The 55201-nt window shown below is 60.9% G+C and carries 56 protein-coding genes, 2 tRNA genes, 1 pseudogene and 1 riboswitch (2 of these 60 cut by a window edge); of the genes and pseudogenes, 28 read left to right on the top strand and 31 right to left on the bottom strand.

Going from position 1 to position 55201, the window contains the following annotated elements; genetic code table 11:
* Nucleotides 1–1497: the 5' portion of a ligase-associated DNA damage response DEXH box helicase gene (locus tag FP026_RS02270; RefSeq protein WP_149633145.1), read on the bottom strand. It extends 1014 nt beyond the left edge of the window; only the first 1497 of its 2511 coding nucleotides appear in the window; the start codon lies at nt 1495–1497; the stop codon falls past the left edge of the window.
* Between the two features lie 406 nt (nt 1498–1903).
* Here FP026_RS02270 and FP026_RS02265 point away from each other — a divergent pair, with 406 nt between their 5' ends.
* Both FP026_RS02265 and FP026_RS02260 read left to right on the top strand, forming a co-directional pair.
* Nucleotides 1904–2407 (top strand): RrF2 family transcriptional regulator, encoded by a 504-nt coding sequence (locus FP026_RS02265; protein WP_149633001.1) that lies wholly within the window; start codon nt 1904–1906, stop codon nt 2405–2407.
* A 28-nt stretch (nt 2408–2435) separates the two neighbouring features.
* Nucleotides 2436–2897, top strand: coding sequence for a carboxymuconolactone decarboxylase family protein (locus FP026_RS02260; RefSeq protein ID WP_149633000.1), 462 nt, complete (start codon nt 2436–2438; stop codon nt 2895–2897).
* A 359-nt stretch (nt 2898–3256) separates the two neighbouring features.
* Here FP026_RS02260 and FP026_RS02255 read toward each other — a convergent pair whose 3' ends face one another.
* A complete protein-coding gene (locus FP026_RS02255) occupies nt 3257–4297 on the bottom strand; it encodes a glutamine synthetase beta-grasp domain-containing protein (RefSeq protein WP_149632999.1) in 1041 nt (346 codons plus the stop codon).
* A gap of 444 nt (nt 4298–4741) precedes the next feature.
* Between FP026_RS02255 and FP026_RS02250 the strand changes: the two genes are divergently transcribed.
* Nucleotides 4742–4933: a DUF2735 domain-containing protein gene (locus tag FP026_RS02250; protein ID WP_149632998.1), complete on the top strand. Its 192-nt coding sequence runs from the start codon at nt 4742–4744 to the stop codon at nt 4931–4933.
* 8 nt (nt 4934–4941) lie between these two features.
* Here FP026_RS02250 and FP026_RS02245 read toward each other — a convergent pair whose 3' ends face one another.
* Nucleotides 4942–5577, bottom strand: a complete 636-nt coding sequence (locus FP026_RS02245; protein WP_149632997.1) for a YitT family protein — start codon at nt 5575–5577, stop codon at nt 4942–4944.
* A gap of 106 nt (nt 5578–5683) precedes the next feature.
* Nucleotides 5684–6628 (bottom strand): methyltransferase domain-containing protein, encoded by a 945-nt coding sequence (locus tag FP026_RS02240; protein ID WP_149632996.1) that lies wholly within the window; start codon nt 6626–6628, stop codon nt 5684–5686.
* Between the two features lie 166 nt (nt 6629–6794).
* Here FP026_RS02240 and FP026_RS02235 point away from each other — a divergent pair, with 166 nt between their 5' ends.
* The 3 genes from FP026_RS02235 to FP026_RS02225 are packed head-to-tail and all read left to right on the top strand — an operon-like array spanning nt 6795 to nt 8932.
* The gene (locus tag FP026_RS02235; protein ID WP_112343759.1) at nt 6795–7061 is read left to right on the top strand and encodes a DUF6460 domain-containing protein; all 267 of its coding nucleotides are present in this window, start codon (nt 6795–6797) and stop codon (nt 7059–7061) included.
* A gap of 1 nt (nt 7062) precedes the next feature.
* The gene (locus FP026_RS02230; RefSeq protein WP_149632995.1) at nt 7063–7566 is read left to right on the top strand and encodes a CAP domain-containing protein; all 504 of its coding nucleotides are present in this window, start codon (nt 7063–7065) and stop codon (nt 7564–7566) included.
* 16 nt (nt 7567–7582) lie between these two features.
* Nucleotides 7583–8932 (top strand): MATE family efflux transporter, encoded by a 1350-nt coding sequence (locus FP026_RS02225; protein WP_149632994.1) that lies wholly within the window; start codon nt 7583–7585, stop codon nt 8930–8932.
* Here the strand turns inward: FP026_RS02225 and FP026_RS02220 are convergent.
* On the bottom strand, nt 8908–9996 hold the full coding sequence (locus FP026_RS02220) for a quinone-dependent dihydroorotate dehydrogenase (protein ID WP_149632993.1): 1089 nt from the start codon (nt 9994–9996) through the stop codon (nt 8908–8910). The two genes, FP026_RS02225 and FP026_RS02220, sit on opposite strands and share 25 nt — an antisense overlap.
* The gene (locus FP026_RS02215; RefSeq protein ID WP_149632992.1) at nt 9993–10349 is read right to left on the bottom strand and encodes a DUF952 domain-containing protein; all 357 of its coding nucleotides are present in this window, start codon (nt 10347–10349) and stop codon (nt 9993–9995) included. The genes FP026_RS02220 and FP026_RS02215 overlap by 4 nt, the downstream gene beginning before the upstream one ends.
* A 105-nt stretch (nt 10350–10454) precedes the next feature.
* Between FP026_RS02215 and FP026_RS02210 the strand changes: the two genes are divergently transcribed.
* From FP026_RS02210 to FP026_RS02195, 4 genes are all read left to right on the top strand, one after another.
* Nucleotides 10455–10883 carry a hypothetical protein gene (locus tag FP026_RS02210; RefSeq protein ID WP_149632991.1) on the top strand — a complete coding sequence of 143 codons (429 nt, stop codon included), beginning with the start codon at nt 10455–10457 and terminating at the stop codon, nt 10881–10883.
* Between the two features lie 140 nt (nt 10884–11023).
* Nucleotides 11024–11689: a LexA family transcriptional regulator gene (locus FP026_RS02205; protein ID WP_149632990.1), complete on the top strand. Its 666-nt coding sequence runs from the start codon at nt 11024–11026 to the stop codon at nt 11687–11689.
* A 15-nt stretch (nt 11690–11704) separates the two neighbouring features.
* Complete coding sequence (locus FP026_RS02200; RefSeq protein ID WP_149632989.1) at nt 11705–12790, top strand: thermonuclease family protein; 1086 nt, start codon at nt 11705–11707, stop codon at nt 12788–12790.
* Nucleotides 12791–12912: 122 nt separating this feature from the next.
* Nucleotides 12913–13326, top strand: a complete 414-nt coding sequence (locus tag FP026_RS02195; RefSeq protein ID WP_112343752.1) for a tellurite resistance TerB family protein — start codon at nt 12913–12915, stop codon at nt 13324–13326.
* A gap of 66 nt (nt 13327–13392) precedes the next feature.
* Here the strand turns inward: FP026_RS02195 and FP026_RS02190 are convergent, their stop codons facing one another.
* From FP026_RS02190 to FP026_RS02180, 3 genes are all read right to left on the bottom strand, one after another.
* Nucleotides 13393–14238, bottom strand: coding sequence for a transporter substrate-binding domain-containing protein (locus FP026_RS02190; protein ID WP_246665213.1), 846 nt, complete (start codon nt 14236–14238; stop codon nt 13393–13395).
* A 146-nt stretch (nt 14239–14384) separates the two neighbouring features.
* The gene (locus FP026_RS02185; protein WP_149632987.1) at nt 14385–14960 is read right to left on the bottom strand and encodes an acyltransferase; all 576 of its coding nucleotides are present in this window, start codon (nt 14958–14960) and stop codon (nt 14385–14387) included.
* Nucleotides 14961–15080: 120 nt separating this feature from the next.
* Nucleotides 15081–16307: an MFS transporter gene (locus FP026_RS02180; RefSeq protein ID WP_149632986.1), complete on the bottom strand. Its 1227-nt coding sequence runs from the start codon at nt 16305–16307 to the stop codon at nt 15081–15083.
* Between the two features lie 101 nt (nt 16308–16408).
* Between FP026_RS02180 and FP026_RS02175 the strand changes: the two genes are divergently transcribed.
* On the top strand, nt 16409–17317 hold the full coding sequence (locus tag FP026_RS02175; RefSeq protein ID WP_149632985.1) for a LysR family transcriptional regulator: 909 nt from the start codon (nt 16409–16411) through the stop codon (nt 17315–17317).
* A gap of 19 nt (nt 17318–17336) precedes the next feature.
* Here the strand turns inward: FP026_RS02175 and FP026_RS02170 are convergent.
* Nucleotides 17337–17410, bottom strand: a tRNA-Gly gene (locus FP026_RS02170).
* A 58-nt stretch (nt 17411–17468) separates the two neighbouring features.
* On the bottom strand, nt 17469–18563 hold the full coding sequence (locus FP026_RS02165) for a 2'-deoxycytidine 5'-triphosphate deaminase (RefSeq protein ID WP_188112473.1): 1095 nt from the start codon (nt 18561–18563) through the stop codon (nt 17469–17471).
* A gap of 72 nt (nt 18564–18635) precedes the next feature.
* Nucleotides 18636–18714: riboswitch (SAM riboswitch) on the top strand.
* Nucleotides 18715–18757: 43 nt separating this feature from the next.
* On the opposite strand from FP026_RS02165, the gene FP026_RS02160 reads away from it, so the two are divergent.
* The gene (locus tag FP026_RS02160) at nt 18758–19945 is read left to right on the top strand and encodes an O-succinylhomoserine sulfhydrylase (protein ID WP_149632983.1); all 1188 of its coding nucleotides are present in this window, start codon (nt 18758–18760) and stop codon (nt 19943–19945) included.
* Nucleotides 19946–20026: 81 nt separating this feature from the next.
* On the opposite strand, the gene FP026_RS02155 is transcribed toward FP026_RS02160, so the two are convergent.
* Nucleotides 20027–20740 carry a DNA helicase gene (locus FP026_RS02155; protein WP_149632982.1) on the bottom strand — a complete coding sequence of 238 codons (714 nt, stop codon included), beginning with the start codon at nt 20738–20740 and terminating at the stop codon, nt 20027–20029.
* 611 nt (nt 20741–21351) lie between these two features.
* Between FP026_RS02155 and apaG the strand changes: the two genes are divergently transcribed.
* On the top strand, nt 21352–21744 hold the full coding sequence (gene apaG, locus FP026_RS02150; RefSeq protein WP_120662911.1) for a Co2+/Mg2+ efflux protein ApaG: 393 nt from the start codon (nt 21352–21354) through the stop codon (nt 21742–21744).
* 54 nt (nt 21745–21798) lie between these two features.
* Here the strand turns inward: apaG and FP026_RS02145 are convergent, their stop codons facing one another.
* The 3 genes from FP026_RS02145 to FP026_RS02135 all read right to left on the bottom strand — a co-directional run bounded on the left by FP026_RS02145 (nt 21799) and on the right by FP026_RS02135 (nt 25123).
* Nucleotides 21799–22788 (bottom strand): Hsp33 family molecular chaperone, encoded by a 990-nt coding sequence (locus tag FP026_RS02145; RefSeq protein WP_149632981.1) that lies wholly within the window; start codon nt 22786–22788, stop codon nt 21799–21801.
* A 48-nt stretch (nt 22789–22836) separates the two neighbouring features.
* Nucleotides 22837–23754 carry an ornithine carbamoyltransferase gene (argF, locus tag FP026_RS02140; RefSeq protein ID WP_149632980.1) on the bottom strand — a complete coding sequence of 306 codons (918 nt, stop codon included), beginning with the start codon at nt 23752–23754 and terminating at the stop codon, nt 22837–22839.
* 169 nt (nt 23755–23923) lie between these two features.
* A complete protein-coding gene (locus tag FP026_RS02135; protein WP_149632979.1) occupies nt 23924–25123 on the bottom strand; it encodes an aspartate aminotransferase family protein in 1200 nt (399 codons plus the stop codon).
* 424 nt (nt 25124–25547) lie between these two features.
* Here FP026_RS02135 and FP026_RS02130 point away from each other — a divergent pair, with 424 nt between their 5' ends.
* Nucleotides 25548–26084 carry a GcrA family cell cycle regulator gene (locus tag FP026_RS02130; RefSeq protein ID WP_149632978.1) on the top strand — a complete coding sequence of 179 codons (537 nt, stop codon included), beginning with the start codon at nt 25548–25550 and terminating at the stop codon, nt 26082–26084.
* Nucleotides 26085–26175: 91 nt separating this feature from the next.
* Here FP026_RS02130 and phoB read toward each other — a convergent pair whose 3' ends face one another.
* From phoB to phoR, 7 genes are all read right to left on the bottom strand, one after another.
* Nucleotides 26176–26859, bottom strand: coding sequence for a phosphate regulon transcriptional regulator PhoB (gene phoB / locus FP026_RS02125; RefSeq protein WP_004128368.1), 684 nt, complete (start codon nt 26857–26859; stop codon nt 26176–26178).
* Nucleotides 26860–26889: 30 nt separating this feature from the next.
* The gene (gene phoU / locus FP026_RS02120; protein ID WP_149632977.1) at nt 26890–27600 is read right to left on the bottom strand and encodes a phosphate signaling complex protein PhoU; all 711 of its coding nucleotides are present in this window, start codon (nt 27598–27600) and stop codon (nt 26890–26892) included.
* A 51-nt stretch (nt 27601–27651) separates the two neighbouring features.
* On the bottom strand, nt 27652–28467 hold the full coding sequence (gene pstB, locus FP026_RS02115) for a phosphate ABC transporter ATP-binding protein PstB (RefSeq protein ID WP_149632976.1): 816 nt from the start codon (nt 28465–28467) through the stop codon (nt 27652–27654).
* A 14-nt stretch (nt 28468–28481) separates the two neighbouring features.
* Complete coding sequence (pstA, locus tag FP026_RS02110) at nt 28482–29816, bottom strand: phosphate ABC transporter permease PstA (RefSeq protein WP_149632975.1); 1335 nt, start codon at nt 29814–29816, stop codon at nt 28482–28484.
* On the bottom strand, nt 29813–31294 hold the full coding sequence (gene pstC / locus FP026_RS02105) for a phosphate ABC transporter permease subunit PstC (protein WP_149632974.1): 1482 nt from the start codon (nt 31292–31294) through the stop codon (nt 29813–29815). The genes pstA and pstC overlap by 4 nt, the downstream gene beginning before the upstream one ends.
* A gap of 63 nt (nt 31295–31357) precedes the next feature.
* Nucleotides 31358–32392 (bottom strand): substrate-binding domain-containing protein, encoded by a 1035-nt coding sequence (locus FP026_RS02100; RefSeq protein WP_149632973.1) that lies wholly within the window; start codon nt 32390–32392, stop codon nt 31358–31360.
* A 184-nt stretch (nt 32393–32576) separates the two neighbouring features.
* A complete protein-coding gene (gene phoR, locus FP026_RS02095) occupies nt 32577–33833 on the bottom strand; it encodes a phosphate regulon sensor histidine kinase PhoR (RefSeq protein WP_149632972.1) in 1257 nt (418 codons plus the stop codon).
* Nucleotides 33834–34078: 245 nt separating this feature from the next.
* Between phoR and ppk2 the strand changes: the two genes are divergently transcribed.
* Nucleotides 34079–34960 (top strand): polyphosphate kinase 2, encoded by an 882-nt coding sequence (gene ppk2 / locus FP026_RS02090; protein WP_149632971.1) that lies wholly within the window; start codon nt 34079–34081, stop codon nt 34958–34960.
* Nucleotides 34961–34984: 24 nt separating this feature from the next.
* Here ppk2 and FP026_RS02085 read toward each other — a convergent pair whose 3' ends face one another.
* Nucleotides 34985–36223 (bottom strand): hypothetical protein, encoded by a 1239-nt coding sequence (locus tag FP026_RS02085; RefSeq protein ID WP_149632970.1) that lies wholly within the window; start codon nt 36221–36223, stop codon nt 34985–34987.
* A 411-nt stretch (nt 36224–36634) separates the two neighbouring features.
* Between FP026_RS02085 and FP026_RS02075 the strand changes: the two genes are divergently transcribed.
* The 5 genes from FP026_RS02075 to FP026_RS02055 all read left to right on the top strand — a co-directional run bounded on the left by FP026_RS02075 (nt 36635) and on the right by FP026_RS02055 (nt 39951).
* Nucleotides 36635–37594: an NAD(P)H-dependent flavin oxidoreductase gene (locus FP026_RS02075; RefSeq protein WP_149632968.1), complete on the top strand. Its 960-nt coding sequence runs from the start codon at nt 36635–36637 to the stop codon at nt 37592–37594.
* 137 nt (nt 37595–37731) lie between these two features.
* Nucleotides 37732–37807: transfer RNA gene (locus FP026_RS02070), tRNA-Thr, on the top strand.
* Nucleotides 37808–37954: 147 nt separating this feature from the next.
* Nucleotides 37955–38437 (top strand): hypothetical protein, encoded by a 483-nt coding sequence (locus tag FP026_RS02065; protein WP_149632967.1) that lies wholly within the window; start codon nt 37955–37957, stop codon nt 38435–38437.
* Between the two features lie 179 nt (nt 38438–38616).
* Complete coding sequence (locus FP026_RS02060) at nt 38617–39495, top strand: glycosyltransferase family 2 protein (RefSeq protein ID WP_149632966.1); 879 nt, start codon at nt 38617–38619, stop codon at nt 39493–39495.
* A gap of 156 nt (nt 39496–39651) precedes the next feature.
* Nucleotides 39652–39951 (top strand): putative quinol monooxygenase, encoded by a 300-nt coding sequence (locus FP026_RS02055; RefSeq protein ID WP_149632965.1) that lies wholly within the window; start codon nt 39652–39654, stop codon nt 39949–39951.
* An 87-nt stretch (nt 39952–40038) separates the two neighbouring features.
* Here FP026_RS02055 and FP026_RS02050 read toward each other — a convergent pair whose 3' ends face one another.
* The 3 genes from FP026_RS02050 to FP026_RS02040 all read right to left on the bottom strand — a co-directional run bounded on the left by FP026_RS02050 (nt 40039) and on the right by FP026_RS02040 (nt 42289).
* On the bottom strand, nt 40039–40425 hold the full coding sequence (locus FP026_RS02050; protein WP_188112472.1) for a hypothetical protein: 387 nt from the start codon (nt 40423–40425) through the stop codon (nt 40039–40041).
* A gap of 310 nt (nt 40426–40735) precedes the next feature.
* A complete protein-coding gene (locus FP026_RS02045) occupies nt 40736–40969 on the bottom strand; it encodes a hypothetical protein (protein WP_149632964.1) in 234 nt (77 codons plus the stop codon).
* A 93-nt stretch (nt 40970–41062) separates the two neighbouring features.
* Nucleotides 41063–42289, bottom strand: a complete 1227-nt coding sequence (locus tag FP026_RS02040; RefSeq protein ID WP_149632963.1) for a LysR family transcriptional regulator — start codon at nt 42287–42289, stop codon at nt 41063–41065.
* Nucleotides 42290–42800: 511 nt separating this feature from the next.
* On the opposite strand from FP026_RS02040, the pseudogene osmF reads away from it, so the two are divergent.
* From osmF to FP026_RS02015, 4 genes and pseudogenes are all read left to right on the top strand, one after another.
* Nucleotides 42801–43646: pseudogene (gene osmF, locus FP026_RS02035) on the top strand (glycine betaine ABC transporter substrate-binding protein OsmF); the annotation flags it as partial.
* Nucleotides 43647–43879: 233 nt separating this feature from the next.
* Nucleotides 43880–45046 (top strand): ABC transporter permease, encoded by a 1167-nt coding sequence (locus tag FP026_RS02025; RefSeq protein WP_149632960.1) that lies wholly within the window; start codon nt 43880–43882, stop codon nt 45044–45046.
* On the top strand, nt 45043–45990 hold the full coding sequence (locus FP026_RS02020; protein WP_149632959.1) for an ABC transporter ATP-binding protein: 948 nt from the start codon (nt 45043–45045) through the stop codon (nt 45988–45990). The genes FP026_RS02025 and FP026_RS02020 overlap by 4 nt, the downstream gene beginning before the upstream one ends.
* On the top strand, nt 45987–46736 hold the full coding sequence (locus tag FP026_RS02015; RefSeq protein WP_149632958.1) for an ABC transporter permease: 750 nt from the start codon (nt 45987–45989) through the stop codon (nt 46734–46736). The genes FP026_RS02020 and FP026_RS02015 overlap by 4 nt, the downstream gene beginning before the upstream one ends.
* A 44-nt stretch (nt 46737–46780) precedes the next feature.
* On the opposite strand, the gene FP026_RS02010 is transcribed toward FP026_RS02015, so the two are convergent.
* Nucleotides 46781–47167, bottom strand: a complete 387-nt coding sequence (locus tag FP026_RS02010) for a YciI family protein (RefSeq protein WP_149632957.1) — start codon at nt 47165–47167, stop codon at nt 46781–46783.
* A gap of 271 nt (nt 47168–47438) precedes the next feature.
* Here FP026_RS02010 and FP026_RS02000 point away from each other — a divergent pair, with 271 nt between their 5' ends.
* The gene (locus FP026_RS02000; protein ID WP_149632955.1) at nt 47439–47834 is read left to right on the top strand and encodes a VOC family protein; all 396 of its coding nucleotides are present in this window, start codon (nt 47439–47441) and stop codon (nt 47832–47834) included.
* A gap of 60 nt (nt 47835–47894) precedes the next feature.
* Here FP026_RS02000 and FP026_RS01995 read toward each other — a convergent pair whose 3' ends face one another.
* Nucleotides 47895–48287: a PRC-barrel domain-containing protein gene (locus FP026_RS01995; RefSeq protein ID WP_112343721.1), complete on the bottom strand. Its 393-nt coding sequence runs from the start codon at nt 48285–48287 to the stop codon at nt 47895–47897.
* Nucleotides 48288–48637: 350 nt separating this feature from the next.
* On the opposite strand from FP026_RS01995, the gene FP026_RS01990 reads away from it, so the two are divergent.
* On the top strand, nt 48638–50335 hold the full coding sequence (locus FP026_RS01990) for a long-chain fatty acid--CoA ligase (protein ID WP_149632954.1): 1698 nt from the start codon (nt 48638–48640) through the stop codon (nt 50333–50335).
* Between the two features lie 174 nt (nt 50336–50509).
* Entirely contained in the window at nt 50510–52135 is a 1626-nt protein-coding gene (gene pgi, locus FP026_RS01985; protein WP_149632953.1) for a glucose-6-phosphate isomerase, read from the top strand.
* Between the two features lie 145 nt (nt 52136–52280).
* Here pgi and FP026_RS01980 read toward each other — a convergent pair whose 3' ends face one another.
* The 3 genes from FP026_RS01980 to FP026_RS01970 form a co-directional block, all read right to left on the bottom strand.
* Nucleotides 52281–53207: a carbohydrate kinase family protein gene (locus FP026_RS01980; protein WP_149632952.1), complete on the bottom strand. Its 927-nt coding sequence runs from the start codon at nt 53205–53207 to the stop codon at nt 52281–52283.
* 71 nt (nt 53208–53278) lie between these two features.
* Nucleotides 53279–53977 carry an orotate phosphoribosyltransferase gene (locus FP026_RS01975; RefSeq protein WP_149632951.1) on the bottom strand — a complete coding sequence of 233 codons (699 nt, stop codon included), beginning with the start codon at nt 53975–53977 and terminating at the stop codon, nt 53279–53281.
* Nucleotides 53978–54101: 124 nt separating this feature from the next.
* Nucleotides 54102–54752, bottom strand: a complete 651-nt coding sequence (locus tag FP026_RS01970; RefSeq protein ID WP_149632950.1) for a TetR/AcrR family transcriptional regulator — start codon at nt 54750–54752, stop codon at nt 54102–54104.
* Nucleotides 54753–54851: 99 nt separating this feature from the next.
* On the opposite strand from FP026_RS01970, the gene FP026_RS01965 reads away from it, so the two are divergent.
* On the top strand, nt 54852–55201 hold the 5' portion of the coding sequence (locus tag FP026_RS01965) for an NmrA family NAD(P)-binding protein (protein WP_149632949.1). Its footprint extends 481 nt past the window's final position; only the first 350 of its 831 coding nucleotides appear in the window; it begins with the start codon at nt 54852–54854; its stop codon lies beyond the right edge, outside the window.

The following is a 55201-nucleotide window of genomic DNA, read 5'->3' as shown; positions in this document are numbered from 1 at the left end:
CAGCATCGCCTCCTCGACGATCGTGCCAAGGTTCAGGCGATATTGCTGCGCGACCTGCGGATTGGAGACTCGCCAGCGCCCATCCGCCGTCTTGCGGATGCGGGCGTAGCGCTCATAGGTCCGGAGCGCATAGCCGCCGGTGGCAACGAAATCGACGATGCGCTCGAAGGTCTCCCAGGAAAGCTCGGCATAGGGAGCCGCACTCTGCACCTCGTCATAAAGCTCGAGCATGTCGAAGGGCTCGGCGCAGGCCATGCCGAGCACATGCTGAGCGAGGACGTCGAGTGCGCCAGCACCGATCGGCGGCGTATCCTGCGCGCCGATATAATTGGCATCGAGCGCTCCCTGGCATTCCATGACCTCGAAACGGTTGGCCGGCACCAGGATCGCTTTCGACGGCTCGTCCATGCGGTGATTGGCGCGGCCGATGCGCTGGGCAAGGCGGCTTGCGCCTTTGGGCGCACCGACATGGATGACGAGATCGACGTCGCCCCAGTCTATGCCAAGATCGAGTGTGGAGGTGGCGACGACAGCGCGCAGCCGGTTTTCCGCCATAGCCGCTTCCACCTTGCGGCGCTGACCGACATCGAGCGAGCCATGATGAAGGGCGATCGGCAGATTGTCGTCATTGGCCGACCACAGCTCCTGGAACAGCATTTCGGCCTGCGAACGCGTGTTGACGAAGAGCAGTGTCGTGCGATGCGCCTTCAGCTCGCGATAGATATCCGGGATCGCATATTTGGCCGAGTGGCCGGACCAGGGGATGCGCTCTTCCGTCGACAGAATCGAGATATCCGGCTTGGCGCCACCCTCAACGATGACGAGGCCGGCATGGCGTTCCTCCCCCGGCTCTTGCGCCACCAGCCATTTCTGCAGGTCCATCGGGTCAGCGACAGTCGCCGAAAGACCGATAGTCTGCACGCGCGGCGCCAGTCTGCGGATGCGGGCAAGGCCGAGCGACAGCATATGGCCGCGCTTGGAGGTGACGAGCGAATGCAGTTCGTCAAAGACGATATATTTCAGGTCCTTGAAGAAGCGCTCGGCCTCACGATTGGCGAGCAACAGCGCCACCTGCTCCGGCGTCGTCAGCAGGATATCGGGCGGATTGAGCTTCTGCCGCTGCCGCTTGCCGCTCGGCGTATCGCCGGTGCGATTTTCGACTGTAACAGGCAGACCCATTTCCGAAACGGGCTTCATCAGGTTGCGCTCGATATCGACCGCCAGCGCCTTCAGCGGCGAGATGTAGAGCGTATGAATGCCGGTGAAGGCCGATCCCGGCGGGATCTTGCCGCGCCGGGTGATATCCGTCAGCGACGGAAGGAAACCGGCGAGCGTCTTGCCTGCGCCGGTCGGCGCAATCAGCAGCGTGCTTTCACCCGCTTCGGCACGAGCAAGCAATTCCAGCTGATGGGCACGCGGCTGCCAGCCCTTTTCCGCAAACCAGCGGGTGAAGGGGGCGGGCAAGGCAAGACGGGTTTCCGGGTCGATCTGGTCCACGGGCTGAATGTAGTTGAAATGTGGAGGATAGGAAGCGGGGGTTTTAAGAAGCATGAGGGCGGACACAGTGTGTTCCTCTGCCAAGGCGGCTGTATGTCCATAGCCTCCACACGCACCGTCATCCTCGGGCTTGACCCGAGGATCCAGGCACAGGCGCTTCCGATTGGTATCGAAGTCATTCAATGGACTGGGATGGATATCTGCCTTTGTCAGCTACAGTCCATAATTACGAGGCTTGGGCGTGGATCCTCGGGTCAAGCCCGAGGATGACGGAACCCACTTGCGGACCGCATTCTTAAGCGAGCACTTCGTGCTCATCCGCCAAACAACAATCCTGTTCGCATTCCGCACTTGACTCCCATCACAATCGTAGATAAAAAATATCCATGATAAGAAAGGCTAAGAAATGAAGCTCGGAGACGGCGTCGAACAATCCATTCACTGCGTTGCCATGCTGGCGGGATTGTCCGATGGCGGTGTGCTTTCGGCGGCTGCGCTTGCGGAATTCCACGGCGTTTCGGTCAGCTACCTCCTGAAGCATCTGCAGGCGCTTTCGGGCGCCGGCATTCTCGACACCGTGCCGGGGCCGAAGGGTGGATACCGGCTGGCGCGCAAGCCGGAGGCCATCAGCCTGCTCGATATCGTGCTGGCGGCGGAAGGCCCGGCGCCGGCCTTCCGCTGTGCCGAAATCCGTCAACGCGGACCAAATCCGCTGCCGGGGCGTTACTTCGCAAAGCCCTGCGGCATCAATGCCGCCATGCTGGCGGCCGAGCGCGCCTATCGGGCCGAATTGGCCAAGATGAGGATCGCCGACGTGCTGGCCGATCTCAAACAGACAGACACAGATGGCGGGATCGCCGCGAGAGGCTGCGCCTTTCTCGAGCTGCATGAACGCAAGACCAAAAACTGAACCTCAATTTAAACCCAAGGAGAAGACCATGCATCCGCGTTTCAACTTCGCCAAAGCCTCCCCCGACTCCTACAAGGCCATCGTCGCGCTGGAAAACTTCGTTCAGAGTAGCGGCCTCGAGCGCCGCTTCATCCATCTGATCAAACTCCGCGCCTCGCAGATCAATGGCTGTGCTTACTGTGTCGACATGCACGTGAAGGAAGCCCGGCATGACGGCCTCAGCGAGCAGTGGATCAACCTGATGTGCGTCTGGTGGGAATCGCCCGTCTATGACGACCGCGAACGCGCCCTGCTCCGCTGGGTCGACTCCGTCACCAAGATCGCCCAGACCGGCATACCGGATGCCGACTTCGAGCCGCTGAAGCAGCATTTCAGCGAGGAGGAGATCGTCAAGATCACGGTGGCGATCGGCACGATCAATATCTGGAACCGCCTTGCCGTCGGCTTCCGCGCGCAGCATCCGGTGGATGCGGCAAGCAAGGCTGTTTGAGCCTACTTTTCTCCAAGCGCGTTATGGCCAGAGCCCTCCCTTGAACGCCGTCATCCTCGGGCTTGACCCGAGGATCCAGGCACAAGGAAGTCGGCTCGGCAGGAATGCTGTTAACGAGTACCGGCGAGCGCGCATCCTTGATGCGATACACACCAAAAACCTTCTCATATGGTCGGTAGCTTGGGCGTGGATCCTCGGATCAAGCCCGAGGATGACGGACCGTGGGGGTTAGCAGCGGGGGCCTAAGAGGGTCTGAGCGACAGCCGCGGCCTGATAAAATTCCAAAACGAAAAACGCGGGGCCGAAGCCCCGCGTCATGCATTGGTTTTCCTATGCTTGGCAAGCCAGGCCGGAAACGATCAGGCCGCAACCGAGCCGAAATCCGCCGTCGGAACTTCCGAGATGGTCTTCAGGACCTGCGAAGCGATCTGGTAGGGGTCGCCTTGCGAGTTCGGGCGACGATCTTCGAGATAGCCCTTGTAATCGTTCTTGATGAAGGAGTGCGGAACACGGATGGAAGCGCCGCGGTCGGCAACGCCATAGCTGAACTTGTTCCACGGAGCCGTTTCATGCTTGCCGGTCAGGCGCATATGGTTGTCCGGGCCGTAGACAGCGATGTGGTCTTCGAGGTTCTTGTCGAACTGAGCCATGAGCGCTTCGAAATAGGCCTTGCCGCCGACTTCGCGCATGAACTTGGTCGAGAAGTTGCAGTGCATGCCCGAGCCGTTCCAGTCGGTATCGCCGAGCGGCTTGCAATGGAACTCGATGTCGATGCCGTACTTTTCGCACAGGCGCAGGAGCAGGTAGCGCGCCATCCAGATCTGGTCGGCGGCCTTCTTGGAGCCCTTGCCGAAAATCTGGAATTCCCACTGACCCTTGGCCACTTCGGCGTTGATGCCTTCGTGGTTGATGCCTGCTTCGAGGCAAAGGTCGAGATGCTCTTCAACGATCTCGCGGGCGACATCGCCGACGTTCTTGTAGCCGACGCCGGTGTAGTACGGACCTTGCGGGGCCGGATAGCCCGCTTCCGGGAAGCCGAGCGGACGGCCGTCCTGATAGAAGAAGTATTCCTGCTCGAAGCCGAACCATGCGTCTTCGTCGTCGAGGATGGTGGCGCGGCTGTTGGACGGATGCGGGGTTACGCCATCCGGCATCATGACTTCGCACATGACGAGCGCGCCGTTGGTACGGGCCGGGTCCGGATAGATGGCGACGGGCTTCAGCACGCAATCGGAGCTGCGGCCTTCGGCCTGCATCGTCGACGAACCGTCGAAGCCCCAAAGCGGAAGCTGCTCGAGCGTCGGAAATGCGTCGAATTCCTTGATCTGCGTTTTACCGCGCAGGTTCGGTACCGGGGTGTACCCGTCGAGCCAAATGTACTCGAGCTTAAATTTCGTCATTACGCACCTCATAACAGTTAATCAGGCGAAGTAGGAAAAACTTGGCCGGCGCGCCCGCCGGAAAATTCCTCACTACGAACGGCTGCTAAGGGAGATGCATTTGCCGTGCCAGATCGCATCGACACCTAGCTGGTCAGGCGGGATTTTTATGATTCGGTCATATTCGGGCAAGATTTCCGGGCGCCAAACATCGGATTCTTTTCAAATCGCCGGCGCGGTTCCAACTGAGCTGACAAGATGTCGCAGGCTCGCTGACCCAAGGAGTGGTTTGGAAAACCGGCAGATTAAAGAAATGGCATCGACCACGCCATCGTTAAATTGCCTACAATTTCATCATTTAGCATTTTTTTTAAGCGGAATGATGATATTCGCCTTCGGCTTTGCTATATATGAGCTGTCTCTTGAAGCGCGCCCGCTTGAACACCAAAAAGGGAGAGACAACGAATGGCAATCGGTACTCGGCACGAAGCCGCAAAGATCTATCAGTTTCCCGTCACGGCCCGCTCCACGGCGGTCAGCCAGCGTCCGAAGGTGAACCTTACCCCGGATATCGGCCCGACCATTGCGACGGCCGCATTCGACAGCTGGTATCACGAAGCCGCGATCATCGAATCCGACGAGACCCGCAAGCAATAAGCATCAGCTTACAGCGCTATGTAGCGATCCGAACGATGATTGATCGCGACGAAGAGGTTGAGCGCGATTGCGCCGATCACCGAGCAGATGACCACAAAGGGCGTAGTCACCGCAAAAGCGACTGCGAGCACGCATAGATCGATTGCAAGCTGCACCAGCCCCGCCCTGATGCCGAAACGTTCCTGCAGATAAATCCCCAGAATACCGACGCCGCCGAGGCTGGCGCGATGGCGATAGAGCGCGAGCAGTCCGAAGCCGAGCAGAATGCCGCCGAGGACCGCCGACCACAGCGCATTGATATGCGCGACATCGAAGAGAAGCGGCTGCAAGTTGGTCAGCAGCGAGGTCAGCGCGATGGCGATGAAGGTCTTGATGGTGAAGGCCGGGCCGAGCTGTTTCAGCGACAGATAGAAGAACGGCAGGTTGACGACGAAGAAGGCCAGGCCGAAATTCACGCCGATCGCGTAATGCAGCAGGAAAGCGATGCCGGCGGTGCTGCCGGTCAGAAGGCCGGCGCTGGAAAGGCAGAACAGCCCGAGCGACGAAATCAGGCTGCCGCAAATGATACCCTGAAGGTCCTCGACCCATGAATGCCGGGTCGCGGATGTATTCCAGACGCCAAAAGCGCTCTTCGCGTTCGCCATGTGCTTTCCCCTGTGTTTCAAGGCTTTTTGCTGAAAACTCAGGCGACAATCAAGCGAAAATACGTAAGTAATGCTGACCTATTTGAAATTCGCAAGATTCGAACAATCAGGCAGATTTGCTGGTAATGAACAGAATGCCATGGACCGGTTTTCCGCCATCCATGCGAATGACGCTGCGGGCCAGATCCCGCACGACGAAGCCGTGATCAGCCAGCATTTCCCTTACATAACCCTCTGAATGGGCGAAGCGCAGGGAATCGCGCAGCACAAAGCCGTGCGGCTGCTGCGCATCCTCGACGGAAAAGGCGAAGATCGCGTCATCGGCCGAAAGCTTGCGCACGATCGTCAGTACGGCTTGCAGATTACCGAGATACATCAGCACGTCGGCGGCGGTGATCAGATCGGCACGGCAGGGCGCCATCCCCGCATCGAACAGGCCCGACAGATCCGGCTCCAGGGATAGATCGGCCTGGCCGAGATGATCGTAGACATGCTTCTCGGCCGCCTTGGCAAGCATGCCCTTCGACAAATCATAGCCCTCAAGCCGGTCGACACGCGTACGGACTTCCGGCCCGAACAGCCCCGTGCCGCAGCCGAGATCGACGGCAAGGCGGAAATGTTTCGGGATATCGGCCGTTTCGGCAATCAGCGCGGCAAGCTTGCCGGGCACGCTATAACCGAGCTTCTCGACGAGCGAGGTTTCGAAACGGTCGGCATAATCGTCGAACAGCCGCTCGACATAAAGGCTCGGCGGCCGGTCGGGCATTTCGGCGCCGCCAAGCGCCGCAAGCTTCAGGCGGGCGCCAAAGACATCACGATCATCAAGAGCCAGCACTTCGTTCAGGGCGACGATCGCACCGGGCAGATCGCAGGCCTTTTCGCGATAGTTCGCAAGCGTGAACCAGCCCGCCGCCCAGCGCGGCGTAAGCTCCAGCGCCTGCTCCATCAGCTCGGCGGCGCTCGCCGGCTCGCCGCTTTCGGCAAGCATCTTCGCATAGTCGGCGCGGCGGTCGGCAATGACATCGCCGGAGGAGAGCTGGCTCGGCAGCATGGGTTTCATCCTGTTTGACGCTCGCCTTTGAACGCGGCCATAAAAAAACTCAAGTCCTATTTCAGGCAGACGCGTGTTTCAGGTGTACGCTGGGCAAAAATGCTTGCGAGTCGCAGATCCCGAGCCTATCTCAACACCGACCGACTGCCATTATGGAGACGTCAGCATGTCCGATCAGGTGAACAGATTTCTTGGCGACTCGCCGGGCCGAACGCTGGTGAAGCTCATCATCGTGTCGCTCGTCGTCGGTTTCGTCATGAAGTTCTTCGGCTGGCGGCCGCTCGATTTCCTCTATGGCGTCCGCCGCTTCCTGCTCGACCTCTGGCACAGCGGTTTCGCAGCGCTTGGCGAGTTCGGCGACTATGTGCTGCTCGGCGCATCCATCGTCATTCCCATCTTCATCATCCTTCGTTTGTTCAATTATCGCCGCTGACATGATCTCCCAGACACCGACCTTAACGCGCCGCGATGCGCTGCGCCTCGCCGCCCTTGCGCTCACCGCATCCGTCGCAAGCTGCGCCACGCCGCCCACCCGCGTTTCCAATATCCCGGCCAGCGACCAGACCGCTTCCGCCCTGCCGCTCGTCAATGCGCTGCGCGCCAAAAACGGCCTGCCGCCGTTGAAGATCGATACCGCCGCCAGTACCGCCGCCGTCTATCAGGCGCGGCGCATGGCGAATGCCGGCAAGATGGAGCACTTGATCGGCATCGGCGACGATTTCGGCAAGCGCGTCAAGGCAAGCGGCGTCAAACTGCCGGCGGCCGAGAACATCGCCGAGGGCCAGCACGACGTGAGCGCCGCGGTGACGGCCTGGATCAATTCGCCGAAGCATTTGCACAACATGCTCGGCAAATATGACGGCCTTGGCGTCGCTCTTGCCTATACCCCCTCTTCCGGTGACAGGCCCTATTGGTCCATGGTGCTTTCCTCGAACTGAGGAGACATAGCGTAGGATGGATGTCCAGCAGGCAAGCAGGAGGGTTCTGCCCTTCGACGTGACGCATCGGCTGGTGCTGTCGATCGCACTTCCGATGACGCTCGGCTTCATGACGACACCCTTACTCGGTCTCGTCGACACCGCTGTCGTCGGTCATCTCGGCCAGCCGGATGCGCTGGCAGGGCTTGCGATCGGCGCGGTGCTGTTCGATCTCCTCTTTGCCAGCTTCAACTTCCTACGCGCCTCGACGACTGGCCTCACCGCCCAGGCCTATGGACGCCACGATAGGCACGAGCAGCAGGCGGTCTTCTGGCGTGCCATGATATCGGCGATCGGCTGCGGCATCCTGATCGTCCTGCTCTCACCCCTGCTGCTCTGGCTCGGTATCAAGCTGATGGGGCCGCAAGGGGGCATTGCCGATGCGACGCGTACCTATTTCTCCATCCGCATGCTGTCGGGGCCGGCAGCGCTTGCCAATTACGCACTGCTCGGCTTCGTGCTCGGCCGCGGCCAGGGCCGCATCGGCCTGCTGCTGCAAACGGTCATCAACGGCGTCAACATCGTGCTTGCCGTCCTGCTCGGCCTCCGGCTCGGCTGGGGTGTCGCAGGCGTTGCCTGGGGCACGCTGATCGGCGAAGCAAGCGGCATGCTGCTCGGGCTTTTCATCGTGCTGCGCAGTTTTGCCGGCGAGGAACGGCCGGCGCGCGCGGAGCTGCTCTCGCGCGTCAAGCTCACACAGCTCTTCGCGCTCAACCGCGATATCCTGATCCGGACCTTCGTATTGATCGGCGCCTTCACGCTGATGACGCGCATCGGCAACAGCTTCGGCGCCGTCATGCTGGCGGCCAATGCGGTGCTGATGAACTTCTTCCTGCTGTCGGGCTATTATCTCGACGGGCTCGCGAACGCAGCCGAACAGATCACCGGCCGCTCGATCGGCGCCAATTATCGTCCGGCCTTCGAGCGCGGCTTGAAGCTGACCGGGCTTTGGTCCTTCGGACTGGCGCTCGCCGCCGCCATCTTCTTCTTCACCGTCGGGCCGGCGCTGATCCGCCTGCTGACCACCTCGGAGGAGGTTCGCGTTGCTGCCGGAACCTATCTGCCCTGGGCTGCCGTTACCGGCTTGACCGGCGCGCTCGCCTTCCTGATGGATGGCGTCTTCATCGGCGCCACATGGTCGCGCGAGATGCGCAACAAGATGCTGCTATCGTTCGGCGGCTATCTCATAGCGCTCGCCGTCTTCGTGCCGACGCTCGGCAATCACGGCCTGTGGATGGCCATGAACGCCTTCCTGCTGTTTCGCGGCATCTTCCTGGCGATCGGCCTGAAGAAGCGGGCGGATCAGACGTTCCGGTTCGCCCAGTAATCTAGCTTGGCATCACGCAGGTCGCGGATCGAGCCGGCGCGCTCGCGATCGAGCAGTTTCGACAGACCGGAAATGATCTGGCCCGGCAGACCTGGTCCTTCATAGATCATGCAGGAATAGAGCTGCACCAGATCGGCGCCAGCCTTGATCTTTTCCAGCGCCGTTTCGGCCGAGGACACACCGCCGACGCCGATGATCGGCAGCGCCGCGCCCACGCGGCGGCGCATCTTGGCCAATACGACTGTCGATTTCTCGAAGACCGGCTTGCCGGAAAGGCCGCCGGCCTCCTTGGCCTGCCGCTGATCCTTCAATCCGTCGCGCGACAGCGTGGTGTTGGAGACGATCAGACCGTCGAGCGCATGAGACAAGGCTTCGGCGGCGATATCGTCCATGCCCTCCTCGGTCAGATCGGGAGCAATCTTGAGGAAGACGGGAATGCGCTTGCCGGCCTTCGCTGCCTCCTCGTCGCGCGCGGCAAGTACGGCCGACAACAGGGTGGACAGGCTTTCGCGCGCCTGCAGATCGCGGAGACCCGGCGTATTCGGCGAGGAGATATTGGCGGTGAAATAGCGCGCCACGGAATAGAAGCGGCGGATACCGGCAACATAATCGGCGATGCGGTCGGCGCTATCCTTGTTGGCGCCGATATTGACGCCGATGATGCCGTTGCCGCGGATCGCCTTGAGACGCTGGAAAGCTGCCTCATGGCCCTCATTGTTGAAGCCGAGGCGGTTGATCACGCCTTCGTCCTCGATCAGGCGGAAGATGCGCGGGCGGGGATTGCCCGACTGCGCCTTTGGCGTCACCGTGCCGATCTCGGTAAAGCCGAAACCGAGCTTCAGCAGTGCCTCCGGCACCTCGGCATTCTTGTCGTAGCCGGCGGCCATGCCGATGGGGTTGGCAAAGTCGAGCCCGGCCACGGTCTGACGCAGGCGAGGATCGGTGCGTATGCGGCAGGCCGGCACGAGGCCGGATTTCAGCGCAGCTATCGACATGCTGTGCGCCGTTTCTGGATCGAACAGGAACAGGCCGCGCCGCCCGAGATCGCGAAAGGCGCCGATCATTCCGCCATCTCCGGAAAGACGTGGGCACCGTCATCGCCAATTGGCAGCGACTTTTCCCAGCGCACGGCCGAAAGCGGCAGCGGCGCATAGAGATGCGGGAAGAGATCACCGCCGCGCGAGGGCTCGAACACCAGCTTGTCGCCGAGCGCGTCGCCGTCGATCGCGACCAGCAGCAAGCCGGTCTGTCCGGCGAAATGGCGCGCGGCCGTCTCCCTTGCTTGTTTCGCGGTGGAGAAATGAATGAAGCCGTCGGTCAGATCGATCGCAGCGCCATGAAAAACGCCGGTTTGTCTGGCTTGCTGCCAGAGCGCATCCGGCACGATCTTGTAAACCATTGGCATGGCGGTCATCATCCCTATGTAAAGCTGTGCTGATAGGGCTTTGCACGAAAACGGCAGCCCATGTCCACGGTTTCCGTGATGGATTTGAGGTTTAACGCAGAAAATCCGGAGAATGACATGACGAAGGAACTGAAAATCGGCCTTGCGGCCATGCTTTTACCTGCCGCCTTTCTTCTCTCCACACCGGCTCTATCAGCCGAACCGGATGCGACGCGCTTCCAGCTGGAGCGCAGCGGCGATCATTTCATCCGCCTCGACAAGCGGACGGGCGCCATGTCCATTTGCCAGGACCAGGGCGGCAACCTCGTCTGCCGCATGGCCGCCGACGAGCGCGCCGCCTATGACGACGAACTCGATCGCCTCGCTGACCGCGTGACGAAACTGGAAAAGACCGTCGCCTCGAACACGGCATCGAGCCTGCCCAGTGACGCCGATGTCGACCGCACGCTCGGCATCATGCAGAAATTCATGCGCGGCTTCATGGGCATGGCCAAGGAATTCCAGAACGAGCAACCGGACGCCAAGCCGCAGCCGCAAAAGACCTGAAGCTGCAAAAATGCCGTGCGACGAAAGCACGGGGATAAAGGACCTTATTCCTATGCCGGCCTTTACTCGCCAAAATGCCTCGGTTAACCTTTTTTAAGAATTGAGCGCCGGGCGAGCCGGTGCGCGGATGCTGAGCGGCGATGCTGTCACATGAGCAGATATGGGGTGCGATCGACCGGCTTGCCGAGCGGCATGCCTTGACCGCCTCCGGCCTCGCACGCCGCGCTGGACTTGACGCCACGTCCTTCAACAAATCGAAGCGATTGAGCCAGGACGGCCGCCTGCGCTGGCCGTCGACGGAATCGATCGCCAAGATCCTGGATGCGACGGGAGCCAGCCTGGAGCAGTTTCTGAGCTTCATCCGGCCGAGCGAGCCGGCTGGCACCTTGGCGATGCACGGAATTTCGCCGGCTGGAAACGCCATTCCGCTGATTGGCTTTGCCCAGGCAGGCGCCGGCGGCTTCTTCGACGACGGCGGCTTTCCCGCCGGTCAGGGCTGGGACATGGTGGAATTTCCGGTCGCGGCCGGGCAAAAGGCCGGCGCCTATGCGCTCGAGGTGCAGGGCGAAAGCATGTTGCCGCTCTATCGCGACGGGGATATTCTGATCGTCGAGCCGGGCGCTCAGATCAGAAAAAATGACCGTGTCGTTGTGAAGACCCGCGAAGGTGAAGTGATGGCCAAGGTCCTGCTGCGGCAGAGCGCGAAGTCGATAGAACTCTTGTCGCTGAACCCTGAGCACCCCAACCGCAGTTTCGATCTTGCGGAGGTGGAATGGATCGCCCGGATCATATGGGCCAGCCAATAGGAAAGTTTTCTCGTTATGCGTCGTAACATTTGGCTTGTTGGCGTGACAGGCGCTGTCGTCGGTTCCTGGTTGACCCTCGTCGCGGTCCAAATCGGCGAGCACGGCTTTGCCCTGCCCGGCCGAGCCGGCGGTGCCACGACGGCTGAGAACAAGTCCGCCGCGACCGCGCCGACGGATACTGCCAAGGCCGACGCAAAAGCCGTCGAAATGACCAAGCAGGACGATACGACGTCGAGCAGATCGCAACCAGACAGCCAGCCGGCGGTGCAGGTGGCCAGCTCCACAAACGATAAGACCACTCTGCCGGTCACGGCCTCCGACAGCAGTTCGGAATTACCGGCGATTGCGGCTGCAGCATCGCCGGCCCCGGCAACCGACGATACCGCGAAAACGCCGGCCAGCGACGTTGCGAAGGATATCGCCGCCGCTCAGAAACCGGAGGCAGCAAACGCCACCTCGGACAAGGCTGCCGCCGCTTCCACAGTGGCGGCCACAGCCGATCCTGCCCCGGACAACCGAATCCCGGCCGACCAGATCGATAGGGAAGCGGCGGCAGCAGCACACCGGACCCTTCCCCCACAGCCGCAGCAGCAGGCTCAACCCAAGCCCGAGTCGCAACAGACTTCGCTCGATCCGGCATCCAGGCCGCCGGGGCAGACGACGACGATCGAGCTTGTCCGTCCCTTCGCCGACCAGGCGGGCATATTGACCCTTGGCGGCAGGAGCGTGCAGCTGAGCGGGATCATTCCGACCGACGTCGACCGGATGTGCACAGGCCCCAGCGGCGACAGTTGGCCCTGCGGCCAAGCAGCGCGCACGGCATTCCGCATGTATCTACGCGGCCGCTCCATCGATTGCGATGTGCCGGACCCCGCCTGGAAGGGCATGGTCAAGGGCGAGTGCCGCTATGTCCGCGTCGATCTCAGCGCCTGGCTCGTCCGCTTCGGCTGGGCCGATCCGGAACCGGACTCTCCGCTTGCGTCCCTTGTCGACGAGGCCAAGCAGAAGAAGCGCGGCATGTACGGAGACGATCCGCGCAAGAACGGGAAATCGACACTTGCGCCGCCGCCGGTCAAGGAAGATCCGCTCAATCCGATCTGACGCCTTGCTTCCGCTGCATAATTAATCCGTAAATCGATTCCGATTTAAGGAATTATGCAGTAACTTTTGCCATGAGACCGCGCGACTTTTCAGTCTGCCAAATTCAAAGGACTTCGCCTGTCATGAACAAGCCGCTTTCTGCTCACGAGGCCCTCATCTACGTCATGGTGCTGGCCTCGGCCGTCGACCGCACGATGAACGACCGGGAACTCAGCCGCATTGGCGAGCTCATTCACGCCCTGCCGGTCTTCAAAGGGTTCGACGACGAGAAGCTGATTTCCGTCTCCCGCGATTGCGCCAAGCTGCTTTCCAACAATGAGGGTCTGGATATCGTGCTCGAAACGGTGCGCGACACGCTGCCGGCGCGCCTTTATGACACGGCCTACGCGCTTGCCGTCGAAGTCGCTTCAGCGGACCTTTCGGTCAAGGCCGAGGAATTGCGCCTGCTCAGCCTGCTTCGCGACCGCTTCGGCCTGGATAAGCTCACCTGCGCCGCCATCGAGCGCAGCGCCATCGCCCGCTATCGCAAAGCCTGAAGCATTTTCCCGCCTTATGCATTCCCGACGGAAAATCGCCGCGCACGTTTCCCGGAACTGCTCCGATCAGTAAAGGCCGTAAGGGAAATAGCGCAGATAGATTTCCTGCAGCCGGCCGTCACGCGAAAGCGTGGCAAGGGCATGGTTGATTGCGGCCGTCAGATCGGCATCCTGCTGGCGCAGCATGATGGTCAAGCCTTCGCCGAGGAACTGCTGCGACAGATAGGGGCCGTCAAACAGAGCGCAGCATTTTTCCGCCGCCGGTGACGAGACCCAGAAGGAAAGCTGCAGGCCGTCGGCAAAGGCGGCATCGACCTTGCCGTCCTTGACGGCAGCCAGCAGTGTATCCTTGTCATCGAACGGCACCGGCTTGATTCCAGGGAAGAAGGCAGTCAGCATGGCCTGGTGCACTGTGCCCCTGACGACGCCGACCGAATGGCCCGAAAGCGACGCAGCCGTGGTGCCGCCGATCGACGCCTTGAGATTGCGCACGAAGCGGGCCGGCAGCATCAGGAAGGGGCGCGAGAAAGCGAAGCTCTTGCGCAGCTCGGGCGTCACTGCCACGCCCGCGATCACGGCATCGCCTTGAGAAGCCGCAAGTGCGCCCTGAAGCTCGCCAAAGGGCAAGGCCTGGATCTGGCACTTGTCTGCTATGTCGAGCTCGTCGCAGATCTTGCGGGCAAGCTCGACATGGAAGCCCGTAAGCTTACCGTTCTGATCGAGAAAATTGAAGGGCGGAAAATCGGTCGAGGTCAGAAAGCGCAGCCTGACCAGCGAGGACAGGTCCGGCTTCGGCAGACGTTCGCGCGCATCGAACAGGATCGGCAGGTTCGACGGCTTCGTCTCCTGGGCGGAAAGCGGCAGGGCGCAGGATACGAAGATCAACGCCGCATGCGCGATGAGCCGGGCCATGGAGATCGGCGACGAAAGGCAAACACGCATGGTCTTGATCCGGCCTCCGGTCGTAGCTGCACATTCCTGATTCATCGATACGATGTAGCAGAGTCACGCCGCAGGGGGAATATCGCGCTCGACACGGGCGGCGGCAGCACACGCGACTACTTTTTCACGCGGGCGAATTGTTCGACCTTTCCCGATCGCGAGCCGCCGGTTTCTCCGCGCCGCTTCAGCAGTCTTGCCGGAGCTCCGACATAGATGCCGTAGGGCTCCGTCTTTCCCTTGACGACGGCATTGGCACCGATGACGCATCCCTTGGCGACGTGGGCGCCGCCGAGGATCTTGGCTCCCGCGCCGATCCAGACATCGTCTTCGATGACGATCGGTTTCTTCGTCACGCCCTGAAGGCGGATCGGCTGCGAAACATCATCGAAATTATGATCGAAGGACACGATCATCGCGTGCGCGGCGATGCGCACGTCATTCCCGATGGAGATGCCGCCACGGCCTAGCAAAATGCTGTAATCGTTGAAGGAAACGTGGTTGCCGATTTCAATGCTGCCTTCTTGCGCATCGATGACGACACCCTTGCGGAAATGCACCCGTTCGCCAATACGAACATCGCCTCGCTTCCAGATGATCCGGGTGCCGAGCGGAACTTTCGTACTATGGGCGATCTTGAGCGCACCGCTCCGAAAGAGCGCCCTCAACCTGTAAAACCATGCAATACCGCGCATTCAGACGCTCCTAACAGGGGCGCCTTCTGTCATATCCGTCTGACGCTCACCTGAAGAGCTAAGACATGACCATGGCGATGCGGAGGCGGGACCGCAAGTACTGTTCCCTCCCTGCAGAGTTCATGCACGCGCGGCAAGGCCGGTGATCAAAGCAATCAACCCGAAGCCAGCTGCCGCCGCGCAGACCGCGATCCAACCGCCGAAATCCCACGCAGTGCCGGCAAGCGCCGAACCCAGCGCGCCGCCGAGGAAGAAGATGCCGACGAAGAGGCCATTGATGCGCCCTCGTGCCTCCGGCTTCAAAAGGTTGACGGCGCGACGTCCCAGGGTCTGATCACCGGTCACACCGACATCGAGCATCACGGCGCTCGCACCCAGAAGGATCAACAAGGCCACGGAGCCACCCGACCTTATCTCGCCGACCCAGGCGGCCAAGGCAATGGCGGCAAGCACGATCAGATGCGCGACAAGCGTCGCCGGCCGCGTCCAGCCGCGGTCGCCCATGCGGCCAAAGGCGGAGGTGGCGGCCGCACCGCCCGCCCCGACCAGCGCGAACAGAGCGATGCCGGACTGGCCAAGGGAGAATGGCGGCTGCGCCAGGCGAAGGGCGACGGAAGTCCAGAAGAGGCTGAAGCTCGCCATCATCAAGGCTGCGGTGAAGGCACGCAGACGCAGCACGGGCTCTTCCCGCAGCAGCTGAAATAGCGAGCCGATCAAGGCTCCATAGCTAGCGCTGACCAAAGGCCGCCGTTCGGGCAGACGCAGGGCCAGCACGGCCGCCAGAAGCGCAAGCGTCGCGGCACTCATGGCATAGAAGCTTCTCCAGCCCCAGAAATCGGCAACCAGGCTCGCCAGTGGGCGGGATACCAATATACCGACCATCACGCCGCTCATGACATTGCCGATTACCTGGCCGCGACGCTCGGGCGGCGTCATTGCAGCCGCGATCGGCACCAGGATCTGAATGGCGGAGCAGGCCGCCCCCAGGAGAAACAGGAAGATCAGAAGGCTCCACCCCGTCGGCGCGAAGGCGGCGGCGACGGCCATGACAAGAGCCGAGACGAGCATGCGCAGCACCAGCTGGCGGTTTTCCATCAGATCGGCCAGCGGCACGAGGAAAAAGAGACCAGCGGCATAGCCGAGCAAGGAGGCCATGGCTACGAGGCCCGCACCGCTTTCCGAAAAGCCGAGCGACGGGCCGATGATGCCGACCAGCGTCTGCGGCGCGAAGAGATTGAGGATAATGACACCGGTGGCAACGGCAAACAGCAATGTCGAGGGAGCGGCGACCGCCGCCGGCGCATCGTCTTCGGCTTCATGGGCAATGCGTTCGGGGACCTGGGACATGACCTCTCCAATAATTTCTGATAATATTGATAGCTAAGTTTATCGCCTTGCCGCATAATGCGGCAATTGAAATGAAATAATAATGATTATGCGAGTTCATCATGAACATTCATGATCTGGAAGCATTTATCGCCGTGGTGGAAACGGGCTCGATCGTATCGGCCTCCGCGCGCATCAACCTGACGCAGCCGGGCATCACTCGGCGTATCCAGAATCTGGAAGACAGTCTCGGCATTGCCCTGCTCGATCGTCAATCGAAGCCCCTCAAGCCGACCGCGGCGGGACGCGAAGCCTATGAGCATGGGCGCCGCGTCCTGCGTTCGCTCGACGATCTCAAGGCCGGCGTCTCGCCCGCCGGCGCGATCGGCGGCGAATTCCGCCTCGGCATCATGCCCTATCTCTCGGAGGCGGCGCTCTCGGCCCCGCTCGATCAACTCCGCAGCGAGTTTCCGCAATTGACGCTGCGCATCATCTCGGGCTGGTCGCCACAGCTGATCGAGCAGGTGGCGCATAGCCAGCTGGATGCGGCCACCGTCTGCCTGGCGGAAGGCGTCGAGCCGCCTGATAATGTCGTCGGCGATGTGCTCGGGATCCACAGCGTCATCCTCGTCGCAGCGCCATCGCTTGGCGTTCCCAAGGCGCCGCGGCTTGAAGAACTCTCGCGATTTCCCTGGATTATGAACCAGAGCGGCTGCGGCTTCCGCGCCTTCATTCATCACCGCTTCGAAGCCGAGCGCCTGCCCTTCGACGTCGCCGTCGAGGCGATGAGCGCCGATCTCAGAATGTCGCTGGTGGCGCGTGGCCTCGGCATCGGCGTTCTCACGCCCGCCGCAATGGCGGACAGCCGCTGGCGCAATGCCATTGAGATTATCGAGGCGCCGGATTTCACCCCGAAAGTTGTCAACTGGATGATACATCGCCCGCCGGCAGGACGGCTTGCGCGTCCGATCGCGAGCTTCGGCGAAGCGCTGGCGGAGGCGCTGAAGGCGAGAGCCCCGTTTTTGACGTGATGCAAATATTTTGGGATTTTGGAGCGGGTGAAGGGAATCGAACCCTCGTATTCAGCTTGGGAAGCTGCTGCTCTACCATTGAGCTACACCCGCGTGATCCCTTGAGATGTCCAACAGTTGCCGGCCTCTGTCAAGGCCGGTCAGCGACGGATCAAAGCCGGAAGTGCTTCGAGAGCTTGAGGCCCTGCGCCTGATAGTTCGAGCCGAGGCCGGAGCCGTAGAGGCTGCTTGGCTGTTCCAGCATGTGTTCGTAGATCAGGCGGCCGACGATCTGACCGTCCTCGAGGATGAAGGGTACTTCGTGGCTGCGCACTTCCAGCACGGCGCGGCTGCCGCGGCCGCCGGCCGGTGCGTGGCCAAAGCCCGGATCGAAGAAGCCGGCATAGTGGACGCGGAACTCGCCGACCAGCGGATCGAACGGCGTCATTTCGGCGGCAAAATGCGGCGGTACATGCACCGCCTCACGCGAGACGAGGATGTAGAACTCATCCGGATCGAGGATCAGCTCGGTGCGGCCGCGGCTATAGAGCGGCTCCCAGAAATCGAAAATATCGTGCTGGGCCTTCTTGTCGACATCGACGACGGCGGTGTGGTGCTTGCCGCGATAGCCGATCAGGCCTTCCTTGTCGCCGGCAAGATCGATCGACAGCGCGATGCCGCCGCCGGTGATGTTCGGCTTCTTGCTGGCAACCAGCGTCTCGGTTTCGTGCAGCGTCAGAAGTTCCGGCTCGGTGAGCAAAGCCTGGCCGACACGGAAGCGGATCTGCGACAGGCGCGAGCCGCGGCGAACGACGATCGGGAAGGTGCGCGGGCTGATTTCGAGGTAGAGCGGGCCGGAATAGCCGGCCGGGATCTTGTCGAACTCCTGCGCCCGATCGGTGATGACGCGGGTGAAGATGTCGAGACGGCCCGTCGAGCTCTTCGGATTGGCCGAAGCCGACATATCCTCCGGCAGGTCCAGGCGCTCCATCAGCGGCACGATATAGACGCAGCCGGTTTCCAGCACCGCGCCTTCCGAGAGATCGACCACATGCAGCTTCAGCCGGTCGAGCTTGTCGGCAACGAGATGCGAGGGACCGGGCATGAAGCTTGCGCGAACGCGGAAAGCATGCGCGCTAAGCCGAAGGTCAAGGCTCGCCGGCTGGATCTGATCAACATCCAGTTCTCTTTCGCTCGTCAGCCGTCCGGCTTCGAAGAGCGCCGCAATGGCGCGATCCGCTAAAATTCCTGTATTGCGAGCCATCATGCCTCTTTCATAATTCGCCGCAGACAAAACCAAACTCGGGGAATTGACGCAAGCGGTCAACGGCAGTATTGCAATTTATCCCGTGGTGATTTGGCCGGTCGGCTTGCAGCCACGTTAAACAAATGGCTAAAAAGACCGGGTTGAAACCGGTCTGCAATTGCGGCCGGTTTTTTTGTTTTGAAAGTGGTGATGGCATGAGCAAGACTTGGCGCCCCGCAACCCAGCTCGTTCACGGCGGAACGCTCCGCTCGCAATTCGGCGAGACATCCGAAGCAATCTATCTGACCCAGGGCTTCGTCTACGACACTTCGGAAGCCGCGGAAGCCCGTTTCAAGGGCGAGACGGACGGCTTCATCTACGCCCGCTATGGCAGCCCCACCAATGACATGTTCGAGAAGCGCATGTGCGCTCTGGAAGGCGCTGAAGACGCCCGCGCCACCGCTTCCGGCATGGCGGCCGTTACCGCCGCCATCCTCTGCCAGCTGAAGGCCGGCGATCATATCGTCGCTGCCCGCGCGCTCTTCGGCTCCTGCCGCTGGGTGGTCGAGACGCTCGCACCGAAATACGGCATCGAATGCACGCTCGTCGACGGCCGCTTCGTCGAGAACTGGGAAAAGGCTGTTCGTCCGAACACCAAGGTCTTCTTCCTTGAAAGCCCGACCAACCCGACGCTGGAAGTGGTCGATATATCAGCCGTCGCCAAGCTCGCCAACCAGATCGGCGCCAAGGTCGTAGTCGACAACGTCTTTGCGACGCCGCTCTTCCAGAAGCCGCTGGAACTCGGCGCCCATATCGTCGTCTATTCCGCCACCAAGCATATCGACGGCCAGGGCCGTTCGCTCGGCGGCGTCATCCTCTCCGACAAGCAGTGGATCGACGAGAACTTGCAGGACTATTTCCGCCATACCGGCCCGGCCATGTCGCCATTTACGGCCTGGACGCTGCTGAAGGGCATCGAGACGCTGCCGTTGCGTGTGGCGCAGCAGACGACGAACGCCTCCAAGGTGGCCGATTTCCTGGCCGAGCAGACCAGCAAGGTCGCCCGTGTGATCTATCCCGGCCGCAAGGACCATCCGCAGGCCGATATCATCGCCAAACAGATGAGCGGTGGCTCGACCCTCGTCGCCTTCGAGCTGAAGGGCGGCAAGGAAGCGGCCTTCAAGCTGCAGAATGCCCTGGAGATCGTGAAGATCTCCAACAATCTCGGCGACAGCAAGAGCCTGATCACCCATCCGGCCACCACGACCCACAAGAACCTTACCGACGAAGCCCGCGCCGAACTCGGCATTTCGCCGGGCACGGTGCGTTTCTCCGCCGGCATCGAGGACAGCGCGGATCTGGTCGAGGATTTCGCCCGCGCTCTTGCGCGGGTTTCCGCCTGATTGCAATCGAGCCGCCCAGAGAAAATCTGGACGGCTCGACCTGCCCTCATCGGGCAATCTCGCGGGAAATGGGGCAGCTCGTCAGCCGGCCACCTTGAACTCGACCAGGCCGTTGTTCAGGAAGACCATCTTGTCGAACAGCTTGAGATCCAGCGGATTCGGCAAGCGGACGTCCGAAAGATCGGGCAAGGGTTTCAGCGCCGGCTCATAAGAGCGGTCGATCTGCGAGACAAAGACGACGATCAAGCCTCTGGCGCGCGCAAACACCTTCAGCGTCTGAACCTGGATCATCAGCTCCGGTTTTTCCCGCTTCTGATCGAGCAGCTGCAGAAAATCGACCACGGCCAGCGTGCCGCGCGGTGCCTCGGCCAGCCTCTCGACGATATAATCGGCGCTGATGGCATCCGAATTGTCGAACTCGAACAGATCGGCAAATTCCGCATGATCGGCACCGATGACAGGAAAACGGTCCAGGACGACCTTTTCCGTATCCTCCAGCGTGAAGAAGACGCCCCGATTACCAGCCTTCATGGCTTCGACGGCGAGCCTCAGGCTCATCAGGGTCTTGCCGTGACCGCGCCGCGCGCCGATCAGCACCAGATCGCCCGGGCTTAAACGCGAATACAGCTCACTGATGGGTACAGCTGCGTTCGTTTTGCTTGCAAGCAAACTCCAGCCTCCAAAACCTTCACCGGCCGCGATGTGATCCAGCGCGGTATGCAAGGGGATATTCTGCTGACGGGACAGGAGCCTCGCCTTACGCTTCAAATGATAAACAGGGGCAGAAAGCCTCATATAAACCTCCTATTGCGAGCAGTGACCGCAACCCCTCCTTATGCCAGGCGCTCAAACAGTCGGTTTGGATATCGACGGCCCCGCATGAAATATACTTTCCCGAATGGAGGGGGGAGGCATGGGCGATGCCAGAATCAGATGATAGCCGAAATCTCCGCGACGGGAAATCGCTGCTCTATTCGAAGCGGAACATAAGACCGGACCAGGAATTATATGATCTGGAGATTTTGATTGCGGGAAGCACAGATATGATGATCGGCCTGCAAGTGCACCTGTAAGTGCGGCAAGCGTTTTTGCACGTTGAAGAAGGAGCCAGCGGCACTAAGGCGGGTAAGACCAAATGACAAGCAGATCGAGATACTTTTGGGAGCGCTCTGTTAACCTTCATCATTAGCCGTAATAGCTGAATTGCGGCACGCTCTGGCCGTTCACGGAAGTTTTCATCACGCCGTTCCTTGACGGAAGGAATAGGTTATAGGATACCGCTAGATATCCCGCACTTTGCGGGAGCAGTGGAAAGCGGATAAGATGCCGCGAAAAGGAAAATACTGGGACGTCCACCGCGCTTGAAAAAGCGCCGGACATTTCAGCGCAGTGGCAAGGTATCAGGCATGTATCGCGCCCTCACACGCGACATCGAGGTGGTCGTAGAACCATTTTATCTGGAGGAGCAATCCGATCCGGACGACGATCGTTATGTCTGGGGATACCGCATCGTCATCTCCAACCATTCCAAAACGGCCGTCAAGCTGGTGACGCGCTACTGGCACATCACCGATATGAACGGCATCGTGGATGAGGTGACGGGTCCCGGCGTGGTCGGCGAGCAGCCGCACCTGAAACCCGGGGATACCTATGAATATTCTTCCGGCTGCCCGCTGGACACGCCGTCAGGCATGATGTTCGGCCACTACCAGATGGAGACGGACGACGGGGAGTTGTTCCATGTCAAGATCCCCGCCTTCTCGCTGGATACGCCGAACCTGCTGCGCACGCTGAATTAGTGCAATTCCAGGAAAAGTGCGTAGTGGTTTTCCTGGAATTGCTTCTGAACAGCGTCAGGCTGCTTCAATCTCGGACACTTCGAAGCGATAGGTCGTCGAGCAGAACTCGCAGGTTACGGCGATTTCACCATTGTCCTGACTTGCGTCGATCTCTTCGGCCGTGAAGCCCTTCAGCACACCCTTCAGCTTGTCGCGCGAGCACGAACAGCGATCGAAAACCGCCTTCGGCTCGTAGACGCGCACGCCGCGCTCGTGGAAGAGGCGATAGAGAAGCCGCTCGGTACCGACCTGCGGATCCGTCAGCTCGTCGGCATCGATTGTTTCCACTAGGCTGCGCGCTTCCGCCCAAGCATCGTCTTCGGTATGATCGCGCAGGCCGGTATCGCCGTCGCCGCCATGCAGGTCCGGCTGGCGCATGCGCTCGGGAGCCTCCGGCAGAAACTGCGCAATCAGCCCGCCCGCCCGCCAGCGGTGACGCGGCTTGCCGTCACCATCGCGATCGAAGAGTTCGGCGGCACCCAGGCGCACGCGTGTCGGGATCTGTTCCGACTGGCGGAAGTACGTGCCGGCAATCTCCTCCAGCGAAGCGCCATCAAGCGCGACGATGCCCTGATAGGGTTGCGTGAAGCGGCCCTGATCGATGGTGAAGGCGAGCACGCCCTTGCCGAGCAGCTGCTCCGGCTCGGTCCGGCCTTCGGCAACGGCCTTTGCCAGCGCCTCTTCATCGAAACGGGCGTAGGCGCGGACATTTTCCGGAGTCGAGAAATCGGCGACCAGAAGATCGACGGGACCGTCGCCCTTGGTCTGCACCGTGAACTTGCCTTCGAACTTCAGCGATGTGCCGAGAAGCACCGTCAGAACAATGGCCTCGGCCAGAAGCCGCGCAACCGGCGTCGGATAATCGTGCCGGGCAAGAATTGTATCCAGCAGCGGACCGAGCTGCACGGCACGGCCGCGCACATCCAACCCTTCCACCTGAAAGGGGACGACGTGATCGTCACCGGCAAAATCAAACTGACCCAGCGAGGCGGCATTTTCAGCCATTGCTTTACTCCTACTGCGCCCGCGCCCTTGAGACGCGGCTTCATATCCTCAGATCGCGCCCAGGCACCAAGCAAGAATCGACTTTTGCGCATGAAGGCGGTTTTCCGCCTCATCGAAGACAACGGATTGCGGACCGTCGATCACCTCGTCCGTCACTTCCTCCCCGCGATGGGCGGGCAGGCAATGCATGAACAACGCGTCTTGGCCGGCCTGTGCCATCAAAGCCTTGTTGACCTGATAGGGCTGGAAGACGTTGTGACCGCGAGCCCGGTGTTCCTGATTCATGGAAACCCAGGTATCGGTTACCACGCAATCGGCGCCGGCGACCGCACGGTCTGCATCATGCGAGAGCATGATTTCGGCGCCCTCGTTGCGGGCCCAGTTCAGATAGTGATCCTTTGGCTCGGAACCAAGGGGCACCGCCATATTCATGCGATAGCCGAAGCGCGCGGCCCCTTCGATCAGCGAATGCAGCACGTTGTTGCCGTCGCCCGTCCAGGCAAGCGTCTTGCCCTTGATCGGGCCGCGATGCTCCTCGAAGGTCATGATGTCGGCCATGATCTGGCAGGGATGCGTATCGTCGGTCAGCGCATTGATGACCGGAACCGTCGCATGTTCGGCAAGCTCCAGCAGCCGCGTGTGATCGGTCGTGCGGATCATGATGGCGTCGACATAGCGAGACAGCACCTTCGCCGTATCGCCGATCGTTTCGGCGCGGCCAAGCTGCATTTCGGTGCCGGAGAGAAACAGCGTCTCGCCACCCAGCTGGCGCATGCCGACATCGAAGGAGACGCGGGTTCGGGTGGACGGCTTCTCGAAGATCATCGCCAGCATCTTGCCGGCCAGCGGCTTGTCGGCCGTGCCGGACTTCTGCGCCTGCTTTCGCACGATCGCATCATCGATGATATTGCGCAGATCGGCAGCCGGGACGGCAGAGAGATCGAGAAAGTGTTTCGGAGAAGCCATATCCTTACCTGTACTCCAGAAAAAACAATAACGCCCGCGTGGGGCACGCATAAGCCCTTAAATCGGCACCGATTTAGGGAAAGCTGATGCGATTCCTAAATGTTACTGCGTTCTTTGCGCGTCGCCTCGACGCGTGGCGCAGTAATCGCCCCGACTGCGGGCGTTGAACTCAAGCCGATTTCTTGATGCGGGCAGAGCGCGCGCGCTCGGCCGCACGCTCGAGACGGGCCAGACCTTCGCGTGCTTCGTCGGCGGTGACAACAAGCGGCGGCAGCAAGCGGATGACGTTATCGCCGGCCGGGACGCCAAGCAGGTGCTCGGCGCGGATCGCCTGCAGCAACTCCGCCTGCGGAATGGCCGCCTTGATACCCAGCATCAGGCCTTCGCCGCGAACATCCTCGATAATGTCGGGAAAACGGTCCTTCAGCGATGCGAGGCCCTGGCGGAAGACCAGGGCGATATCGCGCACATGCTGCAGGAAGCCGTCGGCGAGCACGATGTCGAGAACGGCATTGCCGACTGCCATGGCAAGCGGATTGCCGCCATAGGTCGAGCCATGCGTGCCTGCCTTCATGCCCGAAGCGGCTTCCGCCGTCGCAAGGCACGCACCGAGCGGGAAACCACCGCCGATACCCTTGGCGACCGCCATGATGTCAGGCTTGATCCCGGCCCATTCATGGGCAAAGAGCTTGCCCGTGCGGCCGACGCCGCACTGCACCTCGTCGAGGATCAGCAACAGGCCGTGCTCGTCGGAGATCTCGCGCAGACCGCGCAGGAACTCGTTGGTTGCAGCACGAATGCCACCTTCACCCTGTACCGGCTCGATCAGGATCGCAGCCGTCGCATCGGTAATGGCGGCGCGAACGGCATCGAGATCGCCGAACTGCACCTGGTCGAAGCCCGGCGCCTTCGGGCCAAAGCCTTCGATATACTTCTCCTGGCCACCGGCGGCGATCGTCGCGATGGTGCGGCCGTGGAAGGCGCCTTCGAAGGTGATGATGTGGAACTTTTCGGGATGTCCTTTGGCAAATTGATAGCGCCGCGCCGTTTTGATGGCGCATTCCAGCGCCTCCGCGCCCGAATTGGTGAAGAACACCTTGTCGGCGAAGGTCACCTCCGTCAGCCGCTTCGACAGCTTTTCCTGGCCAGGTACCTCATAGAGATTGGACAGGTGCCAGACCTTGTCGGCCTGCGCCTTCAGTTCTGCGACCAGATGAGGATGGGCATGACCCAGCGAATTGACCGCCACGCCGGCTGCGAAATCGAGATAGCGCTCGCCGCTTTCGGTAACCAGCCAGACGCCCTCGCCTCGCTCGAACCGCAGCGGAGCACGCAGATAGGTGTCGTAAAGCGGCGCGGTCTCTGCCATGGCATATCTCCTCGATCACAACTCTAAGGACCAATCGCTTCCCTTTGATGAAAGGGGTCCGAAAAAATCAAAAATGCCGCCTTGCGGCGGCCTTGGCACTATTGATGTTTTGCACCGCGATGTCAACAAAACTGCCGTTTTAGCAGGCGCGAGAAAGCGCTGTCGGCCAAAAGGGATGCGTTCGGCAGCAGCTATTGCAGAAATGCCACGCCGGGGCAGCAAGTTGGGGAAAACCTCGAAATCGATTCCTCAAGATTCCCGCGACTCTTGTCACGGAGTCAGCCTCACACTAGGTTAAAAAGCAATTGCTAGACTGCATGCGGCGGAACTAGTCACCACAATTTTAAAGCGTTTCGTGCCTCGATCCCATGCGAGGCAATGGTGAGGGATTCTGCCATCGGAAACGCGACAGCGGAGACAGGGCATGAATTGGACAGACGAACGCGTCGAGAAGCTGAAGAAGCTGTGGTCCGAAGGGTTGAGCGCCAGCCAGATTGCGGCGCAGCTTGGCGGCGTGAGCCGTAATGCCGTCATCGGCAAGGTGCACCGCCTGAACCTTCCCGGCCGAGCGAAGGCCGGCGGCACGGCGACTACGGCCCGCACGCCGAAGCGCAGCAGTGCTGCACCCCGCGCCACGAGCTATGGATCGCGCGTTGCTACCCGCACGGTGGTCACCCGCCAGCAGGGCGCAACCATGCTGAAGGAAGAGATCGAGGTCGATTCCGTCAACGAAATCCAATATCGCCCGGCATCGAACGTCGTCGTTCCGATCTCCCGCCGCCTCGGCCTGACGGAACTGACCGAGCGCACCTGCAAGTGGCCGGTCGGCGATCCGCTGAAGGACGATTTCCACTTCTGCGGCAACGAGAGCCCTGATGCATCGCCCTATTGCGGCTACCATCAGCGCCTGGCTTACCAGCCGGTGCATGAGCGCCGCCGGCCGGCGCAACCACGCGGCTGAGACGCGCCATCGATGAGATAAAAGAAACGGGCCCTTCGGGCCCGTTTTCTGTTTCCGCCGCTATGTCGAGTGCCTGATCGGGTATCCCCGCTCAGGCTTCCATGGAGTAGCCCGCGCCACGAACGGTGCGGATGACATCCTGCATATTGGAGAAATTGAGCGCCTTGCGCAGGCGGCCGACATGGACGTCGACTGTACGTTCGTCGACATAGATATCATGCCCCCACACGCCGTCGAGCAGCTGCGAACGCGAGAAGACGCGGCCCGGCGAGGACATCAGGAATTCCAGCAGGCGGAATTCCGTCGGCCCCAGCCGCACTTCGCGGCTCTTGCGGTGAACGCGATGGGTTTCGCGGTCCAGCTCGATATCGCCGCAACGCAGCACCGTGGAGAGAACCTCCGGACGGGCGCGCCGCAGCATCGCCTTGACGCGGGCCATCAGCTCCGGCGTCGAGAACGGCTTGACGACATAGTCGTCCGCGCCGGTGGAAAGCCCGCGCACGCGCTCGCTTTCCTCGCCGCGGGCCGTCAGCATGATGATCGGCAGGCGTTCCGTCTCCGGCCGCATGCGCAGCCGGCGGCAGAGCTCTATGCCCGATACGCCGGGGAGCATCCAGTCGAGGATCAGGAGATCGGGGATGCGCTCCTGGAGACGCAGCTCGGCCTCATCGCCTCTGAGGATCGTGTCGACCTCGAAGCCTTCGGCCTCGAGATTGTAGCGCAGCAGAACGCTCAGCGCTTCCTCGTCTTCTACAACAGCAACTCTCGGAACCATGCGCCTTTGGTCTCCTTTTTCGCTTCCAGATTATTCCGTCACCGCGCCGACGGTATTGGCGGTATCATCCTTTGGGCGCTCGCCTTCGGGCTGGGCGCCAGTCGCCATGTAATAGATCGTCTCGGCGATATTGGTGGCATGGTCGCCGATGCGCTCGATGTTCTTGGCACAGAAGAGAAGATGCGTGCAGGTGGTGATGTTGCGCGGATCTTCCATCATGTAGGTCAGCATCTCGCGGAAGAGCGAGGTGTACATGGCGTCGATTTCCTCGTCGCGCTCGCGGATCGATACGGCCTTGTCGGGCGAACGGGTGGCGTAGACATCCAGAACTTCCTTGAGCTGGCTCAGCGCCAGTTCGGAGAGATGCTCGATGCCGCGGGCGAGACGGCGCGGAACGCCGCCCTGAACGGCGATGACACGCTTTGCAGTATTCTTGCCGAGGTCGCCGACGCGTTCCAGATCGGAAGCGATGCGGATCGAACCCATGATCTCGCGCAGGTCGGCAGCCATAGGCTGGCGACGGGCGATGGTGACGATCGCCTTGTCGCCGACTTCGCGCTCGGCATGATCGAGGATGACGTCGTCGGAGATGACCTTCTGCGCAAGAGCAGTGTCGCTTTGGACCAATGCGCGTACGCTGTCGCTAACCATCTGCTCGGCCAGGCCGCCCATTTCCGCAATGCGGCGCGTCAGGAACTTCAGGTCTTCGTCATAGGCAGAGAGAATGTGTGTGGAGACCATTTTTCTATCCTCAAGGTGAACTGTGTGAAAGGGGCCGCGCGCCTGATATCATCAACCAAAACGGCCCATGATGTAATCCTGCGTGCGGTAATCGTCGGGATTGGTGAACATTTTATCGGTGTCGTTCTCCTCAACCAGATGGCCGAGATGAAACATCGCGGTGCGCTGCGAAACGCGGGCTGCCTGCTGCATGGAATGCGTCACGATGACGATCGTGAAGTTTTCCCGCAGCTCGTGGATGAGATCCTCGACCTTGGCGGTCGCGATCGGATCAAGCGCCGAGCACGGCTCGTCCATCAAGATGACTTCCGGACTGACGGCAACGGCGCGCGCGATGCACAGGCGCTGCTGCTGACCGCCCGAAAGGCTGGTGCCGGCATCGTGAAGTCTGTCCTTGACCTCGCCCCACAGGCCCGCCTTCTGCAGGCTGGTCTCGACGATATGATCGAGATCGGCCTTGGAGCGATGCAGGCCATGGATGCGCGGCCCGTAGGCGACGTTTTCGTAGATCGACTTCGGAAACGGGTTGGGCTTCTGGAAAACCATGCCGACGCGCGCGCGCAATTCCACGACATCGATGTTGTTGTCGTAGACGTCCTGATCGTCGAGCGTGATCTTGCCGGTGACGCGGCACGTTTCGATCGTATCGTTCATGCGGTTGAGGCAGCGCAGGAAGGTGGACTTGCCGCAGCCTGAAGGGCCGATGAGCGCCGTCACCGTATTGGCGCGGATCTTCAGGTTGACGTCGAAGAGCGCGCGCTTGTCCCCATAAAAGACCGAAACGTCCTGGCCGATCATCTTGTAGGGGATCGTGGTCATCTTCTTGGCCAAGGCTCTTTCGCTTGTGGCTTCACTCATCATGTTCATTCTTCGGCCCTCCCTCACCAACGCCGCTCGAAGCGGCGGCGCAGCAGGATGGCACCGATGTTCATCGCGACGAGGAAGAAAAGCAGGACGATGATGGCGCCGGACGTTCTTTCGACGAAGGCGCGCTCGGCCTCGCTCGCCCACATGTAGATCTGCACCGGTAGCGCCGTCGAGGGATCGAGAGGCGATGTCGGATAGTTGGCGACGAAGGCGACCATGCCGATCAGGAGCAGCGGCGCCGTCTCCCCGAGCGCATGGGCAAGCCCAAGGATGGTGCCCGTCAGGATGCCCGGCATGGCGAGCGGCAGGACATGATGGAAGACCACCTGCATACGCGACGCGCCGAGGCCGAGCGCTGCGCTGCGGATCGACGGCGGCACGGCGCGTAGCGCCGAGCGTGTGGCGATGATGATCATAGGCAGCGTCATCAGGCTCAGCACCAACCCGCCGACGAGCGAGGCCGAACGCGGCAGCCCCATCGTGTTGATGAAGACCGAGAGGCCCAGCAGGCCGTAGACGATGGAGGGTACGGCGGCGAGATTGTTGATATTGACCTCGATCAGATCCGTCAGCCGGTTCTTCGGCGCAAACTCCTCCAGATAGATCGAGGCGGCAACACCGACCGGCAAGGCAAGCACGAGGACTGTCAACATCAGATAGAGCGAGCCGATCAGCGCGACGCCGAGACCGGCGGCTTCCGGGCGGCTGGAATTGCCCGCCACGAAGAGACCGGTATTGAACGCCTTGTACAGGGCGCCGCTATTGCTGAGTTGTTTCATCCAGGCGACCTGTCGGTCGGATATCTTGCGGTCCTTCTCATCGACGGTAAGATCGATTTGCCCTTTGTTGGCGGAATCGACATTGGCACTGGCAAGGAAGGTGACGTTCTGCGTCGTCCCTATGATCGAGGGATTGGCGACGACCTTGTCGCGCAGCGCGATCCTGGCGCCCTCCGACACCATCGCCATCGCCTCTCGGACGAGCGCGCGATTGGCGGGATCGATACTCAAGGTTTTCACCAGCGCGTCGCGCACCAGAGCCGGATAATTGGCTGCTATCAGCACCTTCGGATCGGTGGCTCGCTTGGCCGTGGGGTCGATCACCTTCGCGGTGAATTCGATCGGCAGGGTGATCGATGTCTGAACAAAGGCGGTGTAGCCGGTGCGCACCACGGTCGAGACCAGGATGGCAAGGAAGATGAGGCCGAAGATGACGGCCGTGAAGCCATAGGCGCGGAAGCGACGCTCGGCGGCATAGCGCCGTTTGATGCCGATATCACGCCGCACTGGGGCGCCCGGCGTGAGCCCGCGCGGCATATTCGACACCGGAGAGGATACGATGCCGCTCATTCGTATTGCTCCCTGTAGCGGCGGACGATGTAGAGAGCATAGACGTTGAGGCACAGCGTCAGGCAGAACAGCGTAATGCCGAGCGCAAAGGCGACGAGCGTCTGCGGCGAGGTGAACTCCAGGTCACCGGTCAGCTGATTGACGATCTTCACGGTCACGGTGGTCATGGGCTCGAAGGGATCGAGCTGCATGCGGGCGGCGACGCCGGCAGCCAGCACCACGATCATCGTTTCGCCGATCGCGCGCGAAGCTGTCATCAAGAGCGCGCCGACAATGCCCGGAAGCGCTGCCGGCAGCAGGACGCGCTTGACCGTTTCCGAGCGAGTGGCGCCGAGGCCGAGCGAGCCGTCGCGTAGCGACCGCGGCACGGCCATGATGATATCGTCCGACAGCGAAGAGACGTAAGGGATGAGCATGACGCCCATGACGAAGCCTGCCGTCATCACGCTCTGAGCCTCGATGAAACTTCTGTAACCTCCCGTCAACAGACCATCGATCTCGGCCGAGATGTCCCTGAGGAAAGGACCGACGGTGACGAGGGCGAAGAAGCCGTAGACGATGGTCGGAATGCCGGCCAGAACCTCCAGCATCGGCTTGGCGATGGAGCGGACGCGCGCCGAGGCATATTCGGCCATATAGATCGCGGCGAACAAGCCGATGGGCACGGCGAAGAGCATGGCAACGAAGCCGATATAAATCGTTCCTGCCAGCAGCGGTATGAGACCGAAGGTGCCCGACATCAGCGAGCCGGCGCCGGTAAAGCGCGGATCCCAGACGGTTCCGAAAAAGAACTCCTTCGCGGGCACCATGCTGAAGAAACGCGCCGCTTCCGAAAGCATCGAAACGACGATCCCGACCGTCGTCAGCACGGCGATGGAGGAGGCGACGATCAACGCGCCGAGAATGACCTGTTCGACACGGTTGCGGGCGCGGAAACGCGGAGCGATGACGCGTAAGCCATAGAGCGCGCAAAGCAGCGACAGGAGGATTGCGACTGTCGACATCACCATCCGGCTGATTTCGCGCATGCCGTTGTATTTGTTGGCGGCATCGATCATGTAGCCGGTGGGACGGACCGCGAGCGGCACGCCCTTCTGCGCCAGCAGCAATTGCAGGTCGGCCGTGCCGCCGGCAACTTCGGCAAGCTCCTGGTTCTCCAGCAGGCGCATACCGCGGGCGATGCTGCGCACCATGCCATAGCTGAGATTGAGCTCCGCCTGCGGCAGAGACTTTACCTCCTCCGGAAAGGATTTCGTCACCAGGCGATCGATGACGATGGGACTGGCGATCAACCAGGCACAGACGAGCGCCAGAGCCGGAAGCACCGCCCAGATGGCGGCATAGGCACCGTGATAGCCGAGCCGGGAATGCATGGATGAGGACCTGCCGCCCGACAGCGCAGCCGCCCTCACCCGCCCCAGCACGAAAGCGGAGGCGCCGATGACCGACAGGCACAGCAGCAGCAGCGATACACTCATTCTCATTCCCCGGCGAACGCCGGCGCAGCCATAGGGCCGCCCCGCCGCTCAGTCCTTACGCATTCACATGATCTTCCCATCCGCGAAATCCTTGCGGATTCGGTCGCGCTCGGCATCGGGCGCCGGCACGAGGCCATATTCGGCCAGCGGGCCGTCCGGTCCGATCATCTGATCGCTCGTGAAGAAATCGACATATTCCTTGAGGCCCGGGATGACACCCAGATGGGCCTTCTTGACGTAGAAGAACAACGGCCGCGACACAGGATAGGTGCCGTCGGCGATCGTCTGCCCCGAGGGCACGATGCCGCCGACGGTGGCGACCTTCAGCTTGTCGGCATTATTCTGGAAGAAATAGAGGCCGAAAACGCCGATGCCATGCTTGTTGGCATTGATGCGGGCCAGCGTCTCCGGATAGTCGCCGTCGATGTCGACCGCGACGCCATCCTTGCGCACGGCGATGCACTTCTCGGCCTGCTGATCGGCAGCCTTGACCGCGGCTTTGATCGCCTCAACTGCGCCGGAGGCCTTGCAGCCGGCGGCAAGCACCTTTTCCTCGAAGACTTCGCGCGTACCGTGCTTCTCGCCTGGAATATAGGCCGCGATCTCGAAGTCCGGCAGCGACGGGTTGATCTGCGACCACTTCTTGTAAGGGTTGGCAACCAGCCTGCCATCGACGACGACCTCGGCAGCGAGCGCCTTGTAAAGATCGACCGGCTCGAATTTGATGTCGGGGTTGCTCTTGTCGAAGGCGAAGACGATGCCGTCATAGCCGATCTTGATCTGCTGGATATCAGCGACGCCGGCGGCCTTGCAGGCTTGGACTTCGCTGTCCTTGATCGGGCGCGACGAATTGGCGATGTCGATGGAATCCGTTCCGACACCCTTGCAGAATTCCTTCAGCCCGGCCCCCGAGCCACCGGACTCCACAATGGGAGTCTTGAAATTGGTAAAGGTCTCGCCAAAGGACTCGGCGACGATCTTGGCATACGGAAATACCGTAGACGAGCCGGCGATCTGGATTTGATCGCGCGCCATGGCAGCACCTGAAAAGGCGGCCGACGCAACCAGCGCAAGAATGGATAATTTCAAAGCATTCATAATGAATCCTCTAATGAGCTTTGAAGAGCGCCGCGGCAGACGCCACATCCACCTTTTCAGCGATCCATTCTTACTGGCGAAAACACCGCCCTTTTATGTCAGGCGAGTGAAACAATTATGACAGTTCATCTAGCTGATATTGTTTGGATAAATCTGACCAGAAATGGAGGATTCACAGAGGTATTCAGAAACGGACGGTAAAGTCGGTTCCCTTCCCCACTTCGGACTTGACGATCAATCTGGCGCGGTGGCGGGTGAGAATGTGCTTGACGATGGCGAGCCCGAGACCGGTGCCTTTCTTGGAGCGGCTGTCCTCAACGTTTACGCGATAGAAGCGCTCGGTCAGACGCGGCACATGTTCTGCGGGAATCCCAGGCCCTTTGTCGGAGATGACGACCTCGACGGCCTGGCTCGCATCGCTTTTGAGGGAAACATCGACCGCTTTGCCCTCCTGACCATATTTGCAGGCGTTCTCGATCAAGTTTTCAAAAACCTGCACCAGCTCGTCGCGATCGCCCGATACCTCGACCTTGCCGGATGGCAGATGCAGGTTGATCGAGACGTCGAGATCCCCGGCAAGGGGAAGCAGCGAGTCGCGCACATGGCCGAGCAGCGGCACCAGATCCACCTTCTGATCCGGCGCGATATGCGACTTCAGTTCCAGCCTGGACAGCGACAGCAGGTCATCGACCAGCCTGCTCATGCGCGTCGTCTGGTCCAGCATAATTCCAAGGAAGCGCTGCTGAGCCTTCGGATCCGATTTGGCAGGCCCCTGGATCGTCTCGATGAAGCCCCGCAACGACGCGAGCGGCGTGCGCAATTCATGGCTGGCATTGGCGACGAAATCGGAGCGCATGCGATCGATGTGGCGCAGCTCGGATATGTCCCGGAAGGAGAGCAGGAAAAGCGCTTCCTGCTGCGCATCCGTCTCCGGCACGTCGATGGGCGCGATGCGGACAATATAGACGCGCTCCGAGGGCAGGCGCTCGGAATGCTCGATCTGGTTCGGCGTGTTGGTCGCGATGGTTTCGCGAACCATGTCGAGCAGGGCCGGCGAGCGCAGCTTCGAAGAAATATGGGCGCCGATCGGAAACGCACCGAAGGCTTTTTCGACGGCGGCATTCTGCAAAAGCACGGATGCCTCGCGGTCGATGATCAACGCCGGCGTATCGAGCGCCGCCAAGCCTGAGAAAACGGCATGCAACAATGTCTGCGGATCGACCGGCGCCGGTTCGGCCTGCGACGGCACCACCACGCGCTCCACCAGCGGCGGGCGCAGCAGCGTGACGATCATGACGATGATCCAGATCCAGAATACGGCGCCGGTATTGATGCCTTCAATGAGCGCAAGTATGGCGATGAGCGTCGCCAAGATGAGGATGGCAACCTCCTGCCGCAGCCGCGCCGTCAACTTCCTGACAAATGACCATTCATCTTCCAAATGCGCCCGTCCCTTCGCCTACCATCATGGAATGCTGGATTCCGCGTCTTAGACGTGATTCATGACAGAAGTATTCGGCTCCATCCACAGAAGCCGGTAACTGACCATAATAAATGTAGCCGGCAAAAGAGGAAGTGGGCAAAGGGCTTGAAACTATTGGATAAAAGCTCCAATTTCCCCGAAGAGCTTTTTTGCCGCGGCCGAGCGGCAGGATTAACGAAGCGTAAACAACCGAGGAGCCGATAATGGGAGAGGAAGCGGAAAGCCGCGCTGTGGAACTGGATATCCATGGCACAAAGCGCCTGTTCGATGTCGATGACCCCGTTCTGCCAAGCTGGATCGACGACGAGGCGCTGACATCAGGCGACTATCCCTACAAGAAGAAGCTCAAGGAAGAAGACTATCTGGAGGAGCTGGAGGTACTGCAGATCGAGCTCATCAAGGTACAGTTCTGGCTGCAGGCGACCGGCAAGCGGGTGATGGCGCTGTTCGAAGGGCGTGATGCTGCCGGCAAGGGAGGATCAATCGCCGCGACCTCGGCGCATATGAACCCCCGCCTGGCGCGCGTCGTGGCACTGACCAAGCCGACGGATCGCGAGGCCGGCCAATGGTATTTCCAGCGCTATGTCGCCCAGTTTCCGACGGCGGGCGAATTCGTGCTGTTCGACCGTTCATGGTACAACCGCGCCGGCGTGGAGCCAGTCATGGGTTTCTGCACGCCGCAACAATATGAGCAGTTCCTGAAGCAGGCCCCCAGGATGGAAAAGCTCATCGTCCAGGACGGCATTCATTTCTTCAAATTCTATCTCGATATCGGCCGGGAGATGCAGCTGAAGCGCTTCCACGACCGGCGTCATGATCCACGTGCCGTCTGGAAGCTTTCCTCCATGGATATCGCCGCCCTGCCGAAATGGAAGGATTACAGCGAAAAGCGCGATCGCATGCTGGAGGAAACGCATACCGATCATGCGCCCTGGACCGTCATCCGCGCCAACGACAAACGACGGGCGCGCTTGAACCTCATCCGTCACATTCTGCTGACGCTCGACTATGACGGCAAGGACAGCAAGGCCATCGGCGAAATCGACGACAAGATCCTCGATACGGGAACAGGCTTTGTCAAATAGACGAGAGATCGTCCGGGGCGAAGTCTATTGCCCGGGCAGAACGCGGATGGCGTAGACATTGACGCCGCGAGCCTTGCCGTCGACATCGCTGTTGATGACGAGGTGACCGGGACCGGTCGGCGCCAGCGAGCGATCGAACTGGATCCGGAAGAGCGCATCCGTCTTCTGGCGGCTGACAGTGAAGCGATGACGTCCGCAGCGGCCGAGCGAACCGAAATCGCATTCCACGGTGATCTGCGTCGGTGCGTCCGAAGTGGACTGCAGCGTCAATGCGATCGTCGATGGCTTGCCCGCCATCTGCTGCAGCACATTGACGGGCACTTCGACCGTCGCGTTGCCGTCCGAACCACTGCTGAGCGAGGTCAGCCGCACGGCCGGCCCCTCATTTTCCGAGACGTTCTCCGCCTTCGACTGTTGGCCGGTTGCGATCTTCTGCGCTTCCGTCGGCTTCAGGACTTCGACCCACTCGTCGGAGAAGCTGTTCTGCGGGTCGATGGTCGCCAGCCCAGGATTGACGGGACCGCTATTATCGTCCTCATCAGACGTATCGTCATCGCTGCTGTTGCCGCTGAAATCCTGCGAATCGACATGCGCCGGCGGGTTGCGCACGCTCGTATCCCTCTGCGCGGCGGTCATGAAGACGCCCGATGTCTTGATCCACCAGGCGCCGACACCGAGAAAGGCGAGCAGGATGCAGAAGATCAGCAGGCGCGAGAAGAATTTGCGCGGCTTGCGGCGCACGGCTGCCCGCTCCGGCTTGAAATTCATCGATCGGGCGGGGGCGGGCGCATCGGCCACTGAGCGCGCGTCGCTGTCGGCGCCGAGATGATCGGCGGGGCCGGCACGCATATCGCCGAAATCGCTCTCACGCGCCGCTGGTGTCACCGACATCGGCTCGGCGACCTGAGGCGCACGCGACGAAAGCGGCGGGTTGCGGGTTTCGCCGCGCACGCTCGTGACCGGATCCGGCCGCTGCACGGCTTCCGGCCCAGGTAGAGGGGAGGAAACATGCGGGGCGTCGAGCTCCGGCGAAACAGGCACCTCCTGCGCCGGGCGGGTGCGCTCCTCGGCCTCGATCTGCCGGATCGTCGCCTCCAGCCGCTGACGCTGGGCGGAGACGACATCGATATCGGTAATGTCCTGCTTGCGAAGACCGGCTTCCAGCGCCTGTCGTGCCGATTGATAGATGCGAGCCCGGATCTCCGGATTGGCGCGATCGGACCGCTCCAACGCGCTTCTGATAGCCGTTTCTAATCCGCTCACATCAGGTCCTTTACTCTTACTCGCCACATACTCGCATAGTCCGCCGGCAAGACAGCCATATTTTATCATTCGTTAACCGGATTCGGTAACGCCCCGTCCGGCAATACGCAAGCCTCCGGCGGGAGCTGCGGGCACTCGGGCGGGGATAAACGGCAAAGGCGACGCAAATGGGGTGGAGGGAGGCAGTAGGCAGTAGGCAGTAGGCAGTAGGCAGTAGGCAGTAGGCAGTAGGCAGTAGGCAGTAGGCAGTAGGGAAAAGCGTCAGCTGCGGCGACAGTCAATTGCTGTCGCCCATTTCCTATTGCCTATTGCCTATTCCCCATTGCCTATTTCTCCCTCCATCTTCCCCTCACCATCCACATCTGCTATCCCTTTGACGTTTTCGTAAACGTCAAATATCGGATGATATTCATGGCCCTTCCCTCCATCCTGACCGAGCATCTGCGCCTGCCGGTCGTGGCTTCGCCTCTCTTCATCATCTCGCATCCGGCGCTGACGCTGGCGCAATGCAAGGCTGGCGTCGTCGGCTCCTTTCCGGCGCTCAACGCGCGGCCGGAAAGCCAGCTCGACGAATGGCTGGCGATGATCACCGAGGATCTTGCCGCACACAGTGCCGCAAATCCGGAGCGGCCGGCAGCTCCATTTGCGGTCAACCAGATCGTCCATACGTCAAACAGGCGCCTGGAGCACGACCTCATGCTTTGCGTGAAGTACAAGGTGCCGATCGTCATTTCCTCGCTCGGCGCAGTGCCCGAGGTGAATGCGGCCGTGCATTCCTATGGCGGCATCGTGCTGCACGACATCATCAACAATCGGCACGCGAACTCGGCGATCCGCAAGGGTGCAGACGGGCTGATCGCCGTGGCAGCGGGTGCCGGTGGTCATGCCGGCCAGCTTTCGCCCTTCGCGCTCGTGCAGGAGATCCGAGAATGGTTCGACGGGCCGCTGCTACTGGCGGGTGCGATCGCCACCGGCGGCGGTATCCTGGCGGCGCAGGCGGCCGGTGCCGACCTCGCCTATATCGGCTCGCCCTTCATCGCGACGGAGGAAGCGCGAGCGGCGGAGGCCTACAAGCAGGCGATCGTCGAGGGCACCGCCGCCGATATCGTCTATTCCAACTATTTCACCGGCGTTCACGGCAATTATCTGAAGCCGTCGATCCGCGCCGCCGGGCTGGATCCCGACAAATTGCCCGAAGCCGACCCTTCGAAAATGGATTTCGAAGCCGCCACGACCGGCGTGAAGGCCTGGAAGGACATCTGGGGCTCCGGACAGGGTATCGGCGCCGTCAAATCCATCCAGCCAGTTTCGGCACTGGTCGACAGATTGGAGGCAGAATACCGGCAGGCGCGCGCCCGGCTGGCGCTTTGATCAGCGCCGAAAGCGGTTCTTTTTTCACAGGCGTCTCGCTTTTTTGCCAATTGGCGATTTGAGCGCTTGAAATCTGACCGTATAGACTGTATCAGCGCCATGCAAATCGCGGGGCCGAACCGAATGCTCCGCAGAATGCCGCTTTAGCTCAGTCGGTAGAGCACATCATTCGTAATGATGGGGTCACGTGTTCGAGTCACGTAAGCGGCACCATTTGTTTCCAAACACTTAGCATCGAATGATCTGCGCTGCTGTTTCCTGGCGCCTCCTTGCTCTATCTTCGTGGCTGCAATATCGCAATCCGAGGCGCTCCATTCAGGGATCGGATGTGGGCTGAAGATGGCTGAACCGGAGACCTCTATGAAGCTGATGAACGCAATCGCCGTTACCGCCTATCTGGCAGCCGCCGGAACGGCGTTGGCGGCTTCTGCAGAGAAGCCAATGCATCTGCTCTGCAAGGGTGACGGCGACGCTAATGTATACGTTCACCTGAATTCCAAAAAGCAGTTCGGCCATATCCTCAGTTGCGTCAGCGGCCCATTTATCTACGACATGACGCCTTGCGCGCCCGATGGCGGATATGGCCTGTCAGCGTCCGCCGGATCAGCGGCTCTTGTTGGCGTCGTCATGCGCTCGCAGGAATATCAACGCCACCTTGGCGGTGTCACCGGATTCAACCGGCAAGGAGACGACGTGACCTTCACTGGAGGTTTCATGGGATCGAACGGCTTACAAACGTCCTGGACTTTGGAGCTTGATCTCGACGGCAACGCTGTCGTTCGGGATAAGGAAGGCTCAACACCCTATAAATGCAAGCCTTACATACCCAGTGACTTCAAGTGAACCGTTTTAAAATCAGCGCGCGGCAACCGCTAAAGCCCCTTCGACCGAAACGTGACCATCTCGCCGCCGGCGAATGAAGCGGCTTTATGGCGATGCGTTGAATGCAGGTGATTAATACAACCAAAGATTCAGATTTCGATGGTTTTGTGCACCTTGGGATAATGCTCGGGGGATGCACCATGAAAATTGCCGTTGGCGTGGCGACATGCGGTCGCAAGGCGATCCTCGCCTCAATGATCGACAGGCTTGCGACACAGAAGCGCAAGCCGGATCACCTCTTCCTGTGTCCGACCAGGGATGACGATATCGACATGGCGCGCTTGAGCTCTGCGCCTTTTCCGGTGACGATCCTCTCCTCGCCGCAGGGAAGCTGCCCGCAGCGCAATGCCATCATCGATGCGGCCGTCGGCCTAGATGTGGTCGTCTTCTTCGATGACGATTTCTTTCCGGCAACGAACTATCTCGCCGAAACGGAAGCCTTGTTCGAGGCGGATGAGGAGATCGTCGTGGCGACCGGCGAAGTCGTCCGCGACGGTATCCTTGGACCGGGCCTGACGGCGGGCGAAGCGGATGCGGCACTCGCAGCCGATGCCACGCCCTTTCCGGCGCCGACGATCGAGGACACACACAACGCCTATGGCTGCAACATGATCTTCCGCCGGAAAGCGATGCTCGCAAATGGTATCTATTTCGACGAGGATCTGCCGCTCTACGCCTGGCAGGAAGATGTCGATCTGTGCCGGCGGCTTCGTCCTTTCGGCAAGATCGTCAAGTTCAATCGCCTGCGCGGCGTCCATCTCGGCGTCAAGGCCGGGCGCACATCGGGCCTGCGCCTGGGATACTCCCAGGTGGCCAATCCGCTCTATCTCGTCAAGAAGCGCTCCGTCTCGCTGAAATGGGCGCTCAAGCTGATGGGCGGCAACGTCGCCTCGAACCTCGCCGGCTCCGTCAACCCGCCGCCCTATATCGACCGGCGCGGCCGTCTCCAGGGCAATCTCATCGCCTTCAGCCATCTGCTGAGCGGATCGCTGGATCCGAAGCATATCAACCGCATGTGAGGCCGCCCCCGTCCGGCCAGCATTCGACGCGCGGCCAACAAAACCGAAGTTCGGCGTTTGGATGGCCCCATTCCGTGATAGAGATTGAAGCCGGCCGCGCAATCGGCGGCCCCGTTAGTCTTCATCTCTATTGCCTATCGTTTCAAGGACATCATCATGATCCACGTTCTCGCCATCCTCACCGCGAAGCCCGGCAAGCGTGCCGAGGTGCTCGACATCTTCCAGGCGAATGTTCCGGCCGTTCATGCCGAAGACGGCTGCATCGAATATACCGCCGTCGTCGATGTCGAAGGAGCAGATCCGGCCTTCGGGCCTGATACGTTCGTCGTGGTCGAGAAATGGGCAAGCATGCAGGCGCTGAAGGCCCATGCGGCGTCCGCGCATATGGCCGCTTACGGCGAGAAGGTGAAGCATCTGATGGCCGACCGCGCCGTTCATGTGCTGAACGCGGCTTGAGCCGAGCCCATCACAGCCCGGCAGACCCGGCAGTCATATCCTCAGAGAGCGGCATCGAAAGACGCCGTTCTGCTATCGGCATGGTCGTCAGTTGTGCGAAAAATGCGGCTCGTTGTAGTACCGCCAGTGCCCGCCGCCGTGCCATCCACCATGCCATCCACCATGATAGTATCCACGGTCGCCGTCCCAGCCATGATGGTGGTGGTGGTGAAATCCGCCGAAGCCACCAAATAAACCGAACGAGTAAAGTGGCTGATAGCCGCCATAATAGGGTTCATCATAGCCATAGTAGGGCCGGTAGTAATACGGGCGGTAATACGGGCGGTAGTAGTGGCGAGGATAATAGTAGTGCCTATAGACCATCACTCGATGGTGATGGTGGTGCCAATAATGGTGGTGATGACGCGCTTCGGCGTGGGTTGCAGGCAGCGCGAGCATGCCTAGCGCTATGAGCGCTGTTGCCAGAATTTTCATTTCCAGCCTCCTTGAATGCCGGACGCAAACGCGACTCGGATCATTCGCGTCGTCCGGACCAGATAGTAAACGCGGCTGAGCCTTCGATAGTTCCATTTGGGGGTGGGCGGCAGGCGCTTTCGCGATGCCTTTTATCGCCCACGGGCCTGCGAAGCCTCCGCTTGTCGACCGCGACGGCGCACGCAGCGAAATCGCAAGCTTAGCGTAAAGGCCGTTGCGGCGTTAACGATCCAGCATGGGAGGTACGGTCAATCGCGCGGGCTGTCAAAAACGGCGCTCAAGGCGCCGTTTTCGTATCTATCCGCGATCGTCAGTTATGCGAGAAATGCGGCTGGCTGTGCCAGCGATGATGGCGTGACTGATGCCGCCAGCCATAATGGTGATGCCAGCCACGGTCGGAGTGATAGTGATGATAGCGGTGGTGATGATGGCTCACGACCGGACGATGATGATGCCAGCGGTGATGATGATCACGCGCCTCCGCGTAAGCAGCGGGTAAAGCGAGAATACCTAATGCGATAAGCGCCGTTGCAAGAATTTTCATCTATGGTCTCCTTGGGTGCCAAACGAGCCCCCCGGCTGCGTACGCCCGGACTAACCTAACCTACCCGAACGCGAAAATGGTGCAATAGTTCCGCTAGCCGCGGGACGGCAGACGCTTTTGCGGCGGCGCCATATCGCCGATCAATTCGCGAACCGCCTGCTGGATCAGCCGGCAGGCTTCGACCGAGGCTTTGCGGCCATTGTGAGCGAGATGGTAGGAGAGCGGCAAAAGCTCATCCGGATCGACGATGCGCACCTTGTCGGCAATCGGCAGCGCACTGACGCGGCCGAGAAACGAGACATAGCCGTGATTGGCGACGAGATCGACGATGACGGGCAGCGAGTCGGCTGAGGTAATGTCGCGGCCACGAAACCGGCGGCGATCGCGGCTGTCATAGCCGAAGGCAGTCGCGGCATTGCCGATGCCTGTGCGGGGGCTCGGCACGCAGAGCGGATGGTTTTCAACGAGCGCGGCGAAGGTCTCTTCCGTGCTGTCGGGCGGGGCGATCGCCACCATGTCCGTGGCGACCAGTTCCACATGTTCGAAGGCGTCGAGGCCGAAGACGGAATCGACGATGGCGACATCGATGCGGCCGGACCGGAGCGCTTCGCGCAGATCGTCGGCCGTCATCAGCATCAGCGACAGCATGTTGCTGTTACCGCCGATGTTCCAGCGCGACACCAGGCTTGCAAGCGAGCGCGCCACCCAGCTCTCCGAACCTGTAGGAATGATCGAGCCGATGCGCACGGCACGGGCGGTTCGCTGGAAGCGCTCGTCCGCTGCCGCTTTCATCTCGTCCCAGGCCTGCGCAACGGCAGAGAGGATGGCATGAACTTCCTGCCCGGCTTCCGTCAGCACCGAACCCTGCGCCTGCCGCTCGAACAGGCGGCAGCCGAACAGCTCCTCCAGATTGGCGATCTGCAGGGAGAGCTGCGGCTGCCCCAGCCGCAGGCGGCGTGCGGCGCGATTGATGCTGCCCTGATCGGCGACCTCGAGGAAGCGTTCGATGGTGGCGATCTTCAATGGCAAGCGCGCGGCCCACTGATCATAATCCTGCGCTGCCGGCGGCTCTTTCATCAGGACTGAAAGCTGGCGAATGCTACGGAGAATGGGCTGCAGCCCCTTCTGGACCTTCGAGCTCGCCAACAGGGTCGCAAGCTCGCCGGATGCCCGCTCGACCAGCTTCAAGGCTAATTCGGTTTCGAGCCGGCGCAGTGCACCGGAGACGGTCGAGGCCGAGAAGGAGAGCCGGCGCGCGGTCTCCCTCACCGAGCCGAGGGAGAACACCATGTCGGCTACGAACAATGCGCCGAGATACAAATCCCATTCCCTCTCATCCGCAGCGCCCGGCCTGCCTCAACCACGGCAATGTCAACAATATCCCGACAATATGTTGTGTTCTCGAAAAAAGATATCCCTAAGCCGAAAAGCGACGGCTATCGTTTCCTTGTCGCCTCACCGATCCAGCCGCAAAAATGAGATCGGAACAGCGCCAAACGGGTAAGGGGAACAAAAACAAACGCACTTGCCCCCGAAAAAAGAAATCCAATTTCGCGCGAATGTCGAGTACGCTCGTCATAATCGCGCGACTGCAACGGGAATCCGGGGCGACATCGACTTTTCCGCGATGAGCGCTACGTGCCTGAAGCAGCCACGAATTCGCCTGTGGGCCGCCGGCCCACTCGAAGCCTGTCTGTCCGGACAGCGGCCTTGCCAGGCGACGCGGACAAGCAGAGCAAAGATTTAACGGGGTACAAAGGGAAACATCATGTTCAAGAAGCTTGCACTTGCCGCCACGCTGACGGCCCTCCTTGCCAGCGGCGCCAGCGCCGCCGATGTCGTCGTCTCCTCGAAGATCGACACCGAAGGAACGCTGCTCGGCAACATCATCCTCGCAGCGCTCAACGCCAACGGCATCAAGGCGCAGGACCGCATAGCGCTCGGTACCACGCCTGTGGTACGCAAGGCGATCACTGCTGGCGAGATCGACATCTATGCCGAATATACCGGCAATGCCGGCTTCTTCTTCAACAAGGCCGACGATGCCGCCTGGAAGAACCTGCAGCAGGGCTACGATCTGGCGAAGAAGCTGGATTACGACGCCAACAAGATCGTCTGGCTGACGCCCTCGCCCGCCAACAACACCTGGGCGATCGCCGTGCGCAGCGATGTCGCCGGCCCGACCAAGCTGAAAACCATGTCCGATTTCGGCAAGTGGGTGGGTGGCGGTGGCGCGGTCAAGATCGCGGCTTCCTCCGAGTTCGTCAATTCTCCGGCGGCCCTGCCGGCCTTCGAGACCACCTACAGCTTCAAGCTAAAGCCGGATCAGGAAGTCGTGCTCTCGGGCGGCGATACGGCGGCAACGATCAAGGCTGCGGCCGACCAGACCAACGGCGTCAACACTGCCATGGTCTACGGCACCGACGGCGCCATCGAAGCGGCCGAACTGACCGTTCTTGAGGACGACAAGAGCGTGCAGCCGGTCTACGCTCCGACGCCGATCATCCGCGAAGCCGTGCTGAAGGCCAATCCGAAGATCGAAGAGGTTCTGGCGCCGATCTTCAAGGGCCTGACCGCCGACGTTCTGCGCAAGCTGAACGGCCGCATCCAGGTCGATGGCGAGCCGGCCAAGGCTGTTGCCGAATCCTACCTCAAGGACAATGGTTTCCTGAAGTAAGGCTTTGACGCTGCTTTGGAGCATGATGCCAAAAAGTGTGAACGGTTTTCGGACGACATCATGCTCTACTCTTCTGGTTCCGGAGCGGATTCAGATTTTAGGCCTAACAGACCTAAAATCATCCGCTCCGGCGGCCCCATTTTGATAAAGTGGGGCCGCGGACATTCGAATGGGCATGGTCTTGTCCGAACCAGCCTTGAATTCTAGGCTCATGCGCTGACGGAGCTTGCCTGATGGAAGATGCGCTAGCGGTCCGCCGAGTGGACCGTCTCGGAGTGGTGCTGGTGGCGGGCGGCGCGCTGGCAATGGCCTGGATGCCGTTCATCATCGTCAAGGCAAACCGCATTGCCGCCGGCAAGCCGCAGCTGCTGATGCAGCTCACTGCCCAGCCCTCCGCTATAACCTTGCTCGTCCTTCTGGCGGCAGCGGCAATGGCGACACTTTTCCTGCAAAATCAGGTCATTCGCCTCGGCATCGCCACGCTTGCGATCGCCACACTGATCGTCACGCTCGGCCTCGTCTCGACCGCCGCAACCCCGGCGGGGAGCACCGTGGCCCGCATCACGCCCGGCGGCTCTTTCTGGGTGCTGCTGGCGGTGGTGGGGCTGATGATCTCGGATGCTCTGGTGAAGCTGCGGCTGACGCCTTGGCTGAGGGTCGCAGCGCTGGCGCTTTATGCTGCCCTGCTCGCCGCCGTGCTACGCTCCGGCCTGCTCGACAATCTCTCGATCATGAAGGAATACGCCAACAATGCCGACAAGTTCTGGCACGAGGCGCTCGGCCATGTATTCCTTTCCCTCGGCTCCGTCGCCATCGCCATCGTGCTTGCGCTGCCGCTCGGCATCTTCTGCTACTGGCAGCCGCGCATCCGCGCCGTGGTGCTGCGGGCGCTGAGCCTGGTGCAGACCATTCCGAGCCTGGCGCTGTTCGGCATCCTGATGCTGCCGCTCGGCTATATCGCCGCCCATGTGCCTTTTGCCGCCGCGATCGGCATAAAGGGCATCGGCGTTGCGCCGGCGCTGGTGGCGCTCGTCATCTATTCGCTGCTGCCGATCGTCGCCAACACCGTCGTCGGCCTTGCCGGCGTCGATCCTTCCGTGCGCGATTCCGCCGCCGGCATGGGCCTGACGCGCCGGCAGATTCTGACCGGCATCGACCTGCCGCTTGCCTTTCCTGTCATTCTCACCGGCATCCGCATCGTGCTGGTGCAGGCGATCGGCCTCGTGACCGTGGCGGCACTCATCGGCGGCGGCGGCTTCGGCCTCTTCATCTTCCAGGGCATCGGCCAGACGGCCAATGACCTCGTGCTGCTCGGCGCAGTGCCGACGGTCTTTCTCGCCTTCTCATCGGCCGTCATCCTCGATGCGGTCATCGACAGCATCCGGGGACAACGCGCATGACCAGCATGATCGAGCTCAAGGGCGTCACCAAGCGTTATGGCAGCGCGACCGTGGTCGATAATGTCAGCATGAGCATGGAAAAGGGCACGATCACCGTCATCGTCGGCACTTCCGGCTCCGGCAAGTCGACGCTGATGCGGATGATCAACCGGCTGGTACCGATATCGGAAGGTCACATCTCTGTTGCCGGCGAGGACATCATGAATGTGCCGGCGACCGAGCTTCGCCGCCGCATCGGCTATGCCATCCAGGGCCACGGGCTTTTTCCGCATCGCACGGTCGCGCAGAATATCGCCACCGTCCCCGAGCTGCTCGGCTGGGAGAAGGCGCGCATCGACCGTCGCGTCGAAGAGCTCCTCAATCTCTTCCATCTCGACCCCGGCGCCTTTGCCGGCAAATATCCGAGCCAGCTTTCCGGGGGCCAGCAGCAGCGCGTCGGCGTCGCGCGCGCCCTTGCCGCCGAGCCGGAACTGCTGCTGATGGACGAGCCCTTCGGCGCGCTCGATCCTGTCATCCGCGGCAAGGCGCAGGACGATCTGCTCGCCATCCAGAAGCAGTTCGGCACGACCATCGTCCTCGTCACCCACGATATGGACGAGGCCTTCCATCTCGGCGACAAGATCGCCGTCATGAGCGAAGGCAAGCTGCTGCAATGCTCCGAGCCCGAGAAGATCCTGACCGAGCCCGCCGATCCTTTCGTCCAGCAGCTGACCGGTACGTCCGACCGGGCCTTGAAGCTGATGTCGCTGCTGCCGCTGAAGGAAAGCATGCAGCCGCCGCGGCCCGGCCTCGATCACAGCCTGCCGCAGAACCTCAATCTGCGCGACGCACTGGCGGAATTGATCTGGCAGGGTGCGGATGAGGCAACGGTCGAGGACGAGCGCAAGATGCCCGTCGGTTCGATCTCGATCCAGCATCTGATCGAGCTGGGCCGCAAAGCATGAAATTTCTCGCCGCCAATCTCTTCCGCCTCCTCGCGCTGGCGCTGCTGCTGGTGCTGCTGTTTCGTCCGGAGTGGCTGACGCCTGTCCTCGCGCCGCTGACCAAGTTCGGGGCGTCGCCGATCTATACGCAGAACAGCCTGCCGAGCCTCGCGCTCAGCCATCTCGAACTCATCCTGATCTCGATTGCGGCAAGCGGGATTTTGGCCGTGCTTGGCGGCATCTTCGTCACACGGCCGATCGGCGCCGATTTCCTGCCGCTGTCGCGGGCGATCGCCAATGCCGGGCAGACCTTCCCGCCTGTTGCCGTGCTGGCGCTTGCCATCTCGACCACCGGCTTCGGCGCGGTGCCGACCTTGATCGCACTTTTTCTCTATGCGCTGCTGCCGATCTTCGAAAACACCGTTGCCGGCCTGCAGCAGGTGCCGGCTTCGGTGCTCGATGCCGCCGACGGCATGGGCATGAGCGGCTGGCAGCGGCTGTTCCGCGTCGAACTGCCGCTCGCCTTGCCGCTGATCATCGAGGGCCTGAAGATCGCGACCGTCATCAATATCGGCACGGCGACGATCGGCTCCACCGTTGCCGCCAAGGGGCTTGGTGAAGTCATCATCGCCGGGCTGATCAACGACAACACTGCCTTCATCCTGCAGGGCGGCCTGATCGTCGGCCTGATGGCGGTGCTGATCTATGACGGCATGGAGATGATCGAGCGGTCAGTCACCAGCAAGATCGGATTGCAATCTCATTGAGACAAGGCGGCCGCCAGTCCTTGCAGCCGGCGGCACACATAGGTTTATCGATCGCCTTCGCCGGAAGCCAAAGGCGCGCCGGCCAGGTAAAGCGAGACCGGCCTGATTTCATAGACGGCTGTGGGATTGGCGCGTCGCAGCTCGCGCGCGGCTTCGACCGCTCCCTCGATCGTTGGAAAATCGACGACGTAGAAGCCGAGCAATTGCTCCTTGGTTTCGGCAAACGGCCCATCGATGACCAGTCCCGCACCCGGCCCGCGCAAGGTGACGGCCTTCTGGCTCGAGCCGAGCCGCGCGGCCGGTCCCAGCGACTTTTGCGCGACCATGCGATCGTTGATATCGAGTAGTTCAGTCATCAATGCAGCATCCTCCTCCTTGCTCCAGGATTCGACGATGCCTTCTTCATGATAGGCCAGAATGGCGTAGTACATGGATTTCCCCCTCAATCGTATGCGCCGGAGTTAAGCAGACGGATCGCCATGCGAAAACCCCGGATCTGCACCGAGGCGCAGCGATGGTGCATTTCCGCATACTTGCCTTCCCCGATTGCCAATGGCATTGGCTCTTAGAGCCTTTCCGTTTTTCTCCGAATCGCGAAAACGCTCTATCCTCTTGTCTTTACGCAATTCCGGACGGAAAACCGCTACGCACTTTTCCTGGAATTGCTCTAGTGACATGCCCTGACGACCGATGGAGGCGCCGATGGCCAAGATGATTCATTCGATGATCCGCGTGCTCGATGAAGCGCGCTCGATCGAATTCTACGACAAGGCTTTCGGCCTGAAGACCGCCGACCGCATCGCCTTCGAGACCTTCACGCTGATCTATCTCAGCAACGTCGAAACCGGGTTCGAACTGGAATTGACAATCAACCAGGGCCGCACCGCGCCCTATCCGCTGGGGGAGGCCTACGGCCACCTCGCGGTCTCGGTCGCGGAGCTGAAAGACGAACATGCGCGCATGACCACGCTAGGGCTGAACCCTGGCAAGATCGTCGAACTCAATCGGGATGGGAAGCTCTTTGCGCTCTTCTTCTTCGTCACCGACCCTGACGGTTACAAGATCGAAGTGGTGCAAAGGCATGGGCGGTTTCAATAGAACCACGCATATCGGCACCCCGCGTCGGCGGGGCCTGCCGAACCGGCTTTATCAGCGCGCTCACATCCAATAGGGCGGCACGCCAAAATAATCGTGGCTCTTGTGGCCATGATTCTTATGGTCGTGATCATCCTTGGCAGCGAAACGGCACGCCTTTTCGATGTCGTTCTTGGTCATGCTGACGCGATAACCGTCGATGCGGGCATCGTAGCGCAGCTTCTCCCACGGCAGCCGGTAGTGCTCCTGGCCGATGCCGAAGAAGCCGCCGAAGCTTAAAATGACGAAAGCGATGCGTCCATCACTTTTCTCGAGCATCAGGCGCTCAATATGACCAATCTGCTTGCCATCCGAGCCGAATACCCTGGATCCCTCAACGCGGTCGCAAGCGACCAGCATCGACATGTCCTTGATGTAAAGGTCACGGCCCGAGATCTCGGCACTCTCTTTATGCATATGCGCACCTCCTTTTGGATACGCGTCACATAAAATCGTGGAGCGTCCGATCTGCTCTTTTGGGGCAGCACGATGCTCCGATGGGTTTACACCCACGGGCCCATTAACGCTCCGTTGTCATAAAAGTTCCAGTACTTTTTTCAAGATTGTAAAAAAACGTGAGCGGAGAACGTTTATTGACGTTTACGTCAAGGTTATTGTAGCTTCGAGATGCTCCAATAATTTAGTTGAGAGCAAAGGCTGCGGCGATGTGAAAAGCGGGAGACTTTTCGATCGCGCAGTGACACTTTACATAACCGCCGCCCAAGGACGGCGGGGCGTGGTGATGATGCGTAAAGGAGGAAGTGCGCATGAATTCAGTCTCCGCTCCTTCGGACAGACCGCAGGTCAAGAAAATATGGCTCGCGTCTTATCCGAACATTGTACCGGCGGAATTGCCGCCGCTGGAGCATGCATCACTCATCGAGCTGCTGGAGGAAAGCTGCGCGCGCTATGCCGACCGGCTCGCCTTTACCAGCATGGGCAAATCCATCACCTATCGCGAACTTAACACGCAGACGCGCAAGATTGCCGCCTGGCTGCAGAGCCTCGGCCTTCAGAAGGGCGACCGCGTCGCCGTCATGATGCCGAATGTGCTGCAGAACCCGGTCACGGTTTACGGCATCCTTCGCGCCGGCCTCGTCGTCGTCAACGTCAATCCGCTCTATACGCCGCGCGAACTCGAACACCAGCTGCGCGACTGCGGCGCCAAGGCGATTTTCGTTCTGGAGAATTTCGCCCATACGGTGGAGCAGGTGCTGGCGCATACGGATGTGCGCCATGTCGTCGTCACCGCGCTCGGCGACATGCTCGGCGTCAAGGGCCATATTGTCAACTTCATCGTCCGCAAGGTGAAAAAGCTCGTGCCGGCATGGTCCATCCCCGGCCACCGCAGTTTCAAAGGTGTGATCTCCGAAGGCGCGCGCCTGCCCTTGAAGCCGGCGGCGCTCACCGGCAGCGACATCGCCTTCCTGCAATATACCGGCGGTACGACAGGCGTCGCCAAGGGTGCGATCCTCACCCATTCCAATCTGCTCGCCAACCAACTGCAATTGCTGCTCTGGCTGCAATCCGCCTATATCAACAAGCCGCGCCCCGAGCAGCTGACCTTCGTCTGCGCGCTGCCGCTCTATCACATCTTCGCGCTGACGGTGAATTCGCTGATGGGCATGTCGCTCGGCGGCCATAACGTGTTGATCGCCAACCCGCGCGACATACCGGCCTTCATCAAGGAACTGGGCAAATACAAGTTCGACATGTTCCCCGGCCTGAACACGCTGTTCAATGCGCTGATGAACAATCCCGAATTCACCAAGCTCGATCTTTCCAACACGGCAACGCTTGCCGGCGGCATGGCGGTACAGCGGCCAGTCGCCGAGCGCTGGCAGAAATTGACGGGAGCCTGGATCACCGAAGGCTACGGCCTTTCCGAGACATCGCCGGTCGCAAGCGCCAATCGCTTCGACAGCCCGGAATTCACCGGCACGATCGGCCTGCCGATCACGGGTACGGATTTCGACATTCGCGATGAGAACGGCAATTCGCTGCCGCTCGGCGAAGTCGGCGAGATCTGCATCCGCGGACCGCAGGTGATGGCCGGCTATTGGAAGCAGCCGGCCGAAACCGCGCGCGTGATGACGTTGGACGGCTTCTTCCGAAGCGGCGACATGGGCTTCATGGACGAGCGCGGCTTCACCAAGATCGTCGACCGCAAGAAGGACATGATCCTGGTGTCGGGCTTCAACGTCTATCCGAACGAGATCGAGGAAGTGGCCGTCATGCATCCGGGCGTTCTGGAAGCAGCAGCGATCGGCGTGACCGATCCTCATTCCGGCGAGGCAGTGAAGCTCTTCATCGTCAAGAAGGACCCGGCCCTGACGGAGGCCGACGTCAAGGCCCATTGCGCAGCCAACCTGACCAATTACAAGCGTCCGCGCTTTATCGAATTCCGCTCGGAACTGCCGAAATCGAATGTCGGCAAGATCCTGCGTAAGGAGTTGCGCGGCTGACATAATTCCGTGCCATTCAGGAAGCCGCTCGCGCATTTTTCGCGAGCGGCTTTTTTCGTTTTGGATGATACGTGAACTTGATTTACGCCCTACATAGGGAATAGTTTCCGCGACCAACTCAGAGTGCCCCTGCCCTCTCCGGACGGCAAGCGGCGCGAACCGCAAGGAGTCCCCATGAACGCCCTCGTCGATCAACTGAAGAGCGCCGCGTCGGCAACGAAGGCCACCGATATCCGTGCCGCCTTTGCCGCCGATCCCAAGCGCTTTTCCCGTTTCAGTGCTTCGGTCGACGACCTGCTGATGGATTATTCCAAGACGGCGGTGAACGACGAAATTCTCGCCCTGCTCGAGAAACTCGCAGCCGAGGGCGGCATCGCGGCCAAGCGCGAGGAAATGTTCTCGGGCGTCGCCATCAACTTCACCGAAAACCGCGCCGTGCTGCACACCGCGCTGCGCAACCGCTCCAATACGCCCGTGCTCGTGGACGGCAAGGATGTCATGCCCGACGTCAACGGCGTGCTGGCCGCAATGGGCAAGTTTGCCGACGGCATCCGCTCGGGCGCACTCAAAGGTTCCACGGGCAAGGCGATCACCGACGTTATCAACATCGGCATCGGCGGCTCCGATCTCGGCCCGGTCATGGCGACGCTGGCGCTGGCGCCTTTTCACGACGGTCCGCGCTCGCACTTCGTCTCCAATATCGACGGCGCCCATATCGCCGATATCCTGAAGCTCGTTTCCCCCGAAACGACCCTTTTCATCGTCGCTTCCAAGACCTTCACGACGATCGAAACGATGACCAACGCCCAGACGGCGCGCAAATTCATCGCTGATGCGCTCGGCGAAGCCGCCGTGCAGCACCACTTCGCCGCCGTTTCGACGGCGCTCGACAAGGTCGCCGCCTTCGGCATCGACAGCGAGCGCGTCTTCGGATTCTGGGATTGGGTCGGCGGCCGCTACTCGATCTGGTCGGCCATCGGCCTGCCGCTGATGATCGCCATCGGCCCGGAAAACTTCGGCAAATTCCTCGATGGCGCGCATGCGATGGACAACCATTTCCGCCAGGCGCCCTTCAAGGAAAACCTGCCGATGCTGCTCGGCCTCATCGGCTTTTATCACCGCAACGTGCTCGGCTACCCGACCCGCGCAATCCTGCCCTATGACCAGCGCCTGTCGCGTTTCCCGGCCTACCTGCAGCAGCTTGACATGGAATCGAACGGCAAGGGCGTCACCATCGACGGCACGCCGGTCGAAGGCAATTCCGGCCCAGTCGTCTGGGGCGAACCCGGCACCAACGGCCAGCACGCCTTCTACCAGCTCATCCACCAGGGCACGAGCGTCATCCCGGCCGAGTTCATGATCGCCGCCAACGGCTTCGAGCCGAACCTGCGCCACCAGCACCAGCTCTTGATGGCCAATTGCCTAGCGCAGTCGGAAGCGCTGATGAAGGGCCGCACCTTCGAGGAAGCCAAGGCCCAGCTCACCTCCAAGGGCATGGACGATAAAAAGGCCGATTTCATCGCGCCGCACCGCGTCTTCACCGGCAACCGTCCGTCGATCACCTTCGTCTACGACAAGCTGACGCCCTACGCGCTCGGCCGCCTGATCGCTCTCTACGAACACCGCGTCTTCGTCGAAGGCGTACTTTTCCGCATCAACTCCTTCGACCAGTGGGGCGTCGAGCTCGGCAAGGAACTGGCAACCGGCCTGCTGCCCGTCATCGAAGGCAAGGAAAGTGCTGCCGGCCACGATTCATCGACGCAAGGGCTGGTGGCTGCGCTGGCAAGCCGCGCGAAGTAAGGCGTTCGTTTCACCTCCCCCTTGAGGGGGGAGGTCGCCGCAAAGCGGCGGGTGGGGGTGATTGAGCTCTCCGCCTCGGAACGACTAAAGGATCACCCCACCCCGGCACTGCGTGCCGACCCTCCCCCTCAAGGGGAGGGTTAAATTAAAGCCCGATCTCATTTGCCCAGGGCGGATTGGCACCGGCGCGCGACACAGTCACCGCTGCTGCCTTGGCGCCGAGCCCGAGGGCATCTCGCAAGGCCTTCTCCTCAAGCGAAGCCACCTGCGCCTTGGTCAGCAGGTTGTTCATCTTCAGCGACGCCAGGATGCCGGCGTCGAAGGTGTCGCCGGCGCCGACCGTGTCGACCACGGTGACGCGCTCGCTCGGAACCGAGACCTTCAACGACTTGGTATAGCCGGTCGCGCCTTCCGCGCCCTTGGTGACGACGACGAGCTTTGCGCCCTTAGCCAGCCAATGCGCGGCGAGTTCATCGTGATCGCCAGGGATGCCGAACCATGCCAGATCCTCATCGGAGAACTTCAGGATATCGGACATGGCGACCATGCGGTTGAGACGCGCCATGTGCGCGGCCTTGTCCTTGATGAAACCAGGACGAATGTTCGGATCGAGCGAGATCACGCGGCTCTGGTGCTCGCGCTTCATCAGCGCCTCATAGGTCGCGCCGCACGGGTCGGGGATCAGGCTGATCGCGCCGAAATGCAGCGCTTCGCAATCATCGCCGAGCGCCGGAAGATCGGCCTCGGTGATCATGCGGCCAGCCGTGCCTTCATCATAGAAGGCATAGGTCGCCTGGCCGTTGACGAGCTTGACGAAGGCGATCGTGCTCGGGCGGGGCGTGATGGCGCAATAGCTGAAATCGACTTTGGAGGCCGACAGCGTCTCGCGCAGGATATCGCCCATCATGTCGTCAGCGAGGCCGGTGAAGAAGCCGGTGGGAACGCCGAGCCGGCCAAGCGCTATCGCGGTGTTGAAGATCGCGCCGCCGGCATAGGGGGCAAAGCCCTTCTCGCCCTGGGTCGTCTCCCGCGGCAGCATGTCGATCAAAGCTTCGCCACAGCACAATATCATTCCGGCCTCCCAAAGAGCGCGTCTGTCGTGTCCATAAATCGATTAGATAAATTCAGAGCAAAAGCAAAGCGTCAGTTTGTGGGCAGCTCCGAAATGCCGCCGTTCCTACCGGACCAGGCGAGCGGCGCATTGAGAAAGGCTTCGACTTCCTCGAGCGTCTTGCCGTCGAACAGCTTCTGCTCCTTGGCAACGGCGAGCACATCGCGCCAGGTGGCGATGTGATGCAGGCGAACTTTTCCATTGGCGAAGCGCTCTTCCGCTTCGGGGAAGATGTCGTAATAGAACAACGCCATGCCATGATCGACGATGCCGCCGGCTGCGCGGATGGCGTCGATGAAGGTGAACATGCTGCCGCCGGCCGTGGTCAGATCCTCGATGACGAGCACGCGGGCGCCATCGCGCATATCGCCTTCGATCTGGGCGTTGCGGCCATGTCCCTTCGGCTGCTTGCGGACGTAGATCATCGGCAGGTTCAGCCGCTCGGCCAGGAAGGCGGCGAAGGGGATGCCCGCCGTCTCACCGCCGGCAACGCAGTCGAATTGTTCAAAGCCGGCATTGCGCACGATGATGCTTGCGGCGAAATCCATGACCGTCGAACGGATGCGCGGATAGGAGATCAGCTTGCGGCAGTCGATATAGACCGGGCTCGCCATGCCGGAGGCAAGCTTATAGGGCTTGTCGGCGCTGAAATGGACCGCCTTGATCTCCCAAAGCATCCTGGCCACTAACTCAGCCATGACGGCGCGATCGGTAAAAGTCATCTGGGTCATGCGGGCCTCCTTCGCAGCGCTAATGTTCCAGCGGCAATAGCAGCAAGCTGCCCGAGTTTCCAGACGAATAGAAGCTTTTGCTGGTATCGTCACGGCCGCGGCTGGTAAAGGCGACCGAAAGCGATCATCGCAGCGCGCCGAGATCGGCAGGAAGCATTGTCTTGAACAGCGCGATGACCTTGTCACCCTCTTCCCGTTCGATCGAAATCGCGTAGCGGACGGCGGCGGCGACCAGCTGCATGGTCAATCGGGCGATCCTTGCGAGTTCGCCTTGGTTGCGCTCGGGCCAGAGGCGCTCGAGAACGGTGAGAAATGCTTGCGAATGCCATTCCATGTCTTCGGCGTCGACCTGCTGCAGCAGTTTGTCGGCATGGGTCGCGTGCCAGATGTCGCGCATGACGGGCTCGTCGAGAAACATGGCATAGTAGCCGTCGACGATACGGCCAAGGGCCTCCTGGAGCTGATCGGCACTCTTTATCGCCACCAGCTCGTCCTCGACACATTGCCGCCCCTGCTCATTGAAGCGCTCCGCCAGCACGCGGATGATCGCCGTCTTGTCCGGGAAATATTGGTAGAGCGAACCGAAGGAGACACCGGCCTTCTCGACGATCTCGCCCATACGCAGCGCATCGCTGCCGTTCTTGGCAATCAACTCGGATGCCACCGAAAGGATCAGGTCCACGCGCTCACGGCCACGCTGTTGGCTGGGTATGCGGCGCGGGGTACCCGCCTCATCCTTGCTGCGCCTGCGTCTCGCGATCGGTTCCTGCGTCATGCCATTCCCTGCCTGTGACTGTTGACAAGCAATATAAGAGAGTTTATCACATTTCGCAAATGAGAGAATTTATCACATTTTACACTGGAGGAGCTTGAAATGCAGATCTCGACAATTGCTATCATCGGCGGACTGGGAAAAACCGGCGGCCGGGTCGCCGAGCGGCTGAAGGAGCGCGGCATCACGGTTCGCGCCGCTTCGCGCTCGACGACACCCCGCTTCGATTGGCAGGACCGCAGCACCTGGCATCAGGCGCTGGAACGCTCTTCCGCCGCTTATGTCACGTTCCAGCCGGACCTTTCGGTCGACTGGGCGGCGGAAGCCATCGCCGCTCTTGCGAAAGCCGCTATCGAGGTGGGCGTGGAGCACATCGTGCTGCTTTCCGGGCGCGGTGAAGACGGAGCCGTTCGCAGCGAGGAGAAACTCAAGGCTACCGGCATCGGCTACAC

The sequence above is a fragment of the Martinezella tropici genome, assembly GCF_008370325.1.
Taxonomy (GTDB): Bacteria; Pseudomonadota; Alphaproteobacteria; order Rhizobiales; family Rhizobiaceae; genus Rhizobium; species Rhizobium tropici_B.
The sequence above is the reverse complement of the archived record's forward strand: the minus strand, read 5'-3'. Positions and strand labels throughout refer to the sequence as shown.

Excerpts from the sequence above, each read along its gene's own strand:
- FP026_RS02135 (WP_149632979.1), bottom strand. The coding sequence starts at position 25,123 with ATGGCAGAGACCGCGCCGCTTTACGACACCTATCTGCGTGCTCCGCTG.
- ppk2 (WP_149632971.1), top strand. The coding sequence starts at position 34,079 with ATGGGAGAGGAAGCGGAAAGCCGCGCTGTGGAACTGGATATCCATGGC.
- FP026_RS02130 (WP_149632978.1), top strand. The coding sequence starts at position 25,548 with ATGAATTGGACAGACGAACGCGTCGAGAAGCTGAAGAAGCTGTGGTCC.
- phoB (WP_004128368.1), bottom strand. The coding sequence starts at position 26,859 with ATGGTTCCGAGAGTTGCTGTTGTAGAAGACGAGGAAGCGCTGAGCGTT.
- FP026_RS02000 (WP_149632955.1), top strand. The coding sequence starts at position 47,439 with ATGGCCAAGATGATTCATTCGATGATCCGCGTGCTCGATGAAGCGCGC.
- FP026_RS02185 (WP_149632987.1), bottom strand. The coding sequence starts at position 14,960 with ATGCGCGGTATTGCATGGTTTTACAGGTTGAGGGCGCTCTTTCGGAGC.
- FP026_RS02200 (WP_149632989.1), top strand. The coding sequence starts at position 11,705 with ATGCGTCGTAACATTTGGCTTGTTGGCGTGACAGGCGCTGTCGTCGGT.
- phoU (WP_149632977.1), bottom strand. The coding sequence starts at position 27,600 with ATGGTCTCCACACACATTCTCTCTGCCTATGACGAAGACCTGAAGTTC.
- FP026_RS02145 (WP_149632981.1), bottom strand. The coding sequence starts at position 22,788 with ATGGCTGAAAATGCCGCCTCGCTGGGTCAGTTTGATTTTGCCGGTGAC.
- pgi (WP_149632953.1), top strand. The coding sequence starts at position 50,510 with ATGAACGCCCTCGTCGATCAACTGAAGAGCGCCGCGTCGGCAACGAAG.
- FP026_RS02060 (WP_149632966.1), top strand. The coding sequence starts at position 38,617 with ATGAAAATTGCCGTTGGCGTGGCGACATGCGGTCGCAAGGCGATCCTC.
- FP026_RS02255 (WP_149632999.1), bottom strand. The coding sequence starts at position 4,297 with ATGACGAAATTTAAGCTCGAGTACATTTGGCTCGACGGGTACACCCCG.
- FP026_RS02215 (WP_149632992.1), bottom strand. The coding sequence starts at position 10,349 with ATGATGACCGCCATGCCAATGGTTTACAAGATCGTGCCGGATGCGCTC.
- FP026_RS02010 (WP_149632957.1), bottom strand. The coding sequence starts at position 47,167 with ATGTACTACGCCATTCTGGCCTATCATGAAGAAGGCATCGTCGAATCC.
- FP026_RS01970 (WP_149632950.1), bottom strand. The coding sequence starts at position 54,752 with ATGACGCAGGAACCGATCGCGAGACGCAGGCGCAGCAAGGATGAGGCG.
- FP026_RS02245 (WP_149632997.1), bottom strand. The coding sequence starts at position 5,577 with ATGGCGAACGCGAAGAGCGCTTTTGGCGTCTGGAATACATCCGCGACC.
- FP026_RS02155 (WP_149632982.1), bottom strand. The coding sequence starts at position 20,740 with ATGAGGCTTTCTGCCCCTGTTTATCATTTGAAGCGTAAGGCGAGGCTC.
- FP026_RS01990 (WP_149632954.1), top strand. The coding sequence starts at position 48,638 with ATGAATTCAGTCTCCGCTCCTTCGGACAGACCGCAGGTCAAGAAAATA.
- FP026_RS02180 (WP_149632986.1), bottom strand. The coding sequence starts at position 16,307 with ATGTCCCAGGTCCCCGAACGCATTGCCCATGAAGCCGAAGACGATGCG.
- FP026_RS02020 (WP_149632959.1), top strand. The coding sequence starts at position 45,043 with ATGACCAGCATGATCGAGCTCAAGGGCGTCACCAAGCGTTATGGCAGC.
- FP026_RS02160 (WP_149632983.1), top strand. The coding sequence starts at position 18,758 with ATGAGCAAGACTTGGCGCCCCGCAACCCAGCTCGTTCACGGCGGAACG.
- FP026_RS02165 (WP_188112473.1), bottom strand. The coding sequence starts at position 18,563 with ATGATGGCTCGCAATACAGGAATTTTAGCGGATCGCGCCATTGCGGCG.
- FP026_RS02195 (WP_112343752.1), top strand. The coding sequence starts at position 12,913 with ATGAACAAGCCGCTTTCTGCTCACGAGGCCCTCATCTACGTCATGGTG.
- FP026_RS02225 (WP_149632994.1), top strand. The coding sequence starts at position 7,583 with ATGGATGTCCAGCAGGCAAGCAGGAGGGTTCTGCCCTTCGACGTGACG.
- FP026_RS02100 (WP_149632973.1), bottom strand. The coding sequence starts at position 32,392 with ATGAATGCTTTGAAATTATCCATTCTTGCGCTGGTTGCGTCGGCCGCC.
- FP026_RS02230 (WP_149632995.1), top strand. The coding sequence starts at position 7,063 with ATGATCTCCCAGACACCGACCTTAACGCGCCGCGATGCGCTGCGCCTC.
- FP026_RS02190 (WP_246665213.1), bottom strand. The coding sequence starts at position 14,238 with ATGGCCCGGCTCATCGCGCATGCGGCGTTGATCTTCGTATCCTGCGCC.
- FP026_RS02075 (WP_149632968.1), top strand. The coding sequence starts at position 36,635 with ATGGCCCTTCCCTCCATCCTGACCGAGCATCTGCGCCTGCCGGTCGTG.
- FP026_RS02260 (WP_149633000.1), top strand. The coding sequence starts at position 2,436 with ATGCATCCGCGTTTCAACTTCGCCAAAGCCTCCCCCGACTCCTACAAG.
- FP026_RS02065 (WP_149632967.1), top strand. The coding sequence starts at position 37,955 with ATGAAGCTGATGAACGCAATCGCCGTTACCGCCTATCTGGCAGCCGCC.
- FP026_RS02265 (WP_149633001.1), top strand. The coding sequence starts at position 1,904 with ATGAAGCTCGGAGACGGCGTCGAACAATCCATTCACTGCGTTGCCATG.
- FP026_RS02045 (WP_149632964.1), bottom strand. The coding sequence starts at position 40,969 with ATGAAAATTCTTGCAACGGCGCTTATCGCATTAGGTATTCTCGCTTTA.
- apaG (WP_120662911.1), top strand. The coding sequence starts at position 21,352 with ATGTATCGCGCCCTCACACGCGACATCGAGGTGGTCGTAGAACCATTT.
- FP026_RS02050 (WP_188112472.1), bottom strand. The coding sequence starts at position 40,425 with ATGAAAATTCTGGCAACAGCGCTCATAGCGCTAGGCATGCTCGCGCTG.
- FP026_RS01975 (WP_149632951.1), bottom strand. The coding sequence starts at position 53,977 with ATGACCCAGATGACTTTTACCGATCGCGCCGTCATGGCTGAGTTAGTG.
- argF (WP_149632980.1), bottom strand. The coding sequence starts at position 23,754 with ATGGCTTCTCCGAAACACTTTCTCGATCTCTCTGCCGTCCCGGCTGCC.
- pstC (WP_149632974.1), bottom strand. The coding sequence starts at position 31,294 with ATGAGTGTATCGCTGCTGCTGCTGTGCCTGTCGGTCATCGGCGCCTCC.
- pstB (WP_149632976.1), bottom strand. The coding sequence starts at position 28,467 with ATGAACATGATGAGTGAAGCCACAAGCGAAAGAGCCTTGGCCAAGAAG.
- FP026_RS01980 (WP_149632952.1), bottom strand. The coding sequence starts at position 53,207 with ATGATATTGTGCTGTGGCGAAGCTTTGATCGACATGCTGCCGCGGGAG.
- FP026_RS02025 (WP_149632960.1), top strand. The coding sequence starts at position 43,880 with ATGGAAGATGCGCTAGCGGTCCGCCGAGTGGACCGTCTCGGAGTGGTG.
- FP026_RS02205 (WP_149632990.1), top strand. The coding sequence starts at position 11,024 with ATGCTGTCACATGAGCAGATATGGGGTGCGATCGACCGGCTTGCCGAG.
- FP026_RS02250 (WP_149632998.1), top strand. The coding sequence starts at position 4,742 with ATGGCAATCGGTACTCGGCACGAAGCCGCAAAGATCTATCAGTTTCCC.
- FP026_RS02015 (WP_149632958.1), top strand. The coding sequence starts at position 45,987 with ATGAAATTTCTCGCCGCCAATCTCTTCCGCCTCCTCGCGCTGGCGCTG.
- FP026_RS02210 (WP_149632991.1), top strand. The coding sequence starts at position 10,455 with ATGACGAAGGAACTGAAAATCGGCCTTGCGGCCATGCTTTTACCTGCC.
- FP026_RS02055 (WP_149632965.1), top strand. The coding sequence starts at position 39,652 with ATGATCCACGTTCTCGCCATCCTCACCGCGAAGCCCGGCAAGCGTGCC.
- FP026_RS01995 (WP_112343721.1), bottom strand. The coding sequence starts at position 48,287 with ATGCATAAAGAGAGTGCCGAGATCTCGGGCCGTGACCTTTACATCAAG.
- FP026_RS02240 (WP_149632996.1), bottom strand. The coding sequence starts at position 6,628 with ATGCTGCCGAGCCAGCTCTCCTCCGGCGATGTCATTGCCGACCGCCGC.
- FP026_RS02235 (WP_112343759.1), top strand. The coding sequence starts at position 6,795 with ATGTCCGATCAGGTGAACAGATTTCTTGGCGACTCGCCGGGCCGAACG.
- FP026_RS02220 (WP_149632993.1), bottom strand. The coding sequence starts at position 9,996 with ATGATCGGCGCCTTTCGCGATCTCGGGCGGCGCGGCCTGTTCCTGTTC.
- pstA (WP_149632975.1), bottom strand. The coding sequence starts at position 29,816 with ATGAGCGGCATCGTATCCTCTCCGGTGTCGAATATGCCGCGCGGGCTC.
- FP026_RS02175 (WP_149632985.1), top strand. The coding sequence starts at position 16,409 with ATGAACATTCATGATCTGGAAGCATTTATCGCCGTGGTGGAAACGGGC.